Annotated in this window: 58 protein-coding genes, 4 tRNA genes, 2 other RNA genes and 3 pseudogenes (2 of these 67 running past the window's edge); 33 read left to right on the top strand and 34 right to left on the bottom strand. The window is 66.7% G+C overall.

Annotated features, from left to right (window positions below):
- The 5 genes from ppk1 to AC3WJB_RS08245 form a co-directional block, all read left to right on the top strand.
- Nucleotides 1–365, top strand: the 3' end of a protein-coding gene (gene ppk1 / locus AC3WJB_RS08265) for a polyphosphate kinase 1 (protein ID WP_492680486.1). Its footprint begins 1729 nt before the window's first position; 365 of the gene's 2094 nt are visible here — the last part of the coding sequence; its start codon lies off the left edge, out of view; the stop codon is at nt 363–365.
- A 72-nt stretch (nt 366–437) separates the two neighbouring features.
- Nucleotides 438–1979, top strand: a complete 1542-nt coding sequence (locus tag AC3WJB_RS08260; protein WP_492680484.1) for a Ppx/GppA phosphatase family protein — start codon at nt 438–440, stop codon at nt 1977–1979.
- Between the two features lie 127 nt (nt 1980–2106).
- Entirely contained in the window at nt 2107–2856 is a 750-nt protein-coding gene (locus tag AC3WJB_RS08255; protein ID WP_492680482.1) for a peptidylprolyl isomerase, read from the top strand.
- 11 nt (nt 2857–2867) lie between these two features.
- On the top strand, nt 2868–3587 hold the full coding sequence (gene lpxH, locus AC3WJB_RS08250; protein ID WP_492680480.1) for a UDP-2,3-diacylglucosamine diphosphatase: 720 nt from the start codon (nt 2868–2870) through the stop codon (nt 3585–3587).
- Nucleotides 3588–3873: 286 nt separating this feature from the next.
- Complete coding sequence (locus AC3WJB_RS08245) at nt 3874–5022, top strand: mechanosensitive ion channel family protein (RefSeq protein ID WP_492680478.1); 1149 nt, start codon at nt 3874–3876, stop codon at nt 5020–5022.
- 16 nt (nt 5023–5038) lie between these two features.
- On the opposite strand, the gene ffs is transcribed toward AC3WJB_RS08245, so the two are convergent.
- From ffs to AC3WJB_RS08220, 5 genes are all read right to left on the bottom strand, one after another.
- Nucleotides 5039–5135: signal recognition particle sRNA small type (gene ffs / locus AC3WJB_RS08240), an RNA gene on the bottom strand.
- Between the two features lie 77 nt (nt 5136–5212).
- Nucleotides 5213–5305 (bottom strand) — tRNA-Ser (locus AC3WJB_RS08235).
- A 162-nt stretch (nt 5306–5467) separates the two neighbouring features.
- Nucleotides 5468–5581: transfer RNA gene (locus tag AC3WJB_RS08230), tRNA-Ser, on the bottom strand.
- A gap of 151 nt (nt 5582–5732) precedes the next feature.
- Nucleotides 5733–6494 (bottom strand): MBL fold metallo-hydrolase, encoded by a 762-nt coding sequence (locus AC3WJB_RS08225; protein ID WP_492680476.1) that lies wholly within the window; start codon nt 6492–6494, stop codon nt 5733–5735.
- Nucleotides 6491–7216: a 3-deoxy-D-manno-octulosonic acid kinase gene (locus tag AC3WJB_RS08220; protein ID WP_492680474.1), complete on the bottom strand. Its 726-nt coding sequence runs from the start codon at nt 7214–7216 to the stop codon at nt 6491–6493. The genes AC3WJB_RS08225 and AC3WJB_RS08220 overlap by 4 nt, the downstream gene beginning before the upstream one ends.
- Before the next feature lie 62 nt (nt 7217–7278).
- On the opposite strand from AC3WJB_RS08220, the gene AC3WJB_RS08215 reads away from it, so the two are divergent.
- Complete coding sequence (locus AC3WJB_RS08215) at nt 7279–8322, top strand: glycosyltransferase family 9 protein (RefSeq protein WP_492680472.1); 1044 nt, start codon at nt 7279–7281, stop codon at nt 8320–8322.
- Nucleotides 8323–9221: 899 nt separating this feature from the next.
- Here the strand turns inward: AC3WJB_RS08215 and AC3WJB_RS08210 are convergent.
- Together AC3WJB_RS08210 and hisS are read right to left on the bottom strand one after the other, a co-directional pair.
- Nucleotides 9222–9620 carry a DUF6165 family protein gene (locus tag AC3WJB_RS08210; RefSeq protein WP_492680470.1) on the bottom strand — a complete coding sequence of 133 codons (399 nt, stop codon included), beginning with the start codon at nt 9618–9620 and terminating at the stop codon, nt 9222–9224.
- A gap of 22 nt (nt 9621–9642) precedes the next feature.
- A complete protein-coding gene (gene hisS, locus AC3WJB_RS08205; RefSeq protein WP_492683134.1) occupies nt 9643–11016 on the bottom strand; it encodes a histidine--tRNA ligase in 1374 nt (457 codons plus the stop codon).
- 162 nt (nt 11017–11178) lie between these two features.
- Between hisS and AC3WJB_RS08200 the strand changes: the two genes are divergently transcribed.
- Nucleotides 11179–11255: transfer RNA gene (locus AC3WJB_RS08200), tRNA-Pro, on the top strand.
- Nucleotides 11256–11830: 575 nt separating this feature from the next.
- Here the strand turns inward: AC3WJB_RS08200 and AC3WJB_RS08195 are convergent.
- The 8 genes and pseudogenes from AC3WJB_RS08195 to folC form a co-directional block, all read right to left on the bottom strand.
- Complete coding sequence (locus tag AC3WJB_RS08195; RefSeq protein ID WP_492680468.1) at nt 11831–12154, bottom strand: type II toxin-antitoxin system HicB family antitoxin; 324 nt, start codon at nt 12152–12154, stop codon at nt 11831–11833.
- A complete protein-coding gene (locus AC3WJB_RS08190) occupies nt 12151–12402 on the bottom strand; it encodes a hypothetical protein (RefSeq protein WP_492680466.1) in 252 nt (83 codons plus the stop codon). Before AC3WJB_RS08190 ends, AC3WJB_RS08195 begins: the two co-directional genes overlap by 4 nt.
- 48 nt (nt 12403–12450) lie before the next feature.
- A pseudogene (locus tag AC3WJB_RS08185) lies at nt 12451–12855 on the bottom strand (tyrosine-type recombinase/integrase); the annotation flags it as partial.
- Between the two features lie 190 nt (nt 12856–13045).
- Nucleotides 13046–13855: a ferritin-like domain-containing protein gene (locus AC3WJB_RS08180; protein ID WP_492680464.1), complete on the bottom strand. Its 810-nt coding sequence runs from the start codon at nt 13853–13855 to the stop codon at nt 13046–13048.
- A 36-nt stretch (nt 13856–13891) separates the two neighbouring features.
- The gene (gene purF / locus AC3WJB_RS08175; protein ID WP_492680462.1) at nt 13892–15367 is read right to left on the bottom strand and encodes an amidophosphoribosyltransferase; all 1476 of its coding nucleotides are present in this window, start codon (nt 15365–15367) and stop codon (nt 13892–13894) included.
- 54 nt (nt 15368–15421) lie between these two features.
- Nucleotides 15422–16060, bottom strand: coding sequence for a CvpA family protein (locus AC3WJB_RS08170; protein WP_492680460.1), 639 nt, complete (start codon nt 16058–16060; stop codon nt 15422–15424).
- Between the two features lie 29 nt (nt 16061–16089).
- On the bottom strand, nt 16090–17103 hold the full coding sequence (locus AC3WJB_RS08165) for an SPOR domain-containing protein (RefSeq protein WP_492680458.1): 1014 nt from the start codon (nt 17101–17103) through the stop codon (nt 16090–16092).
- A gap of 40 nt (nt 17104–17143) precedes the next feature.
- Nucleotides 17144–18463 (bottom strand): bifunctional tetrahydrofolate synthase/dihydrofolate synthase, encoded by a 1320-nt coding sequence (folC, locus tag AC3WJB_RS08160; protein ID WP_492680456.1) that lies wholly within the window; start codon nt 18461–18463, stop codon nt 17144–17146.
- Nucleotides 18464–18964: 501 nt separating this feature from the next.
- On the opposite strand from folC, the gene AC3WJB_RS08155 reads away from it, so the two are divergent.
- From AC3WJB_RS08155 to AC3WJB_RS08100, 12 genes and pseudogenes are all read left to right on the top strand, one after another.
- Entirely contained in the window at nt 18965–19456 is a 492-nt protein-coding gene (locus tag AC3WJB_RS08155; protein WP_492680454.1) for a hypothetical protein, read from the top strand.
- Nucleotides 19457–19481: 25 nt separating this feature from the next.
- The gene (locus tag AC3WJB_RS08150; RefSeq protein WP_492680452.1) at nt 19482–20408 is read left to right on the top strand and encodes a VirB8 family type IV secretion system protein; all 927 of its coding nucleotides are present in this window, start codon (nt 19482–19484) and stop codon (nt 20406–20408) included.
- The gene (locus AC3WJB_RS08145) at nt 20405–21178 is read left to right on the top strand and encodes a TrbG/VirB9 family P-type conjugative transfer protein (RefSeq protein WP_492680450.1); all 774 of its coding nucleotides are present in this window, start codon (nt 20405–20407) and stop codon (nt 21176–21178) included. Before AC3WJB_RS08150 ends, AC3WJB_RS08145 begins: the two co-directional genes overlap by 4 nt.
- A complete protein-coding gene (locus AC3WJB_RS08140) occupies nt 21175–22374 on the top strand; it encodes a TrbI/VirB10 family protein (protein WP_492680448.1) in 1200 nt (399 codons plus the stop codon). Before AC3WJB_RS08145 ends, AC3WJB_RS08140 begins: the two co-directional genes overlap by 4 nt.
- Nucleotides 22375–22396: 22 nt before the next feature.
- Nucleotides 22397–23413, top strand: a pseudogene (virB11, locus tag AC3WJB_RS08135) (P-type DNA transfer ATPase VirB11); the annotation flags it as partial.
- A 53-nt stretch (nt 23414–23466) separates the two neighbouring features.
- Nucleotides 23467–24306, top strand: coding sequence for a lytic transglycosylase domain-containing protein (locus AC3WJB_RS08130; protein ID WP_492680446.1), 840 nt, complete (start codon nt 23467–23469; stop codon nt 24304–24306).
- Between the two features lie 130 nt (nt 24307–24436).
- Nucleotides 24437–24844, top strand: a complete 408-nt coding sequence (locus tag AC3WJB_RS08125; RefSeq protein WP_492680444.1) for a TrbC/VirB2 family protein — start codon at nt 24437–24439, stop codon at nt 24842–24844.
- Nucleotides 24837–25145, top strand: a complete 309-nt coding sequence (locus AC3WJB_RS08120) for a VirB3 family type IV secretion system protein (protein ID WP_492680442.1) — start codon at nt 24837–24839, stop codon at nt 25143–25145. Before AC3WJB_RS08125 ends, AC3WJB_RS08120 begins: the two co-directional genes overlap by 8 nt.
- A 47-nt stretch (nt 25146–25192) precedes the next feature.
- Complete coding sequence (locus AC3WJB_RS08115; RefSeq protein ID WP_492680440.1) at nt 25193–27688, top strand: VirB4 family type IV secretion/conjugal transfer ATPase; 2496 nt, start codon at nt 25193–25195, stop codon at nt 27686–27688.
- 14 nt (nt 27689–27702) lie between these two features.
- On the top strand, nt 27703–28479 hold the full coding sequence (locus AC3WJB_RS08110; RefSeq protein ID WP_492680438.1) for a hypothetical protein: 777 nt from the start codon (nt 27703–27705) through the stop codon (nt 28477–28479).
- Between the two features lie 58 nt (nt 28480–28537).
- A complete protein-coding gene (locus tag AC3WJB_RS08105; protein ID WP_492680436.1) occupies nt 28538–29617 on the top strand; it encodes a TrbL/VirB6 family protein in 1080 nt (359 codons plus the stop codon).
- A gap of 12 nt (nt 29618–29629) precedes the next feature.
- Entirely contained in the window at nt 29630–29998 is a 369-nt protein-coding gene (locus tag AC3WJB_RS08100) for a hypothetical protein (protein ID WP_492680434.1), read from the top strand.
- A gap of 22 nt (nt 29999–30020) precedes the next feature.
- Here AC3WJB_RS08100 and AC3WJB_RS08095 read toward each other — a convergent pair whose 3' ends face one another.
- The 7 genes from AC3WJB_RS08095 to AC3WJB_RS08065 form a co-directional block, all read right to left on the bottom strand.
- Complete coding sequence (locus AC3WJB_RS08095) at nt 30021–30338, bottom strand: STAS domain-containing protein (protein ID WP_492680432.1); 318 nt, start codon at nt 30336–30338, stop codon at nt 30021–30023.
- Complete coding sequence (locus AC3WJB_RS08090; RefSeq protein WP_492680430.1) at nt 30335–31015, bottom strand: MlaC/ttg2D family ABC transporter substrate-binding protein; 681 nt, start codon at nt 31013–31015, stop codon at nt 30335–30337. Before AC3WJB_RS08090 ends, AC3WJB_RS08095 begins: the two co-directional genes overlap by 4 nt.
- Nucleotides 31016–31054: 39 nt before the next feature.
- Nucleotides 31055–31921: an outer membrane lipid asymmetry maintenance protein MlaD gene (gene mlaD, locus AC3WJB_RS08085; RefSeq protein WP_492680428.1), complete on the bottom strand. Its 867-nt coding sequence runs from the start codon at nt 31919–31921 to the stop codon at nt 31055–31057.
- Between the two features lie 71 nt (nt 31922–31992).
- Nucleotides 31993–32769: a lipid asymmetry maintenance ABC transporter permease subunit MlaE gene (gene mlaE / locus AC3WJB_RS08080; RefSeq protein WP_492680426.1), complete on the bottom strand. Its 777-nt coding sequence runs from the start codon at nt 32767–32769 to the stop codon at nt 31993–31995.
- Nucleotides 32766–33602, bottom strand: a complete 837-nt coding sequence (locus AC3WJB_RS08075; protein WP_492680424.1) for an ABC transporter ATP-binding protein — start codon at nt 33600–33602, stop codon at nt 32766–32768. Before AC3WJB_RS08075 ends, mlaE begins: the two co-directional genes overlap by 4 nt.
- 84 nt (nt 33603–33686) lie before the next feature.
- On the bottom strand, nt 33687–34316 hold the full coding sequence (gene gmk, locus AC3WJB_RS08070; protein ID WP_492680422.1) for a guanylate kinase: 630 nt from the start codon (nt 34314–34316) through the stop codon (nt 33687–33689).
- Nucleotides 34317–34415: 99 nt separating this feature from the next.
- Nucleotides 34416–35273: a YicC/YloC family endoribonuclease gene (locus AC3WJB_RS08065; RefSeq protein WP_492680420.1), complete on the bottom strand. Its 858-nt coding sequence runs from the start codon at nt 35271–35273 to the stop codon at nt 34416–34418.
- 73 nt (nt 35274–35346) lie between these two features.
- Between AC3WJB_RS08065 and rph the strand changes: the two genes are divergently transcribed.
- The 5 genes from rph to AC3WJB_RS08040 all read left to right on the top strand — a co-directional run bounded on the left by rph (nt 35347) and on the right by AC3WJB_RS08040 (nt 40578).
- Nucleotides 35347–36081, top strand: a complete 735-nt coding sequence (gene rph, locus AC3WJB_RS08060; protein ID WP_492680418.1) for a ribonuclease PH — start codon at nt 35347–35349, stop codon at nt 36079–36081.
- A gap of 7 nt (nt 36082–36088) precedes the next feature.
- Nucleotides 36089–36679, top strand: coding sequence for an RdgB/HAM1 family non-canonical purine NTP pyrophosphatase (rdgB, locus tag AC3WJB_RS08055; RefSeq protein WP_492680416.1), 591 nt, complete (start codon nt 36089–36091; stop codon nt 36677–36679).
- Between the two features lie 11 nt (nt 36680–36690).
- Nucleotides 36691–37857, top strand: a complete 1167-nt coding sequence (gene hemW / locus AC3WJB_RS08050; protein ID WP_492680414.1) for a radical SAM family heme chaperone HemW — start codon at nt 36691–36693, stop codon at nt 37855–37857.
- A gap of 76 nt (nt 37858–37933) precedes the next feature.
- The gene (locus AC3WJB_RS08045) at nt 37934–40219 is read left to right on the top strand and encodes a DUF1631 family protein (protein ID WP_492680412.1); all 2286 of its coding nucleotides are present in this window, start codon (nt 37934–37936) and stop codon (nt 40217–40219) included.
- Nucleotides 40216–40578, top strand: coding sequence for a PilZ domain-containing protein (locus tag AC3WJB_RS08040; RefSeq protein WP_492680410.1), 363 nt, complete (start codon nt 40216–40218; stop codon nt 40576–40578). Before AC3WJB_RS08045 ends, AC3WJB_RS08040 begins: the two co-directional genes overlap by 4 nt.
- Nucleotides 40579–40623: 45 nt before the next feature.
- Here the strand turns inward: AC3WJB_RS08040 and cydB are convergent, their stop codons facing one another.
- The 4 genes from cydB to AC3WJB_RS08020 all read right to left on the bottom strand — a co-directional run bounded on the left by cydB (nt 40624) and on the right by AC3WJB_RS08020 (nt 45022).
- Complete coding sequence (gene cydB / locus AC3WJB_RS08035; RefSeq protein WP_492680408.1) at nt 40624–41634, bottom strand: cytochrome d ubiquinol oxidase subunit II; 1011 nt, start codon at nt 41632–41634, stop codon at nt 40624–40626.
- Nucleotides 41631–43013 (bottom strand): cytochrome ubiquinol oxidase subunit I, encoded by a 1383-nt coding sequence (locus AC3WJB_RS08030; protein WP_492680406.1) that lies wholly within the window; start codon nt 43011–43013, stop codon nt 41631–41633. Before AC3WJB_RS08030 ends, cydB begins: the two co-directional genes overlap by 4 nt.
- A gap of 108 nt (nt 43014–43121) precedes the next feature.
- On the bottom strand, nt 43122–44471 hold the full coding sequence (locus AC3WJB_RS08025) for an aminopeptidase P N-terminal domain-containing protein (RefSeq protein ID WP_492680404.1): 1350 nt from the start codon (nt 44469–44471) through the stop codon (nt 43122–43124).
- Complete coding sequence (locus tag AC3WJB_RS08020; RefSeq protein WP_492680402.1) at nt 44429–45022, bottom strand: UPF0149 family protein; 594 nt, start codon at nt 45020–45022, stop codon at nt 44429–44431. The genes AC3WJB_RS08025 and AC3WJB_RS08020 overlap by 43 nt, the downstream gene beginning before the upstream one ends.
- Before the next feature lie 128 nt (nt 45023–45150).
- Here AC3WJB_RS08020 and AC3WJB_RS08015 point away from each other — a divergent pair, with 128 nt between their 5' ends.
- The 7 genes and pseudogenes from AC3WJB_RS08015 (at nt 45151) to AC3WJB_RS07985 (ending at nt 48644) form a co-directional block, all read left to right on the top strand.
- The gene (locus AC3WJB_RS08015) at nt 45151–45384 is read left to right on the top strand and encodes a TIGR02449 family protein (protein ID WP_492680400.1); all 234 of its coding nucleotides are present in this window, start codon (nt 45151–45153) and stop codon (nt 45382–45384) included.
- 102 nt (nt 45385–45486) lie between these two features.
- On the top strand, nt 45487–45801 hold the full coding sequence (locus tag AC3WJB_RS08010; RefSeq protein ID WP_492680398.1) for a cell division protein ZapA: 315 nt from the start codon (nt 45487–45489) through the stop codon (nt 45799–45801).
- A 122-nt stretch (nt 45802–45923) separates the two neighbouring features.
- A non-coding RNA gene (gene ssrS / locus AC3WJB_RS08005) (6S RNA) lies at nt 45924–46109 on the top strand.
- Between the two features lie 56 nt (nt 46110–46165).
- Nucleotides 46166–46786, top strand: coding sequence for a 5-formyltetrahydrofolate cyclo-ligase (locus tag AC3WJB_RS08000; protein WP_492680397.1), 621 nt, complete (start codon nt 46166–46168; stop codon nt 46784–46786).
- Nucleotides 46783–47247: pseudogene (locus AC3WJB_RS07995) on the top strand (EVE domain-containing protein); the annotation flags it as partial. The gene AC3WJB_RS08000 and the pseudogene AC3WJB_RS07995, both read left to right, overlap by 4 nt.
- A 46-nt stretch (nt 47248–47293) precedes the next feature.
- Complete coding sequence (gene rpiA, locus AC3WJB_RS07990) at nt 47294–47935, top strand: ribose-5-phosphate isomerase RpiA (protein ID WP_492680396.1); 642 nt, start codon at nt 47294–47296, stop codon at nt 47933–47935.
- Between the two features lie 220 nt (nt 47936–48155).
- Nucleotides 48156–48644: a hypothetical protein gene (locus AC3WJB_RS07985; RefSeq protein ID WP_492680395.1), complete on the top strand. Its 489-nt coding sequence runs from the start codon at nt 48156–48158 to the stop codon at nt 48642–48644.
- Here AC3WJB_RS07985 and AC3WJB_RS07980 read toward each other — a convergent pair.
- The 3 genes from AC3WJB_RS07980 to rplM form a co-directional block, all read right to left on the bottom strand.
- Nucleotides 48617–48690 (bottom strand) — tRNA-Gln (locus AC3WJB_RS07980). The genes AC3WJB_RS07985 and AC3WJB_RS07980 overlap by 28 nt on opposite strands.
- A 72-nt stretch (nt 48691–48762) precedes the next feature.
- Nucleotides 48763–49155 (bottom strand): 30S ribosomal protein S9, encoded by a 393-nt coding sequence (gene rpsI, locus AC3WJB_RS07975; RefSeq protein WP_492680394.1) that lies wholly within the window; start codon nt 49153–49155, stop codon nt 48763–48765.
- Nucleotides 49156–49234: 79 nt separating this feature from the next.
- The gene (rplM, locus tag AC3WJB_RS07970) at nt 49235–49663 is read right to left on the bottom strand and encodes a 50S ribosomal protein L13 (protein ID WP_492680393.1); all 429 of its coding nucleotides are present in this window, start codon (nt 49661–49663) and stop codon (nt 49235–49237) included.
- A 207-nt stretch (nt 49664–49870) separates the two neighbouring features.
- On the opposite strand from rplM, the gene coq7 reads away from it, so the two are divergent.
- Complete coding sequence (gene coq7 / locus AC3WJB_RS07965) at nt 49871–50512, top strand: 2-polyprenyl-3-methyl-6-methoxy-1,4-benzoquinone monooxygenase (RefSeq protein WP_492680391.1); 642 nt, start codon at nt 49871–49873, stop codon at nt 50510–50512.
- A gap of 28 nt (nt 50513–50540) precedes the next feature.
- Here the strand turns inward: coq7 and speD are convergent, their stop codons facing one another.
- On the bottom strand, nt 50541–51326 hold the full coding sequence (speD, locus tag AC3WJB_RS07960; protein ID WP_492680389.1) for an adenosylmethionine decarboxylase: 786 nt from the start codon (nt 51324–51326) through the stop codon (nt 50541–50543).
- 275 nt (nt 51327–51601) lie between these two features.
- On the opposite strand from speD, the gene crp reads away from it, so the two are divergent.
- Nucleotides 51602–52297, top strand: coding sequence for a cAMP-activated global transcriptional regulator CRP (gene crp, locus AC3WJB_RS07955; protein WP_492680387.1), 696 nt, complete (start codon nt 51602–51604; stop codon nt 52295–52297).
- Between the two features lie 38 nt (nt 52298–52335).
- On the opposite strand, the gene AC3WJB_RS07950 is transcribed toward crp, so the two are convergent.
- The 4 genes from AC3WJB_RS07950 to AC3WJB_RS07935 form a co-directional block, all read right to left on the bottom strand.
- Nucleotides 52336–52971 carry a haloacid dehalogenase-like hydrolase gene (locus AC3WJB_RS07950; protein WP_492683132.1) on the bottom strand — a complete coding sequence of 212 codons (636 nt, stop codon included), beginning with the start codon at nt 52969–52971 and terminating at the stop codon, nt 52336–52338.
- A gap of 74 nt (nt 52972–53045) precedes the next feature.
- Nucleotides 53046–53840, bottom strand: coding sequence for an indole-3-glycerol phosphate synthase TrpC (trpC, locus tag AC3WJB_RS07945; protein WP_492680385.1), 795 nt, complete (start codon nt 53838–53840; stop codon nt 53046–53048).
- 127 nt (nt 53841–53967) lie between these two features.
- Complete coding sequence (trpD, locus tag AC3WJB_RS07940; RefSeq protein WP_492680383.1) at nt 53968–55020, bottom strand: anthranilate phosphoribosyltransferase; 1053 nt, start codon at nt 55018–55020, stop codon at nt 53968–53970.
- Nucleotides 55017–55228, bottom strand: the final stretch of a protein-coding gene (locus AC3WJB_RS07935; RefSeq protein ID WP_492680381.1) for an anthranilate synthase component II. It continues 385 nt past the right edge of the window; the window shows 212 of its 597 coding nt (coding positions 386–597); its start codon lies off the right edge, out of view; the stop codon is at nt 55017–55019. The genes trpD and AC3WJB_RS07935 overlap by 4 nt, the downstream gene beginning before the upstream one ends.

Genomic DNA, 55228 nt, shown 5'->3' with positions numbered 1-55228 from the left:
GCGGAGCCTGCACGCTCAGGCCCGGCTTGCGCGGCATCAGCGAGCATATCCGGGTGCGCTCGATCGTTGGCCGCTTCCTCGAGCACAGTCGCGTGTACTGGTTCGCCAACGACGGCGATCCAGAGTTGTTTTGTGCGAGCGCCGACTGGATGGAACGCAACCTGCTGCGCCGCATCGAGATTGCCTTCCCGATCTCCGATCCGGCGCTGGCTGCACGCACCTTCGAAGAAACCCTGGCCAACGCGCTGGCCGACAACACCCAGGCCTGGCTGCTCGACAGCCAAGGCCGCTACACCCGCGCGCAGCCAGGCCAGGCCACGCCCTATAGCGCCCAACAAGGCTTGCTGCAGCGCTTCGGCGGCTGAACCGTGCGGGCGAACGGCGTCGGACGCGGCAGGCGTGGCAGAATCAGGGTATTGCCCACCCCGGAAATCACCGTGCGTTCACTCGAGCAGAACCCTATCCGCAACGGCGAATTGATTGCCGCGGTGGATCTGGGCTCGAACAGCTTCCAGATGCTGGTGGCCAGGGTGGAGCACGGGCAGCCGCGGATCATCGACCGCCTGCGCGACAGCGTGCGCCTGGCTGCCGGCCTGCGCGCCGACGGCAGCCTGGCCGCCCCTGAGCGCAACCGTGCCATGGCCTGCCTGGCCCAGTTTGGCCAGCGCCTGGCCGGGCTGCCGACGCAACACGTGCGCGCAGTGGCCACCAATACGGTACGCAAGCTGGCGCATCCGGAGTCGTTCCTGATGGGCGCCGAGGCGGCGCTGGGCGCGCCAATCGAGATCGTCTCCGGGCGTGAGGAGGGGCGCCTGATTTTCCTTGGCGCCGCGCACGACCTGCCGGCCTCGCGCGAGGCCCGCCTGGTGGTTGACATTGGTGGCGGCAGCACCGAGTTCATCATCGGCCGCGGCCTGGCACCGCTGCACACCGAAAGCGTGCAGGCCGGCTGCATTGCCACCACGCTGCGTTTCTTCCCGCACGGCAAACTCAGTCGTCCCTTGTGGGAGCGGGCAACTACCGAAATTGGCGTGCTGCTGCAACAATTTGCCGGCGACTATCACGCCTCCGGCTGGCAGGAAGCCTACGGCTCATCCGGCTCGGCCAAGTCCATTGGCGCCATCGTGCACAAGCTCGGGCTGAGCGACGAGGGCATCACCGGCGACGCCATTGCGGCCCTGCGCGAGGAGCTGCTGCGCCAAGGCGACATTGGCAAGCTCAAGCTGCCCGGCCTGGTCAAGGAGCGCACGCCAATCCTCGCCGGCGGCGTAGTCATCCTCGAGGCGGCGTTTGCCGCGCTCGGCATCGGGCGCATGGAGGTGTGTGCGAGCTCCATGCGCGAAGGCCTGCTCTGGGACCTGCTCGGCCGCGCCGGCGGCAACGACCCGCGCACGGCAAGCGTCGATGCGCTGGCCAGCCGCTACGGCGTGGACCTGGCCCAGGCCAGGCGGGTGGAAGCCACCGCGCTGGCGCTGTTCGACCAGGTCGCGCCCGCTTGGCTGCTTGGCGCCGATGCCCGCGAATGGTTGTCTTGGGCCTCCCGGGTGCACGAGATCGGCCTCGCCATCGCGCACAGCCAACACCAGCACCACGGTGCGTACATCCTGCGCAACGCGGATCTCGCTGGCTTCTCGCGCCAGGAACAGCAACTGCTTGCCGCCGTGGTCGAGGCACACCGGCGCAAGCCGGACAAGGCCCTGATGCGGGCGCTGCCGCAACGCCACCGCCAGCTGGCGCGCTACGTGACCGCGTTGTTGCGGCTGGCCGTGCTGTTCCGCCGTGCGCGCCGCGCCGAATCCCTGCCGCCCATGCAACTGCACGCCACCCGCCACCGCCTGCAGCTCGAGCTGCCCCGCGACTGGCTGGAACAGCATCCGCTGACCCGCGCCGACCTGCTGCAGGAGCGCCTGCCGCTGGCCGAACTGGGCCTCAAGCTGGAACTCCCCAGCCACGCGGGTGCAGCGCCCCCCGGACACTAGGAGACCTCTGCACGATTGCCGGCATCCCTGGCTGATTGCGCGATTGCCGCCGTCTCGCCAGCCAGCGCCAGGCAATCAGTCAGGTGATCGCCGCTATCATGAGCCGGATCCCACAGGCCCGGTACCCATGTCCAAGATCCTGCTCGCCCTCTTCCTGCTCGGCCTGCCGTACCAGCTTGCGGCGCAGGCGGCCAAGCCGGCCCAGGCGACCAAGCCGGACCACGCCGCAGCGGTGGCCGTGCCGCAGGTGGTGCTCGAGACCTCACAAGGCGCCATCACCATCGAGCTGTACCCCGAAAAGTCGCCGAAAAGCGTGGCGAACTTCCTGCAATACGTGCGCGACGGCTTCTACGCCGGGACGGTGCTCCACCGGGTGATACCGGGCTACCTGGTGCAAGGCGGGCTGTATACCCGCGAGCTGCGCCCCAAGCGCACGCGGCCGGCGATCCCCGACGAGGCCGACAACGGCTTGAGCAATCTGCGCGGCACCATCTCAGTGGCACGTGGCACCGACCCCAACAGCGGTACGGCGCAGTTCTTCTTCAACCTGGTGGACAACCTGCGCCTGGACTTCGTCGGCAACCAGAGCAGCCTCACCTGGGGCTTCGCGGTATTCGGCAAGATCACCAAGGGGCTGGACGTGCTGGACAGGATTGCCGCCCTGCCAACCCGCGCACTCGGACCATTCTCCGGCGACGTGCCCAACCCGTTGGTGGTGATCGAGAGCGCCCACGTCGTCGGTGAAGAAGGCGATGCGGAGAATGCCGGCGGCAGGCCAGCCAAGGCGGCCACTGCCGCAGCCCAGCCCGCACCGGCCAAGCCCGCCGCCAAGCGCGGCAGGCCAGCCAAGCCCACCAGTGGCCGCCAAGGCCAGTGACGGATCCGGCCATGGTCAGCTTGTTCGTCGCCGATCTGCACCTGGATCTGACGCGGCCACACCTGGTCGCATTGTTCGAGCGCTATCTCGCCGGTGAGGAGGTGCGCGGTGCAGAGGCCCTGTACATCCTTGGCGACCTGGTGGAAGCCTGGGTCGGCGACGACGACGACGCCGAACTGCCGCAGCGCATCGCCGCCGCCACCCGCGCCGTGCGCGATGCCGGCGTGCCGGTGTATTTCATGGTGGGCAACCGTGACTTCCTGCTCGGCAAGGTATTTGCCGAGCGCGCCGGCTTTACCTTGCTGGATGACGCCGTGGTGCATGACATCCATGGCACCCCGACCCTGCTCATGCACGGCGACTCGTTGTGTACCGACGACCTCGACTATCAGGCCGTGCGCGCCGAAGTGCGCACGCCGCAATGGCAGGCGCAATTCCTCTCGATGCCACTCGCCGCCCGGCGCGCGTTCGCGGCCAAGGCTCGCGATGCCAGCCGCAGCCATACCGGCAGCGCCAATGAAAGCATCATGGACGTCAACGCCGAGGCCGTGGCCGCCGTCATGCGTGAGTACGGCGTCACCCGCCTGATCCACGGCCACACCCATCGCCCGGCCGTGCACGCGCTCGACCTCGATGGGCATCCCGCCGAACGCATCGTTCTGGGCGACTGGTACCAGCATGGCTCCGCCCTGCGCGTGGACCGCAACGGGATCGAGCTGCGCGGGCTGTAACGGCTACTCCGCGCCATGCGGTCATGCCGCCATCGGCGACGCCGCTGCCTGGCACACATTCACGCGACAATCCCATGCACCCGGGCAACATCGACCGGGGCTGCACTGACTGCACTGCTCGTGCCCGAAATTCCTGGCGGCGGGCAAGCGCGAAGTGGCGACAACCCTGATGGCGCCCAGCACGCCCGGGCTGCCGCTTCGATCGGCCTTCGTGTCATGGCCCTGATCCGATCGTGCCCGACGGTACGTGACCTGGCATCGACGCCGGCAACAAGGTTCCCCGGATATGCAAGCACTCCACTTCCCGGACTGGCCAAATGACGAATGGCTCCGCCTCGGCATCCTCGCATTGGGAGCGCTGCTGCTTGCGCTGATCGTGCGCTGCATCATGCACCTGGTGGCGCGCGGCCTGGTCAAGGCTCATCCGCTGGTTGCGGACATCCACGACCGGGCCAGCCGCCCGCTCGACTGGCTCGTGCCCTTGCTGTTCGTCATGCTCGCCCTGCGCTGGGCACCAACGACGCATGCGCGCCTGCTCGACCTGCTGCACCACGTGCTGCTGATTGCCTTCCTGGCGGCGTTCACGTGGCTCGTCGTGCGCTGCATCAGTGTCTTCGAGCTGGCGGCGATCCGCCGCTTCCCCATGGATACGCAGGACAACCTGCAGGCGCGGCGCGTGGTGACCCAGGTGCGCGTGCTTGCCCGCGCCGCCGATATTGTCGTCATCACCCTGGGCACGGCGGTGGTCTTGCTGAGCATCCCCGGGGCCCGTGAACTCGGCGCCAGCCTGCTCGCCTCGGCGGGTGTCGCCGGGCTGGCCATCGGCTTTGCCGCCAAACCGGTCCTCGGCAACCTCATCGCCGGGCTGCAGATCGCGATCACCCAACCCATCCGCCTGGACGACGTGGTCATCATCGAGGGCGAATGGGGCCGCATCGAGGAAATCACCGGCAGCTACGTCTCGGTGCGGATCTGGGACCAGCGCCGGCTGGTGGTGCCGCTCAGCTGGTTCATCGAGAATCCCTTCCAGAACTGGACGCGCACGACGTCGCAGATCATGGGTACGGTCTTTCTGCTGCTGGATTACCGAGTGCCTCTGCAGCCGCTGCGCGACGAATTGCAGCGCCTGGCCAATGAATCGCCGGATTTCGACGGCCGCGTCTGCATCCTGCAGGTCACCGATGCGACCGATCGCGCCATCCAGCTGCGTTGCCTCGTGAGCTCGATCGATTCGGGGCACAACTTCGACTTGCGCTGCCACGTGCGCGAGGGGCTCATCGCCTACGTGCAGGGCCACTACCCGGGCGCCCTGCCGCGCTTGCGCGCCGAAGTGGAACGAAGACCACAACCCAGGGACGCCGACCGAGCCGGGGATTCCGCGCCAGCGACCCAGCACAGTCCATCGGCGGAGGATGGGAGGCGCGTGGAACGCTGACCCGGAAGGGAGGCGGCCCCGCCAGCCACACCCCGGCACCCGAATCATTCGCTGCCGTTGCTTCCTTCCGGACCTGGCGGAGTTCACGAACTATCGTCGCGGGGGGACCGACGGGGCCACCGTAAACGTTGGGCTTTTTGGAATGCCCTAAGCACGCCAACCGGAGGGTTGCCGCGCATTATTCATCAACTGGCGGAGAGGGCGGGATTCGAACCCGCGATACGGGGATAAGCCGTATACACACTTTCCAGGCGTGCTCCTTCAACCACTCGGACACCTCTCCACGCACACAAACCTTTATCGCATCATGCTGCACCGGGCGGGATTGTTCGGCCCCTCCTGGGCCTCACCCCTCGCTTTCGCTCAGGGCCGGCCTGCGGCCGTCCAAATTCGTTCCCGACGAATTTGTGTTCGGCCCCTCCTGGGCCTCACCCCTCGCTTTCGCTCAGGGCCGGCCTGCGGCCGTCCAAATTCGTTCCCGACGAATTTGTCGAACCCGCGATACGGGGATAAGCCGTATACACACTTTCCAGGCGTGCTCCTTCAACCACTCGGACACCTCTCCACACACAAAAACGTCGATCGCGCCATACTCATTGGCCGGGCCCTGCATGACGCTTCGCTACCAGGCCCGGACGACCGGAAACGTCCGACGCGAACCGGGAAGGATAGCGGCAGGCTGGAGTGCGGGCAAGCGAAAGCGGGCGGCTTCAGCCGGCATCTGCGCGGGGCGGGGCGGGAGTCGGCAAGGCGATCTGCTGTCCGGGGAGCACCACCCGATAGCTCCGACCAGCGATCGCAGCCCCGGCCGCGGCGCTCGCGTAGTGGTACAGCAGAAGGCGCGAGCGCAGCTCCACCGAGTACTCGCGAACCAGGTCGTCGGCGCCGGTATGCGAGGGGTTTGCCAGCAAGCCGCAATCGTGCGCCACCAGCTCGCCATGCGCCGCGCGCAGCGCAAGCACCTCCGGAATCGGCCGCGTGTCGCCGGTATAGACCAGGCTTCCTTGCAGTGCGAGGCCATACGAAGTCCCCGGCACGTGGTGGCGCGTCGCAAACAGGTCGAACCACCAGCCGTCAAGCCAGAAGCCGCGGGTGCACGGCACGAGCTGGAACGCTTCCCAGAAGTTCACCCCACCCTCGGCGACGGCCCCGGGATAGTCCCCGACCCGCGCATGCAGCCAGGGCAACACCCCGGCATGCACGAACACCTTGAGGCCTGCACGCGGCTTGTCGGCAAACCATAGGCGGGCAAACAGGTGCTCCATGTCGCCGACATGGTCGAGGTGGGTGTGGGTGATGAACAGCGCCTTCGGCAAGGCGCCATAGGTGGCCAGATAGCGCGCCACGGTGCCTGGCCCACAATCGATCAACAGCATCGGCTGCGCATCGCGCTCCAGCACCGCAGCAGAGGTACCGAGTTCGGCGCCGGCGTGGGCATCACCCACGCCAAGAAAACGCAGTTGCCAGCTCATGCCGCCCACTCCTGCCGGTAGCCGGCCAGCAAGGGTTGCCAGATTGCCGCCTCGAACGCCGGCACGCCATCGCTGGCCGCACCCAGCTTCAGCAGCGAGCGCCGCAACCGCCGCAGGTTGGCCTGGCGCCAGGCGCCGTGCGCTATGCGCAGGCGGCCACGGTCAAAGTCGATCAGGTGCACCCCGTTGGCATTCAACAGGATGTTGTGCGCATTCAAGTCAGCGTGGCAGACGCCCGCACGGTGGAAGCGCGCCACCACGCCACCGATCCGCGCCGCGACGTCCGCGTCCAGCGCGCCTCCTGCCAATACCTCGGACAGCGTGTGCGCTTCGGGGACACGCAGGGTGATCAGGTCGGCCGTGTACCACGCGCCGCGACGCGCATGGCGCGCGGCAATCGGCACCGGCCCTGGCAAGCCGAGCCTCGTGATCTGCTGCAACAGGCGGAACTCGGCAAAGCTCCGCGTCCGCGCAGCGCCCTGCCACAGGTAGCGGTCCGCCAGGAAGCGCGCCACCATGCCGCCACGGTGGTAGTGCCGCAAAATGCATTCGCCGGCGGGGGTGGCAATCACGGCCACGCCACCGCGGCCGCCGCGCAGGTAATGCAATGCCTGGCGCGCTTCCCAGTAGGCCGGGACGAACCAGTCGGGCGTAATGTGTTCAAACCGCGCCGCGTCAAAGACAATAGCCGTGGCGGCCGCGTTGCAGGTTCGTTCTTGCATCAGGCCTTCCACCAACGCGAGTCCGCCCACGCTCCTGGCACCCGTCGATTCTAACCTACGCCGTGAACCCACCCGCCTCGATCTGCCTGCTGCGCACCTCCGCCATCGGCGATGTCACCCACGTCGTGCCGCTGGTGCATACGCTGCAATCGGCCTGGCCGCAGGCGGCCCTGGTGTGGATCATCGGCAAGCTCGAGCGCCGCCTGGTGGGCGACCTGCCCGGCGTGGAGTTCGTCACCTTTGACAAGACCGCAAGCGTGGCCGGCATGCGCGGGGTGCGGCGGGCCCTGGACGGGCGCCGCTTCGACGCCTTGCTGCACATGCAGGTTGCCCTGCGCTCGAACCTGCTGAGCCTGGCCATCCATGCCAGGCGGCGCATCGGCTACGACCGTGCGCGGGCCAAGGATCTGCACGGCTGGTTCATCAACGAGCGCATCCCGGCGCGCAGCGGCGAGCACGTGCTGGATGCCATCGGCAGCTTTTGCGAGCCGCTTGGGCTGCACCAGGGCCAGGTGCGCTGGGACATCCCGGTATCAGCCGGGGATCATGCCTGGGCAGCTACGCACATCCCCGGCGACGCGCCGACGCTGGTGGTCAGCCCGAGCGCCAGCCATGCGCTGCGCAACTGGCGCCCGGAGCGCTATGCAGCCGTGATGGACCACGCGGCCTCCCGCGGCTGGCGCACGGTACTGGTGGGCGGACCCAGCGCGAGCGAGCGCGCCATGGCCGACGCCATCCTTGCCGCCACCCAGGCCGCGCCACTCGACCTGACCGGCCAGGACACGCTGAAGAAGCTGCTCGCCCTGCTTGCCCGTGCGCAGCTCGTGCTGACCCCGGACTCGGGCCCGATGCACATGGCCAATGCCGTGGGTACGCGCGTCCTCGGCCTGCATGCGGCGAGCAACCCGAACCGCTCCGGGCCGTATTCGGATCGGCGCTGGTGTGTCGACAAGTACGATGCGGCCGCCCGCCGCTACCTGGGCAAGCCGGCCAGCGCCCTGCCCTGGGGTACGAAGATCGAGCGCCCCGGCGTCATGGACCTGATTGGCGTCGACGACGTCATCGAGCGCTTCGAAGCCGCCGCGCACGATCTGGCGCTGCCATAGAGGGCCGCGCGCCCGCAACCTCGACTCAAGGGTCTCCTCGCACCCGTCCAAACTCGCGGCTCCAGCCGTCAACCCGTGCGCCCATCCACCTCTTGGCCTCCGCAATCATCCGAACACACCCCCGCGTCCCGCTTTCGCGCACTGCTGTCCGGAACGTTTTGGGGCCGCCTTGGGCTCATCCGCAGCATCGCGCCAGCACGCGAAAAACTGCCTCGTCGTCATTCCCGCGCAAGCGGGAGGCGCTTTTCAACAGACGAATGTCTGGTCATCCAGTTGTTTGGCCTTCACGAGCCGCCGGGAAGCACTGGATCCCCGCTTGCGCGCACTACTGTCCGGAACGTTTTCGGAACCGCCTTTGCTTCATCTACGGTATCGTGCCAGGACGCCGAAACCCTACCTGGCGTCATTCCCGCGAAAGCGGGAATCCAGTGCTTTGGCCTTCGCAGACACCTAAAAGCACTGGATCCCCGCTTGCGCGGGGATGACGATGGAGGTTCGAGGGTCTGGGTAAGACAACGGGGTGACCACCTTTTTTTGAGTCCAGGTTGCGCGTGACAGCCGTCCAGCCTTGCGTCGCCATGTCTTCGGTGTCGCGGCACGAATTTATTCCGGACAGCAGTGCGCTTGCGCGGGGATGACGATGGTGGGTTGAGGTCCAAGGGTGAGACAACAAGGTAAGCGGCCATTTTTTGAGTCCGAGTCGCGCGCGACAGTCATCGAGCCTTGTTTCGCAACGTCTTCGGTGCCAAGGCACGAATTTATTCCGGACAGCAGTGCGCGCAAGCGGGGATGACGCCGAGGCAGGATGACGCCAGGAGGGATGACGACTGGGGCGCCGCGTGGAACGACGACGTGGTTGATCCGTGGGCATGACGATTCGCGGCCTGAACGGAGTTTCCCTAGCTCGCCCGGTAGGGCTGGTAGGACTTTTCCTCGACCAGCTCGGAGCCGAGCTTGAGGTTGATGGCGCGCTTCCACGCGGCGCGCTCGTCGTTGCGGACATACACCGAGCGCGCCAGCCCGATGAACTCCGGGTCAAACGCCTGGGCCAGCTCCTTGCGACGGATCGCGTCCTCGATGTCCCAGAGCTGCTCGTTGACCGCCAGCAACTGCGCGCGCTCGGCGGCAATGTCGACCTTGGCCGCCTCGTCCGCCGCCCAGGTCGCCTCCAACAGTTCCAGCTCGCGGTGCACGTTCGCCAACTTGGCCGGATCGGCGATACGCCGCGCCTTGATCTCGAGGATGGTGAGCTTGTCGATCAGCTCGCCGTGGGAAACGGGGACATGGATCAGGCTCATGGGCTTGCTCCTGGCAAGGGCATCAGGGGGTGGCGAGCCCGGCACGCAGGGTGTCGACCAGCGCAGCGCGTGCGACTTCGGATTGTTCGCCGTGCTGCAGATCCTTGACCGTGACCACGCCCTTGGCCAGCTCGCTCTCGCCCAGCACGAGCACGTAGCGGATCCCGGCGCGGTCGGCGTACTTGAACTGCCTGGCGAGCTTGCCGCCCTCCAGCACCACCTCGGTGGCAATGCCGGCGGCACGCAGCTCGCCGGCCAAGGCCAGGTAGGCCGGCAACTGGGCATCGTCCATGTACGTGACCAAGGCGTCCACGGTACTGCCTGCAGCGTGCAGCAAGCCCGCATCGCGCAATTGCCAGAACAGGCGGGTGAGCCCGATCGAGATGCCGACGCCCGGCAGGTGCGATTTGGTGTACTGGCCGGCGAGGTTCTCGTAGCGGCCGCCGGAACACACCGAACCGATCTCCGGATGGGCGTCCAGGGTGGTCTCGTACACCGTACCGGTGTAGTAGTCGAGGCCGCGCGCAATGGACAGGTTCAGCGCGTAGTGCGTTTCCGGCACACCCAACGCATGGATCAGGTTCAGCACCTGCTTGAGCTCGGCGCGGCCTTCCTCCAATGCCGGCGGTCCGCTGCCCAGCCGGTCGAGCTGGTCCAGCGCGTCGGCCAGCGAGGTGGAGCGCACCTGCACCAGGGCCAGGATGCGCTCGACCGTCTCCGCGGGCAGGCCGAACGGGTTGCCGATCAAGGTGGCGCGCACCGCCTCGGCGCCGCGCTTGTCCAGCTTGTCCACCTCGCGCAGCACCTGCATCTGCTGCCCGGCGTCGACGATGCCCAGGCTCTCGAAATAGCCGCGCATCAGCTTGCGGTTGTTCAATGAAATGGTGAATGCGCCGATATCCAGCTCGCTGAACACGCTGTAGATCACCGCCGGGATCTCGGCGTCATGACGCACGGACAAGCTGTCCTTGCCGATCACGTCGATGTCGCACTGGTAGAACTCGCGGAAGCGCCCGCGCTGCGCCCGCTCCCCGCGATAGACCCGCTGCATCTGGTAGCGGCGGAACGGGAAGTTCAGCTCGCGCTCGTGCTCGGCCACGTAGCGGGCCAGCGGCACGGTGAGGTCGAAGCGCAGCGCCAGCTCGGGGACGCCGCCATGCTCGTGCACGTGCTCCAGCGCCCCCGTGGACTGCACGAAATACACCTGGCGCTCGGTCTCGCCGCCACTCTTGGTCAGCAGCACGTCGGCATATTCGATTGCCGGGGTCTCGATCGGCAGGAAGCCGAAGCGCTCGTAGTTGCGCCGGATCACCTCGAGCATGCGCTGCAGCACGATCTGCTCGCGCGGCAACAGCTCGAGCACGCCGGGCATGGTGCGGGGCGGGGTAAGCGCCATGGGTTCCTCGTCGATACGGAATGTGCGCTGCGCCGCCACTCCGGCACGCCAGCGACCGACAAGGTTAGCAGATGCCTTGGATCGCGGACTGCGGCGCGGGTAGCCGATGCGGTGCGGATTGTTGCCAAGCAGCCGGGCGGCAACTACCATACGCTGCTCCCGCGGGGTGTAGCTCAGCCTGGTAGAGCGCTACGTTCGGGACGTAGAAGTCGCAGGTTCAAATCCTGTCTCCCCGACCAATGAAATCAAGCGCCTAGCTGACACCCGCTCATCCATCCATTGCCCCGTAAGTGCGTGGTAAGTGCGATTTCGGGCCGTCGGCCGCCTACCGGGAGGCCGCGATGCTGCCAGCCGAACCGCTGCTGCCCAGCCTTGGCCACCTTACCTCCCCTTGCGATGCTCCCTGCAACGCGATCCTCCGCCGCGTCAAGAATCAACCTGATGAACCTGTCGCCATTTGGCGCGGTAGTTTGCTCCATGCGTGCGTTGGCGGGCTGGCCGTTGTTCTCGACTGTGAGATAGACGTCTCCCCCGGCAGTCGCTTGTACGCCCAGCTTCCCGTTGCTGCCACGCGTAAGCGGCATGATGGCCTCGGGGGCCATCCTCGCCCATGACGCGTTGCCGCCCTTGGCAAAGAACGTGGGCTTGTCCACGATGGTGGCAACGTTGCCGCTCGATCAAAGTGCAACGCTGCACCTTGATGCCGCAAGTGCTCACGTGAGCACTCGATCGCGGACGCGTGCGCGACGTGCTGCACTCGGTAAAGGGTCAACGTTGACCCTTTACGGCGGTGCCAAGTGGGAACCGCCAGAAGTCAGGCACAGAGCCGATCGCTCACCAGCCGGTTCAAGCTGATTCCAGACTCGGCGGCCGTGACAGCCAGCGCGCGGTGACGGTCAGGCGGGATGCGAACCTGGAACTTGCCGCTGTAGCGTTTGGTGCTAAGGGGATCGGGGATCCGTTCGCCACCTTGCTGCATGTCGGCAAGCACTTCATGAACCATCTCGATGATGCCCGACAACGCCTCCTGCTGCGTAGGCGCAAGCCACGACAATGACGCGAATTCCGCGCACAACCCGACAAACTCGCCGTCCTCTTCGGACCAGGTCACGCGATAGGTGTAGCGATCTGCGTTCATGGCTTTTCCTCCAACTTTGCGATAGCGGCAAGAACCTGCTTGACCTGATAAGGCTTGGCTTTGCCACCCTCGCCCTTCTGTATGTTCACGCGCGGATCGCCAGCCCACGGTGTCTTGTAGATGCGGTGGCTGGTGCCTTGCTGCCGCGCCGCTCCAAAGTAGTGTTCGCACACCGCACAAAGGTCCAAGAACCGCACCGATGACGGCGCTGCATGCATCCCTGCGACGATCTTCCCTACCTTGTCCACGGCCTTATTTTAGTCTCAATAGTGATACTACTTCAACCCCCGTACCACCTACCCCACCAGCACCTCGACCGCCGCCGCCTTGTGTTCCGGCGCCAGGTGGGCATAGCGAAGCGTCATCTTGATGTCGCCATGCCCCAGCAGCTCGCGCACAGTGTTCAGGTCAACGCCGGCCATGACCAGCTTGCTGGCGAAGTCGTGGCGGCAGTCGTGGAAGCGGAAGCCTTCAATCTTGGCCTTGGTCCTCAGCCGGCCCCACGCCTTGGCCGTGCACGTCAGCTTGAACAGCCGGCCCTCGGGTTCCTGCTTCTTCCACTGTTTCAGCACGGTCAGGGCTTCCGAGTTCAGCGGGATATGCCGCGCCTTGCCTGACTTTGCATAGCCGGCGCGCACGGTGACCTGCTTCGTCTTCAGATCCACGTCCGCCCAGGAAGTAATCTCGCCGCGACGCATGCCGGTATTGAGCGCGCAACGTCATTGGCATGAAATGGTCGACATAGCCCTCAATGGGCTGTAGCGGCTCCCTGCCACGCACCTTGCGCCACTCGATGCCCAACAAGGGCGTCTGGATTCCCTGTCGGGGGAATGACGATCAAGGGCGTGTTGTTGACCCCAATGACGCCGGAGTGGCCGGCGGCCGCTGGGTTCAAGGCGCGGAAGCGAGTGCCAGCAGGCGGTCCAGTTCGGCCGCGGTGAAGCCAGCCGCGCGGCGGGCCGGCAGGTTGAACGGGCCGCGCAGCTCGACGCCCATGTAGGCGCGGATCAAGTCGAAGAAGCTGGCGACCGGGTCGAGTCCGTCGCGCGCACAGCAGTGGCGGTACCAGCGCGTGCCGGCGGCGACGTGGGCGACTTCCTCGCGCAGGATCAGCTCCAGGATCGCCACCGTGGCTCCGTCGCCGGCCTGGCGCAGGCGCTCGATCATGCCGGGGGTGACGTCCAGCCCGCGCGCTTCCAGCACGCGCGGCACGAGGGCCATGCGCGCCATGTCGTTGCCAGCCGTCTTCACGGCCATCTCCCACAAGCCGTTGTGCGCGTCGAAGTCGCCGTAGGCGTAGCCGAGCTCCGCCAGGCGGGCGGCCAGCATGGCGTAGTGGCGCGCCTCGTCGTTTGCGCAGCTGGCCCAGTCGCGGTAATAGGCCTCCGGCATGCCGCGGAAGCGGTAGACGGCATCCCAGGCCAGATCGATGGCGTTGAACTCGATGTGGGCAATGGCGTGGACCAGGGCCGCGCGGCCCGTCGCGCTTCCCAGGCCGCGCCGTGGCAGCGCGCGCGCATCGACCAGGAGCGGCTTGGCCGGACGCCCCGGTGCATCCATCGGTCCGGCGGGCGGCGACGAGGGATCGGCACGCAGCTCGCCAGCCGCAACGGCGGCCCAGGTTTCACGGCTCAGGCGCAGCTTGTCGGCCGGCATGGTCGCATCCAGGCAGCGCTTGGCGGCCAGGTGCAGGTCAGCCACGCGCACGGCTCCGTCCAGCACGGACCCCAGCGGGGTTCACGCGCTGCGCCGCGCCGCGCGTGCGTCGTCCGAACGCAGGATCTGGATTTGTTCCAGGTAGTCCGGCTCGAGCCCGGTGATGTATTCGCCCGAGAAACACGAGGCGTCGAAGCCCGTCAGCTTGGGATTGCCCTCCTTGACTGCCGAGACCAGGTCGTCCAGGTCCTGGTAGATCAGCCAGTCGGCTCCCAGCAGGCGCTCGACTTCCTTTTCGGTACGCCCGGCTGCCACCAGCTCGGCGGAGGTCGGCATGTCGATGCCGTACACGCTGGGATAGCGCACCGGCGGGGCCGCCGAGGCAAAATAGACCTTCTTCGCCCCGGCCTCGCGCGCCATCTGGATGATCTGGCGCGAGGTGGTGCCGCGCACGATCGAGTCGTCCACGAGGAGCACGTTCTTGTCCTTGAACTCCAGGCCAATTGCATTGAGCTTGTTGCGCACGGATTTCATCCGCTGGCCCTGGCCCGGCATGATGAAGGTGCGGCCGATGTAGCGGTTTTTGACGAAGCCTTCGCGGAACGGCACGCCAAGCACGCCAGCCAAGGTGCTGGCCGCGGTGCGCGCCGTGTCGGGGATCGGGATGACCGCGTCGATGTCGTGGTCGGGGCGCTCACGCAGGATCTTCTCCGCCAGCTTCTCGCCCATGCGCAGCCGCGCCTTGTACACCGACACGTCCTCGATCATCGAGTCCGGACGCGCCAGGTAGACGTATTCGAAGATGCACGGCGTGTGCGCGACCTGCTCGGCACAACGCCGCGTGTACAGCTGCGCATCCTCGGTGATGATCACCGCCTCGCCGGGAGCCACGTCGCGCATGCGCCTGAAGCCCAGGATGTCCAGCGCCACCGATTCGGAGGCCACCGCGTATTCCTGCCGCCCGTCCACCACGCGCTGCCCGAGCACCAGTGGCCGAATGCCGTGCGGGTCGCGGAACGCCACCAGGCCATAGCCCAGCACCAGGGCAATGCAGGCGTAGCCGCCGACCGCGCGCGCGTGCACGCCGGCGACGGCCTTGAAGATGTGGTCCGGAGTGAGCTCCATGCGCTGTTGGATCTGCAGCTCGTGCGCCAGCACGTTCAGCAGCACCTCGGAGTCCGAATCGGTGTTGATGTGCCGGCGGTCGTCCTGGAACATCTGCCGGCGCAGCGCGTCGGTGTTGACCAGGTTGCCGTTGTGCGCCAGCGCAATGCCGTAGGGGGAATTGACGTACAGCGGCTGCGCCTCGTCGGAACCTTCCGAACCCGCCGTGGGATAGCGGCAGTGGCCGATGCCGATGTGTCCGCGCAAGCGGCTGATGGAATCCTGGCGAAACACGTCGCGGACCAGGCCCTTGCCCTTGTGCAGGCGCAAGTGTCCGGCGTCGACCGTGGCGATGCCCGCGGCGTCCTGCCCACGGTGCTGCAATACAGTCAGTCCGTCGTACAGGGCCGAAGCCACGTCCGTCGTGCCGACAATGCCAATGACTCCACACATGATGTTTGCCTGCTTGGGAGAATCGTCAGAATCGGTGCCGAAGGCTGCCGTCGTTCATGGTCGTCGCGTCCGCACCGAGACCGGATCCACGGCCGCCGTGTCCGCAGGCTGGGTGGACGTAGCCGCTTGCGGCGCGGCCGGGCGTGGCGAGGTCAATATGGGGGCCGGCGCCAAGGTCTGCAAGCTCGGCAACCGCTCCAGTTGCAACGGGTGCAGGTACTTGCCGACATCCTTCGGCGTGTGGTGTTCCAACCACACCGCAGCCTGGCGAAAATGCGGCAGCAAGACCGACTCCTGCCACCAGGCATCACGGGTGAACGCGGTAAAACCGACCAGGAATACCGCCAGGGTCACGACCAGGATGCCGCGCGCCAGGCCGAACACGCCGCCCAGCACCCGGTCCGGCCCGGCCAGACCCACGCCATCGATCAGCTTCCTGGCCAGCACCCGCAGCAGCGCGCCAACCACCAGCACGAGGACGAAGCACAGCACATAGGCGCCAATGATGCGCAGCGCGGGCTGCCGCACCCAGCCCTCCAGATGCACGGCCAGCACGGGACCAAACACCCAGGCGACCCAAAACGCCGCCACCCAGATCATCAGGGCCAATACCTCGGACACCAGCCCGCGCCATAGCCCCACCATGACCGACAAGCCCAGCACCGCGATGATGATGTAGTCAGTCTCGTTCACGCTCTTGCCCTGCTCCTAGGAGCTGCGTGTCATGGCACCTGGCGGATGACGCCATCGATGCCGAGCTTGGCCCTGATCTGCGCCTGCACGCGCTCGGCGTCGGCGCGCTGGGTCAACGGGCCGGCACGTACCTGCCACAAGCGCGCGCTGCCGGACTGCACGGGATTGACGTAACCGTCAAAACCGCCGGCGCGCAACTTGTCGCGCAAGGCATTGGCGTCGGCTTCATTGCTGAGTGCCGCAAGCTGCACCGCCCAGCCGCCGGCCTTGGGGGCGGATGCGGTAGCCGGTGCGGGCGCCTGGGCTGCCGAAGCCACGCGATCCAGCGTGGGACGGACGCCTTGCACCTTCTGGCCAATCTTCAGGCGCGCGGCCTCGGCCGCGGTACGCGTCTCGAACGGGCCGGCTGCCACCTGGGTCAGCTGCTTGCCACCCAGCGTGACCGCCTCCGTGCTGCTGCGGTAGCCCAATGCCTGCACCTGGCGGCGCAGGCTGGCCACGTTGCTGGCATTGGCATAGGCGCCCAAGTTGACCACGTAGGCACCATCGGCCACCGCCGCGGTCGGTGCCGCGGGTGCGGGAGCCGGTGCGGCTGGCTTGGACGGTGGTGCAGTGGGCGTGGGCGCCGTGGGAACCGGGGCAGGCGCGGTGCCCTCAGGCTTTGACGCAGCACCCTGCATTGGGATGATCGGTTGCGAGGGCGATGTGCCCGAACCCATGGTCACCGTGGTTGGCTCATGCGGCTTGCCCGCGCGCGGATCGGTTTCCACGTCCAGGGGTCGGTTCGAACCGATGTTCACCGTGGCCAGCCGATCGCCCGGCACGGCTGCCGCGCCCGGACGCACCGAGGATGCGGCGGCCGTGGACGGCACCTGCGGATTCAAGCTCATGGTGCGGGTCTGCAGCTCGCCGTCGGGCGAAGGCGGGATCGCCAGACTGATGCTCTGGTCGCCACCGGCTGGCGGCGTACGGGAAAAGAACATCGGCACGAACAGGACGGCCAGCGCGATCAGGACCGCGGCTCCGAGCAAGCGTGTGTTCAAGGATGTCTCCAAAGCGGCGAGCACGGCGCGTAAGCGACAATTATACCTGCCGACGCAAGCCGTCCACAGCGGCCGCCGAAGCGGTGTTCAGCACGGCACGCGCCACGTAGAAGGAACCAAACGCCAGGATGCAGTCGCCAGCCCGTGCCGCGGCGCGGGCTGCCGCCAGGGCCTGGGGAATGTCGGCATAGGCGTCACAGGCGGCGTCCGGCAGGCTCTCGCGCAACATCCTGACCAGGCCGGCGCTGTCCATGCCGCGCGAGGTTTCCTGCTCCAGGCCGCCCAGGTACCAGTGCGTGACCCGAGGACCCAGCGCCGCCATCACGCCGGCAATGTCCTTGTCCGCCATGGCGCCATACACCGCGTACACCCGCCCGGTCGCCTGCTCGTCCAACCAACGGGCCAGGACGCGGGCCGCCTGCGGATTGTGGCCGACGTCCACGACTACCGGCGGATCGCCAGGCAGGCGCTGCAGCCGGCCGGGCACGCGCACTGCGCGTATGCCGGCTGCCGCAGCCGCCGCAAGGGTCGCCGGCGCCAGTCCGGCACCTTCCCCGCCCAGCGCATGCAGCGCGGCGATCGCGGCTGCCGCGTTGTCCCATTGCACGGCGGCCGCGAGCGCGGGATCCGGCAGCTCCAGCACCGTGCCGTCACGATGTCGCCACGACCAGCCCGCAGCGTGGCGTTGTTCAAAAAAATCGACGCCGGCGCGCTGTACCCGCGCACCCACGCGCTGCAGGGCAGCGAGCAGGCCGGCCGGCGGATCCAGCTCGCCGACGATGGCTGGGCGGCCAGCCCGGGCCACGCCAGCCTTCTCGCGACCAATGCTGTCGCGGTCGGGGCCCAGCCATTCCATATGGTCGAGATCGATCGTGGTAATCACCGCGACATCGGCGTCGACGATGTTGACCGCGTCCAGCCGGCCGCCGAGGCCGACTTCCAGCACGGCGAAGTCGAGCGGCGGGTTGCTGGCACGCGCAAAGATGTCCAGCGCCGCCAGGGTGCCGAACTCGAAATAAGTCAGTGGAATGTCGCCGCGCGCCGTCTCGATGCGTTCGAACGAGGCGATCAGCACGGCGTCACTCGCTTCGCGCCCGCCCACACGCACGCGCTCGTTGTAGCGGAGCAGGTGCGGCGAAACGAAGCTGCCGACGCGCTTTCCCGCCGCCGCCAGGATCGCCTCGAGCAAAGCCACAGTGGAGCCCTTGCCATTGGTGCCGGCCACGGTGATGACCTGTCGTGCCGGCGCCGCCGCGCCCATGCGCTGCCACACCGCGCGCACGCGGTCGAGGCCCAGCTCGATACTGTGCACGTTGACGCGCTCTTGATACGCCAACCATTCGGCAAGGGTACGCGACATCGACGGATTTCCTGGAGCGAGGACGAGTGGCGCCTATTGTCGCCCGGTTGTCGCGGCCAGGGGTAACTGTGGGCTGGCCTTGGCGCCGCACTGCCGATCGCCGCAACGGCATCACCAGCGTCTGGGCTTCGTCTCCGGCCAATTCCTACACGTCTGCGGCCAACTTCGCCCGGACGCCGTGCGCGCGGCCTACAGCATGAACTCGCACCCGCGCCTACCATGCAATTGCCGCATGAAACCGATGCGGTGACTTGCCAACGATCCATCGCATATGGACATCCATACGTCTGTATCGTCCGTACCGACCGCAGGGTGCGGACGATCTGACGCGGAGTCCGCTGGAGATGGCCCGCCAGCATCCAGGGGCCACCCGCAACACCACCACGGCGACAAAGCCGTGGCCCTTCGTGTGCCGCCTTGGTCTCGGCGTGGCGCATGGCTTCACCAACCGATACGTGCCACTCCCGGCATTTCCTGTCCCAACCGAGTCATCGAGCAGCCGTGAATCAGGAGCCTTCCACCACGTGCCAGATTGTCTTGCTGCTGCTCGCGGCCGGGCTGCTGGCCGGCTGCAGCACGCGGCCGGCAAGAGACTTTGGCGGCAGTTGGCGGCCGGCCAATGTCTTCCCCGCACGACCAACGGCCATCCCGCTGCGCACTGCCTATACCTTTTACGCCGCGCCCATGGACGGCACTCTCAAGGCCATGTTGAGCCGCTGGGCCCACGATACGCAGCGCGAGCTGGCCTACCACCATGCCGTGGATCTCACGCTGTATGCCGGCGTTGCCGGCATCCACACCACCGATCTCGACACCGCGATCGCCGAACTCAACCGGCTCTACGCCGCGCAAGACGTCCTGATCACCGCGACCAGCCGCACCATTGCCGTCGACGGGGCCGCCGGCGAGTCGGCAATGGTCCAGCAGGTGATGGCAGCACCAACGCCAGCGCCGGCTCAACCAGGGCAGCCGCAACCCGCCTTGCGCCCGTGATCCGCCTACCCGCACCCCCATGCCCATGGCCAGAAAAACGCCAAGCAGCCGAAAGATCGACGCCGCCGTAGCCCGGTCGATCGACTTCGAGGTGTCCATCGCCGAGCTGCGCCGGCGCAGCGAACGCCGCGCCTGGCTGGTCGCCTGCAGCGCAGTCGGCCTCAGCCTGATCCTGGCTGGCGGCTATTTCCTGCTGTTGCCGCTGAAACAGCAGGTGCCCTATCTGATCATGGCCGATGCCTATACCGGTACCAGCACGCTCGCGCGCCTCACCGGCGATCCGTCACACCGCCGCCTCAGCGCGAGCGAAGCCATCAACCGCAGCAACGTGGCGCGCTACGTGATGGCGCGCGAATCCTATGACCTCGCCATGCTCAAGCTCGGCGACTGGGCCACGGTGCAGACCATGTCCGCCCCGGGAGTCAAGGCGGCCTATGCGCAGCAGTACGCCTCGGCCAATCCCGACAACCTGGTCAAGAGACTGGGCAAGGACACGGCGATCCGCGTCAGGCTGCTCAGCACCGTGCTGCTGGGCGGTGGTGCCGGCACCGTGCCGAAGGGCGCCACCGTGCGCTTCCAGCGCAGCCTCTACGACAAGCAGAGCGGACTCACCCGACCACTGGACAACAAGATTGCCACCCTGGAGTTTGCCTACAAGGCCAACCTGCAAATGGACGAGCAAAGCCGCATCGCCAATCCGTTGGGTTTCTGGGTCACCGACTACCGCGTCGACAACGACTACGCCTCGGCGCCGCCGCCCGAGATCACGGCGCCGGTCCGATCACTGCCACACGCGGACACCGCGGTGGCAGGCGACGTCGACAGGTCAGGCGCGGCCCAGCCGGACAGCAACGCCGCACCGGCGCAAACCGGGCCAGGCGAAGCAGCGGCGTTCACGCGTACACCGGCCGCCGCCGGGACACTCCCGGCAACCGGAAGCCGCCGCCCATGACAAGATCCAGCCGCAGCTTGGCACTCTGTGCGCTCAGTGCGCTTGGCGCAGCCATCGGCCCGTGTCCAACGCTGCAGGCGCAAGTCGTGCAGCAATACCAATACCAGCCCGACCAGGTCTATCCGATCCGCACCGCGCTCGGCATCACCACCCAGATCGAGCTGAGCCCGGACGAACAGGTCCTCGACTACAGCACGGGGCTCAGTTCCGGCTGGGACCTGCGCCGGCGCGACAACGTGTTCTACCTGCGGCCGCGGAACGTCGAGGTCGACACCAACATGAGCATACGCACGGCAACCCATGCCTACCTGTTTGAACTGCAGGTCGTCGCCACCGACTGGAAGACACTCGCCGAAGCCCGCCGCAACGGCGTGGAATACAGAGTCACGTTCCGTTACCCAACAGGCAGCCGTTTCGGCAAGGCAAATGCCAGCGACGCACAACCCACCGGCTTGAGCACGACCCTGCTGCCCACCCGGCAATACAACTTCGACTACGACTATGCCACCCGCAAGAAGGCGGCGCCCTGGTTGCTGCCGGTGCACGTCTACGACGATGGTCGCTTCACCTATATCGAGCTGGGCAATCTGCAGAAATTCCCCAGCGGCGATTTCCCGGCGGTGTTCATGCGCGAAACCGAAGGCGGCGAGGACTCGCTGGTCAACACCACGGTCGAGGGCAACACGATCGTGGTTCACGGCACCTACCCCTACCTGGTAATGCGCCACGGCGAGGACGTCGTCGGCCTGCGCAGGAACATTCCCGAATGAGCAACCCTGTACTCCAGCCCGCGGGCGACGGCAGTTTCGTCGACCTGGACTCCACGCCAGTCGCCGGGCAAGCGGATGCGCCGGTCGGCGGTCCGTATGCCGGTCCCTACGGACCGGCGCCGCCGGAGCTCGACGACGCGGTGCCGCGACTCAAGGCGCGCGAGCTGCGGCGCCTGAACCAACGCGCATTGGTACTGCTGGCCGCCGTCTGCCTGCTGCTGCTCCTGGTCGCCTACTGGCTGCTGAGCGGCGCAGGCCATCGCCCCGCACAGGCGCAGCCCCGCGAGGAAAGGGTCACCGTGGCCGAAGCTCCGGGCCAACTGGCGGTGCCACGCATCCCGCCGATCCTGCCGACCCGCGCCGCGCAAGCCATCCCGCTGGTGGCGATGCCAACACCGCTGCCACCGCTGCCAACCCGCCAGGACCAGAGCAGCCTGCCCGGCACCGTGGCCGCGCCGGCGCCCACCGCGGCGCAACGCCGTATCGCGGTGCGCAGCGACACCTCACCGGCGCTGCCGGCCACCGGCACGCCTGCCGCCAACCTCCCGAATCCGCCGCCGCTGCCAGCCGGCTTGCCGTCCCGCGCCACCAGTGCGCTTGACCTGGCACACCCCGAGATGCTGATGCAGCGCGGCACCTACATCCGCTGCGTGCTGGAGACCCGCATCATCTCCGACATACCGGGCTTTGCCTCGTGCCTGGTCACCGAGCGCGTGTACTCGCTCAATGGCCAACGCCTGTTGCTGCCAAAGGGCTCGAAGATCCTCGGCAGCTACGCCAGCAACCCCGTTGGCCAACGCGTGGCCGTGGTCTGGGACCGCATCATCACGCCGACTGGGGTCGACGTGAACATGGCCAGCCCCGGCATCGACAACCTCGGCGGGGCCGGCCTGCCCGGCGAGTACGACGCGCACTGGCGCACCCGCATCGGCTCGGCGCTGCTCATCAGCATGCTCAGCGATGCGTTCAAGTACGAAGCAGCCGAACACGGGCCGCGCAGCACCATGATCAGCAACGGCGTGGTGACCCAGCAGCCGTTCCAGAGCAATACCGCGCAGACCGTCCAGAACCTCGCCAACCAGGCCGTGCGGGAGGCGGCCAACCGCCCGCCCACCGTCACCATCAACCAGGGCACCGTGGTCTACGTCTACGTCGCCCGGGACGTGGATTTCAGCGCTGTCGTGGCCCGCCTTTGACGCTCTTCTATCCGGATGCCCCATGCCGCACCTGCTTGCGCCGCGATCCAACGAGTTTCTCGCCTACCAGTATGAGGTGCTCGGGGTGCGCGACTTCATGGTCTCGCTGGAGGTTTCGGAAATCTGCATCAACCGCCCTGGTGAGCTGTACCTGGAAAGCCGCGGCACTTGGCGCCGGGTCGAGGTGCCCGAGCTCACATTCGAGCGGGCGCGGCAGTTCTGCACCGCCGTGGTCAACGAGAGCAACACCGGACAGCGCATCACTGACGGCGAGCCGCTGGTATCCCTGACCTTCCCAACCGGGGAACGCGCCCAGTTCGTGATTCCGCCCGCCTGCGAGGCGCAGCACGTGTCCATCACGATCCGCCTGCCGTCCAGGCAGACCAAGTCGTTCGACCAATACCAGGAAGAGGGCTTCTTCGATGAAGTGCCGGGCATGGAGACGAAGCTGAGCGACGGAGACCAGTTCCTGTTGGCGCTGCGTGCCGAAGGCCGCTATGCGGAGTTCTTTCGTCAGGCAGTGCGGGACAGGAAGAACATCGTCGTTTCCGGCGCGACCGGCAGCGGCAAGACCACGTTCATGAAATCGCTGGTCCAGCACATTCCGCCCAGCGAACGGCTGGTGACGATCGAGGACGCCCGCGAGCTCTTCATCGCCCAGCCCAACGTCGTCCACCTGCTGTATTCCAAGGGCGGACAAAGCACGGCGCGGATCACCGCCAAGGCCTGCATGGAAGCGTGCCTGCGCATGCGCCCAGACCGCATCATCCTGGCCGAGCTGCGCGGCGACGAGGCGTTCTATTTCATCCGCAATTGCGCCTCAGGCCATCCCGGGTCGATCACCAGTTGCCACGCCGGCAGCACCGAGCAGACCTGGGACCAGTTGGCACTGATGGTGAAGGCGTCGGCTGAAGGTGCCGGGCTCGAATTCCCGACCATCAAGCGCCTGCTGATGATGACCATCGATATCGTCGTGCACATTCGCGCGCACGAGGGCCGGCGGCGCATCACCGGCATCGAGTTCGAACCTGGCCGCAGCCCGGGAGTGCAGCAACGGTGCGCATCGCGGCAGCGGGAAAGGAGGGGCGGCGCATGTTCACCGGACTGGAATTGATGGCCTGCCAGGGCCTGGCGGTTTCCGCCGAGGTGATGCAGCACATCGTGCAGGTGGAATCGCATGGCAACCCGTACGCGATCGGTGTGGTCGGTGCGCGCCTGCTGCACCAGCCACGCAACGTCGAGGAAGCCCTGGCCACCGTGCACATGCTCGATGCCGGCAGCCATGACTACTCCCTGGGCCTGGCGCAGGTGCATCGGGCCAACCTGCAAGCCTACGGGCTGGATTCCTACCGGCAGGCGTTCATGCCCTGCGCGAACGTGGCAGCTGGCGCGCGCATCCTCGCCGACTGCTATGCGCGCTTCGGGCGGCACTGGGGCAAGGCATTCAGCTGCTACTACTCAGGCAATCCAGTCACTGGCTACCGGGACGGCTACGTGCGGAAGATCTACGCCGCCATGCCGCCTGGTACCGGCGCCACCGACACCACGCCAGCGCCAGCGGGATACAAGCTGGTCCTCTCGTCATCCACCCCAAGCTCCCGCCGGCGGACGCCGAACGATCGCGCCTGGCGCCTGGCCATCCGCAGCACGCCCGTCGACCACGCCACCGGCTCGTCCGCCGCCGCCGAGGACCGGTCGCCAGGTCCGCGTAGCGAGATCCGCGGCACCACACACGCCAGCGGACAGGTCGGCCCAGTCGGGCCAAGCAGCAGCCACGCCGCAACGGAGGCATTCGTGCCGCAAGTCCGCGGCCCAGGTGATCCCGTACCGGTATCCGCCCACCGTGGTTTGCCTTCCCCCGCGCCCGCCGCGGCAGTCACCGGTCACCCCGCTTCGTCTCCGGAGCATCGCGATGCCGCCTTCGTCTTCTGAGGCACCTGGTGTCGGTCGCACGCGGCAGGCCCCGCCGCAGCGACGCCCACGCGCCCGCCCGCCGCCCCTGGGTTCGGTCCCGCACCCCCATCTGGCCGCGCCAGACCGCCCGCCTCCAAGGAAGCCCACGATGACTCCCCACCTGCCATTTATCGACATCCTCATCCGCAGCCCACGCGCGCGCTGGGCCGCATTCCTCTACCTGGCCGTGCTCATCACGCTGTTGCTGCCGGAGTTGGCACGGGGCCAGGACGCCACCGACACCATCAACACCGCCTGCACCTTTGCCAGCAACATCAACAAGATCCTCAACGCCATCTCCATCGTCGTAGTCACCATCGCGGTGATCTTTGCCGGCTACCAGATTGCCTATGCCCACAAGCGCATTGGCGACGTCGCGCCTGTGCTGATTGGCGCCGTCCTGATCGGAGCCGCGGGCCAGATTGCCAAGATGTTCCTGGCCAGCAGCACCTCGGCGGCCGGCACCGCCGCCTGCACGGCCAGCGTGCTCAACCAGTTGCTCGATTTTTATGCATAGCAGCGCACTCTTCCGTGGCTGCACGCGGCCGGCGATGTTCATGGGCGTGCCCTACGTGCCGTTTTTCCTGGCCACCGGTGGCTGCCTGCTGCTGGCGATGTACTTCAACCTGTTCTTCCTGCTGCTGATCCCGCCGGCCATGCTGCTGATGCGGCACATGGCACGCCGGGACGAGTTGATCTTTCGCCTGCTTGGCCTGCGCTGGCGCTTCCGGCTGCGCACCCGCAACGTACGTGGCAACGACGGCTTGTGGGTATACAGCCCCAGCGCCTACCGCGATCGGCCCGGAGCCGGCCCCTGACCCAACTGCGGCGCCGCGCCAGCCAGGCCGCGCCCCGGAACCCGCCCATGCCACGCACCAACTACCGTCCCGACACGCCGATCAGCGCGTTCATCCCGCTATCCACGCACGTGTCGCCCACCGTACTCAAGACCACGGGCGGCGATTTCATGTTGACCTGGCGGCTGGGCGGATTGCCGTTCGTGGGTCGCGAGGAATGGGACCTCGAACACCGCCACCGCACGTTCAACCGCATGCTGCAGACCCTGCGCGCCCCGGATTTCGTCAACGTCGCGTTCTGGGTGCATGACGTACGGCGGCGGCGCCGGCTCGTGGACCACAGTCGGTTCACCCAGGGCTTCAACCAGGAGCTCTCCGACGCCTATCACCGACAGTTGGGCGCGCAAAAGCTGATGCAGAACGAGCTGTACCTCACCCTCCTCTACCGCCCGGTGGCCGGCGGCAAACGCTTCATTGAAAAGCCGCACGACCTTGCCCGGCTGGAAGCCGAGCAACGCGATGCGGTGGCCACCGTATTGGAACTTGCCGGCAATGTTGAAGCCGTGCTCAAGGATTACGCGCCCAGCCGGCTCGGCATGTACCAGGCCGCGAACGGCGTGGTGTTCTCCGAGACGCTGGAGCTCTTCGGCTACCTGCTCAATCGCGTCGAGGAGCCCGTGCCGGTACTCGCCGCGCCGGTGTACGCCTACCTGCCGGTGAGCCGGCAGCGGTTTTCCGCCAGCACCGGCGATTACGTCATCACGTCTCCCGATGGCCGCAACCAGTTTGGCGCCATCCTCAACATCAAGGAATACGCCGACGGCACCTGGCCGGGCGTCCTCAACGGGCTCAAGTACCTGGATTTCGAATACGTCATCACGCACTCGTTCAGTCCCATGGGGCGGCACGACGCGCTCAAGGCATTGGAGCGCACCAAGGGCATGATGATCTCCTCCGGTGACAAGGCGTTCAGCCAGATCGCCGAACTCGACCAGGCCATGGATCACCTCGCCTCGGGCGAATTCGTCCTTGGCGAGTACCATTTCTCCATGGCCGTGCATGCGGCCAACCAGGACGCGCTCTCGCGGCACATCGCCAGTGCCCGGGCCGAGCTGTCCAACGCCGGCTTTGTCTCGGTCAAGGAGGATTTTGCCGTTACCGCGGCGTTCTATGCCCAGTTTCCCGGCAACTGGACCTGCCGCACGCGGCTGGCAAACCTGAGTTCGCTGAACTTCCTCGGCCTCTCGCCGCTGCACAATTTCGCCACCGGCAAGCAGCAGGGCAACCCCTGGGGTCAGTGCGTGACCACGCTGCAGACCACCAACGGCCAGGCTTATCACTTCAATTTCCACGCCACCCATGCGGCGGAAAACTCGCTGGGCGAGAAGGCGCTCGCCAATACCATGGTCATTGGCAAATCCGGTACCGGCAAGACGGCGCTGATCAATTTCCTGCTCAGCCAGGCGCAGAAGTTCGATCCGGTGCCCACCATCTTCATCTTCGACAAGGATCGGGGCGCCGAGATTTTCGTGCGCGCCTGCGGCGGCAATTACCTCGCCCTGGAGAATGGGCAGCCCACCGGCTTCAACCCGTTCCAATGCCGCGGCGACGAAGCCGACGCGCAATACCTCACCGAGCTGGTCAAGCTGCTCGCGGGCAAGGACCGCTACAGCGCGCGCGAGGAAGAGGACATCTTCCGTGCCGTGGGCAGCATCCTCGATACGCCCTCGCCGCTGCGCTCGATGACGAATTTCCAGAAGAGCCTGCCGAACATGGGTGACGATGGCCTGTTCATCCGCATGCGCAAGTGGACTGCGGGCAATGCCCTGGGCTGGGTGTTCGACAATCCGGTCGACAGCATCGACCTGGAAAAGGCGCCAATCATCGGTTTCGACTACACCGAGCTGATCGACAATCCCGAAGTACGGGTGCCGGTCATCCACTACCTGCTGCATCGGCTGGAGGCCTTGATCGACGGGCGCCGGTTGATCTACGTGATGGACGAGTTCTGGAAGATCCTCGACGGCGGTGGCGGGCTCAAGGAGTTTGCCAAGAACAAGCAGAAGACGATCCGCAAGCAGAACGGCCTGGGCATCTTCGCCACCCAGAGCCCTGAGGATGCGCTGGCCAGCGATATCGCCGCGGCACTCATCGAGCAGACCGCCACCATGATCCTGCTGCCAAACCCCAACGCCAGCCGGGCTCACTACGTCGATGGGTTGAAGCTGACGGATGCCGAATACCAAGTCGTCGCTGGCCTGGACGAGCGCTCGCGCTGCTTCCTGGTCAAGCAGGGCCACGCCAGCGCGCTGTGCCAGTTGAACCTGCGCGGCCTGGACGATGCCCTGGCCGTGATTGCCGCATCCACCGACGACGTCGCAATCCTGCACCAGGTGCTGGCTGCATGCGCCGACGCCAACGGCGTGGCGAGCGACGAGCTGCAGCCCGGGCAATGGCTGCCGCGCTTCTACGCCAGCCGCAAAGGCAGCGGCAAGGCGCCGCCCGCAACACCCGACCCAGCCAAAGCGCCGACGCTGCGCACAACGCACGTGTCCCGCCAATGATCCGGAGGAAGCCCATGCACCACGCCACGCCGTCAGCAACCGCCGACTTGCGGCCCATGCTGCGCTACCTGCTCGCGCTCGGGCTGGCCGCCGGCATGGCGGCCGTCGACACCGCCTACGCCCAGGTGATTGTCGCCGCCCCGACCACCGTCGCCGTCAACGAACAAGGCTTCGCCACCCAACTGGCCAAGACCGTCGAGCAGTACGCCAAACAAGTCCAGCAATACGCCACCCAGCTGCAGCAGTACCAGCAATTGCTCTCGAGCGTCGGCAACCTCGGCAATGGGCTGTCGCTCACGCCCAACCAGTTGCAGCCGGTGACGAACACCGCCGCGCTGATCCAGGGCAAGTGTTCGCACGCGGACAATCCGACTGTCCTGGTCAGCAGCCTCATGAACAACATGTCCTCGCTGCTCAGTCAGCCCATCAGCCAAACCCAACAGGCGCTGTGTGCGCAGATCGTCAGCGTGCAGATCGACAAGTACAACCGGACCGTCGAACTGCTCAACCGGCTGCGCGGCTACGCCAGCCAGTTCCAGCAGGTGGAAAGCACCGCCAGCGCCATCAGCACCCTGGCCGATACCGGGCGCGTGTCGACCCAGGTGCAGAAATACGCCAGCGCGCTCAACACCGACATCGGCGACTGGCAAGCGCAGATGCAGGCCGACGACGCGATCGTCGCCACGCTGCAAAACCAGCAGGCCATCCTCGGCCACATGGCGCTCCGGGGCAGCAACACGGTCCTCGGCAACATCGTCCAGGCCGTGACGTTCGCCACCGCGTTCAACTGACGGACGAGCAGCCCCCGACAGGCCGATCCGTCGCCATCGCAACCAGGAGCACACCGCCATGGGCTTCGTCTACTTCGTGCTGATCTACAACTGGCTGAGCGCCCGCATCGACACGTTCGGCATGAACCTGATGGCGACGTTCATGACCTGGGCCAGCGCCGTGGCGCTGGTGTTCGTGACGCTGTGGATCCTGATCCAGGGCTACCGCATGATCACCGGCCAATCGCGCGAATCGATGATGGCCCTGGTGCTGGGCATGACGCGGGTGGCCATCATCGTCAGCGTGGCCACCAGCATGAGCATCTTCGGTACCAGCCTTCTCAACTTGTTCAGCACTGAACTCAGTACCGGCATCAACCAGATATTCACCGGCGACAACAGCACCGCCGCGCAGACGATTGACGACAATCTCGCATGGTCGCAGCTTGCGCTGGCGGCGATCGACACCGTGCAGACGGCACCTGGCGACGCCGAAACCATCACCCAGAAAAGCCACGCGCTGCTGATGGCCGGGCTCGGCACGGCCAGTCCACCGATGGCGGCCGCGGCGATGCTGCTCATGTACAAGTTCGCCCTCGCCCTGTTCATCGGACTCGGGCCGCTGTTCATCCTGTGCCTGATCTTCGAGCAGACCAGGTCGCTGTTCCAGCGCTGGCTGCTGTATGGCGTCGGCATCGTTTTTTCCATGGCCGTGCTGGCCTTCGTCAGCTCACTGGTGTTGCAACTGTCGCTGCGTGTGGCTGCCGCACTCTGGGGTGCCAGCATCATCAACGCGATTACCGGCCTGGGCGCCGAAGGCTACTCCGCCCAGGCCATGCAGCAAGGCGGCGTCGGCTTGCTGCTGACCGTGTTGATCATCGCCGTGCCGCCCATGGCTGCCATGTTTTTCCAGGGCACACTCGGGCAGTTCATGTATTTCTCGGCCTTCGGCGGCAGTGTGGCAAACCGCCCGGGCCCGCAAGGGCAGCCGCCGGGCAGCTATGCCGACTACAGCCACGCCCAGCCCGCCGTCAGCGCGGCGCCCGGCGGCTACGGCACACGCGCCGGCCACGCAACGTCCGGCGAACTGGATCACGGCATGCGCGGCGCCATGGCTCCCGGCACCGTCCAGCCCGATGCCATCAAGTACCGCGCCTGAGAAGGTCCTGCCATGCATACCTGCCGCAAGCCATACGCCGTCCACAAACACGCCACGTGCATCCGCGTCGCGGGCCTCGCCATGGGCACCGGGATCTCCGCGCTCCTGGCCATTGCTCCGCTGCGCGCGCAAAGCACGGACCCCTGCACGGTGTACACGTGCATGGCCGGCCTCTCCGGCGTGGGTGCCGCCGGTGGCCCGGCCTGCGCGCCGGCCCTGGCCTTCTGGCACGGGGCGCTGGCCGTGTACAGCCCAATGTTCAATCCGCCAGCCAGTGCCGCGCGGCGCGCGAGCTATCTCAGAAGCTGCCCCGGGGCCAGCTACGCCAGCAACGCCGCGATCCTCCAGACGATCGTGGCCACCTGGGGTTGGGCGCCGTAGCCGATGCCGGTACTGGCCGGGTCTAGACGGCCAACAGGCGATCCACGCCGCAGACCTGGGCCAGCGTGCGCATGTCGTCCGGCGCATGCATCAGGTGCAGCTCGCGGCCGGCGATGGAAGCCTCGCCCAGCACCACCAGCAGGCAGGCAAGGCCCGCGCTGTCCACGTGGGCGAGGCCGGACAAATCCAGCGTGGTCGGCTGCGAGCCGGCTGACAAGGCCGCCTGCAGGGCCGGCAAGGCCTGCACGGCGGTAGCAAAACCCAGGACGCCACGCAACGCCAGCATGCCGGACGCTTGCGGTTCGGCGAAGAACCCCGGCATCGGCTGCGGCGTGCTCACTGGCCCTTGACGCCTTCGGCGTCCATCGCCTTCAACGCGTTCTCGCCCTGGGTCTGCAGGTTCGTGATCAGCTGCGCGATGCCCACCTTGCGAATCTCGGCGTCGACCTGGTTGCGATAGTTGGTGATGTAGGAAATGCCCTCGATGATGACGTCGTAGGCTTTCCAGTCGCCACTGCGGCTCTTGCGGAACGCATAGTCCACCGACAGGGTCTTGCCGTCGTCCAGCACGACCTGGGTGCGCACGACGGTGCGCTTGTTGTTCAGGCTGCCGCTGAACGGCAGCACCTTGACGCTGCCCTTGGTGTAATTGAGCAGGCCCTCGGCGTAACGATGGGTGATCGAGTCGTAGAACGCCTTGGCGAACTGGTTGCGCTGCTCCGGCGACGCTTCCCGTGCGTGCATGCCGAGCACCAGGATCGAGGCGTAGTCGATGTCGAAATGCGGCAGGAAGATGTGATCGATCACCCCGATCAGCTTCTCCTTGTCGGCCTTCAGTTCCGCACGATGTCCGTCGATCGCCGTAGCCAGCTGGTCGGCAATCGATTGCACGATCTGCACTGGCGTCTGCGCCAGAGCCGCGGCGGCTGGCGCCGCCTCCTGCGCCTGGGCGATGGCTGGCATGCCTGCGCAGCCCGTGGCAGCCAGGGCCACAATCAACAACCATTTACCTGACATTGGACACTCCTTGCAAAACAGACCAAACCCGCCGGCCAGTCACTGTTGGGGAGTGCCGGACTTCCCATCTCCGCCAGCGGACTTTCCGCCAGGTGCGCCATTGACCAGGAACTTGCCGATCAGGTCTTCCAATTGCATCGCCGACTGGGTGAGGATCATCTCGTCACCCTGGACCAGCATGTCGGGCGAACCGCCCGGCTGGATCGCAACATACTGGGTGCCGATCAAACCGCTGGTGAACACCGCGGCGGACGAATCATCAGGAATGTGGTCATAGCGCTTGTCGATGGCCAACACGACCTGCGCGTCCAGTTTGAGCGGGTCTACCCGCACCGACTGCACCACGCCAATCGGCACCCCAGCCATCTTCACCGGCGCGCCAGGCGAGAGCGTCCCGACGTTGCTGAAGCTGGCGTGGACCGCATAGGTGCCACCCAGGTTGTCGGCCACGCCGCCGGCGCCAAAGAACTTGCCCAGCATCTCCTCCAACTGCTGCGCCGGCCTGGTGAAGGCAATGGTGCCGCCAGGCTCCAGCGCCTGCTTGGCGGTGCCGTATTCGATGCCGACGTACTGGTCGCCAAGCAAGCCACTGGTGAAGACGGCAGCCACCGAATCGCGCGGAATGTTCCGGTACTTGCGGTCGATCGCCAGCTTCACGTCGGCCACGTCGCTGCCGGAGACCAGTGAGATCGCCCGCACCTGGCCGATGCGCACCCCCGCGACCTTTACCGGCGCGCGCTCCTTGAGTTGCCCGATGTTGGCGAAACGCGCCTCCAGGGCATACGTGTCGCCTTGCTGCACGTTCGCGATCGAGCTGGTCTGCGTGGCGAGATACGCCAAGGCAGCGAAACCGAGCACGATGAACAAGCCGGTGCCCAAGGCGTAGGAACTGCGGGGTTGACTCACGGCACGATCCTCGGAAATCCAGGTGAACAATCGAGGCGACCGCCGTTGGCGTGTCGCCGCACGGCGCCCCACTACATGAGGAACGCGGTGAGTACAAAATCCAGTGCCAGGATGGCGATGGACGACGCCACCACCGTACGCGTGGTTGCACGCGCCACGCCTTCGCTGGTGGCCGCGGTGGCAAAGCCCTGGTAGACGGCAATCAACGTGACCACCGCACCAAACGCCAGGCTCTTCAGCAGCACGCCATTGATGATGTCGGTACGCAGGTCCACCTGCGCAGTCATATTGGACCAGAACGTGCCGTTGTCGATGCCGAGCCAGGTGACGCCCACCAGGTGGCCGCCGAAAATGGCCAGGCCGCAGAACACACAGCACAGCAGCGGCATGGCGATCACCCCGGCCAGGAAGCGCGGCGTGGCGACGTAGGCAATGGGGTCAACGGCCATCATCTCCATCGCCGCGATCTGGTCGGTGGCGCGCATCAGGCCAATCTCGGCAGTGATCGAGGTGCCGGCACGCCCGGCAAACAGCAGCGCCGTCACCACCGGGCCAAGTTCGCGGTATACCGACAGCGCCACTACCATGCCGGCCGCCGAGGTGCCGCCAAAGATCGACAGCACGTGGTAGAGCTGCAGCATCAGCACCATGCCGACGAAGAGTCCGCAAACCATGATGATGGTCAGGCTCATTGCGCCCACGAACCAGAGCTGGCGGACGGTCTCGCGCAGATAGCGTCCACTCCGCGGAATGCCGGCGAGCAAGGTCAGCAGGAACAGGCCGCAGGCACCAATCTCGGTCAGTGTACCCGCCACCAGGCCGCCGGAACCGGAGCGCTGCCGGGTCATGGCGCTGCTCCGGCAAAACCGAGTTCGGCCGCGAAATCCCGCGCCGGATACTGGAACGGCACTGGACCGTCGACCTCACCGCCGAAAAACTGCCGCGTCCAGGGCGAGCCATCAGCTGCGATCGCCTGCGGGCTGCCTTGCGCCACCACCTTGCCGGTGGCCAGCAAGGCGACGTTGTCGGCAATGCGCTCCACCGCCGCCCACTCGTGAGCGACCAGCACGCTGGTGATGCCGAGCGTACGGTTGAGCGTCGAGATCAGGCGCAAGATCTGGTTCAAGGCGACCGGGTCCAGGCCGACGAATGGTTCGTCATACAGGATCAGCCCGGGATCGAAGACGATCGCCCGGGCCATTGCGACGCGCCGCGCCATGCCGCCGGAGAGTTCGCTCGGCATCAGCCGCGCGGCGCCGCGCAGGCCCACCGCTTGCAGCTTCATCAGCACGACGTTGCGGATCAGCACTTCCGGCAGGCGGGTGTGCTGGCGCAAGGGGAAGGCGACGTTCTCGAACACGTCGTAGTCGGTGAGCAGGGCCGAGTTCTGGAACAGGTAACCGATGCCTTCGCGCAGCTTGTACAACTCCTCGCGGGACAAGGCGCCGACTTCCTGGCCGTCCAGCAAAATCTTGCCCGCGTCGGCGTGCATGTGGCCAGTGATGTGCTTGAGCAGGGTGGTCTTGCCGGTGCCGCTGGCCCCCATGATTGCGGTGATGCGGCCGCGTGGGATGTCCAGGTCCAGCGCATCGAACACCGCCCGGCCACCGAGCACCGTGGTCAAACCGCGGATTCGCACCAGGGCGTCGTCGGACGCGGCAGGGACGAGGCTAGCGATCATGGTGACGCAACACTCGATGCATCCGCACACAGTAGCCCAAGCGGCCAACCTTGGCCACGCGCGCCCCGACGCCACGGGTCGGCTTCATCCACGATCCTCGAGCAACTCGGCAATCAAGGCGGCGTGGCGCTGCAATTGCGCGGTGCTGCGCAGGCGCACGGCGCGCACGATCGCCTGCAGGTCCGCCAGCGCGTCGGCAAACACGTCGTTGACCATGAGGTAGTCGAACTCGTGGGCATGGGCAATCTCGTCGCGCGAATTGCGCAACCGCCGCTCGATCGCCTCCGCGCTGTCCGAGGCCCGTCCGCGCAGGCGGCGCTCCAGTTCGGCGTGTGAGGGCGGCAGGATGAAGATGCCCACGCAATTGGCGATGCTGCGCCGAACCTGCGCCGCTCCCTGCCAGTCGATCTCCAGCAATACATCACGCCCGCCCGCCAGCAGCGTCTCCACCCGTTCGCGCGCGGTGCCATACCCATTGCCGTGCACCTCGGCATGCTCGAGGAAAATCCCGGCAGCAACGCCGCGCTCGAATTCGGCACGCTCGACAAAGAAATAGTGCTGGCCATCCACTTCGTGCGGCCGCGGCAGGCGCGTGGTATGGGAGATCGACAGGCTGATCCGGTCGTCGACTGCGAGCAGCGCGGACACCAGGCTCGACTTGCCCGCGCCCGAGGGCGCGGCCACCACGAACAGGGTGCCGGCTTCAGTACTCATGAAGCGTGCAGCACGTTTGCTCCCTCTCCCGCCGGCGACCGGAGGAAGTCCCCGCGGAGGAGAGGGTCGGGGCGAGGGTGCGGGACTTGCGGGACGTCCCTATTCAATGTTCTGCACCTGTTCGCGCATTTGTTCGATCAGCACCTTGAGTTCGATTGCAGCCTGGGTGCTGCGCGTGTCGACCGACTTCGACCCCAGGGTATTGGCTTCGCGATTGAACTCCTGCATCAGGAAATCCAGACGCCGCCCGACCGGTTCGCCCAGCGCCAGCACGCGTCGCGTTTCGCCGACGTGCGCATCCAGGCGATCGAGCTCTTCCTGCACGTCGGCGCGGGTCACCTGCAGCAGCAGTTCCTGCTCCAGCCGCGCCGGGTCCGCTTCCTGCCTGAGATCGGCGAGCCGAGCCTCCAGCCTGGTGCGCAGAGCGGCGCAAATCTGCGGTACGCAGGCCCGCACGTCGGCCACCAAGCGCTCGATGCCGTCGAGCTTTTCCACCAGCACGCCGGCCAGCTTGGCGCCTTCGCGCGCGCGGGCGGCATGCAACTCGGCGAGTGCTCGATCCAGCAGCTCCAACACCACCGCAGCCTGACCTTGGGCGTCGGCTGGGGCCGCCTGCAGCACGCCGGGGAAGCGCAACAGTTCGGCCAGGTCCACCCCGAGTCCGGGAAAGCGCCCGCTGAGGCGCGCCGCGAGTCCGGCCAGCGTGTCCAGCATGGACTCGTCAACGCGCAATTGCTCATCCCGCGCCCCAATCTGGCGCACGCTCACTTCCACCTTGCCGCGCGCCAGCACGCCGGCAACGGCCTTGCGGAGGTCGGGCTCGATGGCGCGCAGCTCATCGGGCAGGCGCACCCCGACTTCCAGATAGCGGTGGTTGACCGAGCGCAGCTCGCACACCAGCGTGCCTGTCGGCGTGTTGGCCTCGGCACTGGCGTAGGCGGTCATGCTGCAGATCACGATGGCTCGTTCCTGAAGGCGGAAAACCACGCAATGGTAAACTGTCCTATCCACCCTGCCCACTCGGCCCTGCATGAACGACTTTGCCCGCCCCAGCGGCCGCGCCAACGACGAGTTGCGCGCGATTCGCCTTGAACGCCACTACACGCGCCACGCCGAAGGCTCGGTGCTGGCCAGCTTCGGCGACACGCGGGTGCTGTGCACGGCAAGCATCGAAGACCGCTGTCCGGCTTGGCTGCGCGGCAAGGGCGAGGGCTGGGTTACGGCCGAGTACGGCATGCTGCCGCGCGCCACCAACACGCGCATGCCACGCGAAGCTGCACGCGGCGGACAAGGCGGCCGCACCATGGAAATCCAGCGCTTGATCGGGCGCAGCCTGCGCGCCTGCGTCAACCGCGAAGCTCTGGGCGAGCGCGTGATCACCCTGGATTGTGACGTGCTCCAGGCCGATGGCGGCACCCGCACGGCCGCGATCACCGGCGCCTACGTGGCCCTGGTCGACGCGGTCGCCACGCTGATGGCGCGCGAACACTTGAAGCGCAATCCGATCGTGGGCGCAATTGCCGCCGTGTCGGTCGGCATTTATCGCGGCCAGCCTGTCCTGGATCTGGACTATGCCGAGGATTCCAGCTGCGACACGGACATGAACGTGGTCATGAATGACGGCGGCGGTTTCGTGGAGATCCAGGGCACGGCGGAAGGCCATGCCTTGCGCCGCAGCGAGCTCGATGCCTTGCTGGCGCTGGCGCAAGAAGGCATTGTCGAGCTGGTCGCCGCCCAACGGGCCGCCCTGGCCCAAGGCCACTGAGGCGTCCATGCAGCGCATCGTGCTGGCCAGCAGCAACCCCGGCAAGCTGGCCGAGTTCCGGGCGATGTTGGCGTCTTCCGAGCTGGACATCGTGGCCCAATCCGAGCTCGGCATCGGCGACGCCGAGGAAACCGCCTGCACCTTCGTCGAGAATGCCCTGCTCAAGGCCCGCCATGCCGCCTGCCAAAGCGGGCTCGGCGCCTTGGCCGACGACTCCGGCCTGTGCGTTCCGGCGCTGCACGGCGCGCCCGGCGTGCACTCGGCACGCTACGCCGGCCGGCACGGCGACGATGCCGCCAACAACGCCAAGCTGCTACGCGAGTTGTCTGCGCGGGCCGATGCCGAACGCCGCGCCTACTTCATCTGCGTCCTGGTGCTGTTGCGAGCCGCGCACGATCCCACGCCGCTTATCGTCGAAAGTCGCTGGCACGGGCGCATCCTGCATCAGACCCGGGGCAGCCACGGCTTTGGCTATGACCCCTTGTTCCTGCCGGACGGCCAGCAGCAGAGTTCGGCCGAGCTCGACCCGGCGCTGAAGAACCGCCTCAGCCACCGCGGCCAGGCGCTTGCGCAGCTGCGCTTGCGGCTCGGCGCCTGAGAGCCCAGCCGATGGCCTTGACCGCCCCACCGCTGGCGCTCTACGTGCACATGCCATGGTGCGTAAAGAAATGTCCGTATTGCGATTTCAATTCGCATGGCCTGGGCCAGAGCCCGCCGCCGTACGCCGAATACATCGACGATCTGCTCGCCGACCTGGATGGCGACTGCGCGGACTTCGCCTCCGCCCTGGCCGGCCGCCCGATCTGCAGCATATTCTTCGGCGGCGGCACGCCCAGCCTGTTCGCGCCCGACTTGATTGACCGCCTGCTGGACGGCGTACGCTCTCGGCTGCCGGTCGCCGCCGAGGCGGAAATTACCCTGGAAACCAATCCTGGTACGGTCGAGCACGGACGTTTCGACGGCTATCTGGCCGCCGGCGTCAACCGCATTTCGTTTGGCGCGCAAAGCTTCGACGACGACAAGCTGCGCCGCCTGGGTCGCATCCACAGCGCCGCCGAAACCATCCGCGCAGTCAAGTCCGCCCAGGACGAGGGCTACACCAATATCAACCTGGACCTGATGTACGCGCTGCCCAAGCAGACCCTGGAGGGCGCGCTCGACGACGTGCGGCAGGCCATCGTCCTGGCGCCCCAGCACATCTCGCACTACCAGTTGACCCTGGAACCCAACACCGTGTTTGCGCGCCATCCGCCGCCGCTGCCGGATGACGATCAGGCCTGGGCCATGCAGGAGGCCTGCCAGGCCAGCCTGGCTGCCGCCGGCTACGGCCAATACGAGATTTCGGCGTATGCCCGGCCGGGATACCGCTGCGTGCATAACCAGAACTACTGGCGCTTTGGCGACTACCTCGGCATCGGCGCCGGTGCGCACGGCAAACTCAGTGACGCGGACAGCGGCGTGATCAGGCGGCGCCGGAAGGATCGCAACCCGCGCAGCTACATGGCTGCGGCCAACCATGCCGCGCGAGTCGCGGGCGACCAGGCCATTGCCACGGGCGAGTTGCCGTTCGAATACATGCTCAATGCCCTGCGCCTGGTCGATGGGGTGGCTGCCGGCGAGTTTGCCGAACGCACCGGGCTCGACCCGGCGTGCATCGCCCCCGCGCTGGCTGAGGCGCGACAACGCGGCTGGCTGGACGGCGACATCCGGCGACTGCACACGACCGCCCTGGGCCAGCGCTTCCTCAACGACGTGATCGTCAGCTTCATGGCTTGAGTCCCCGGCCGGGTCAGCCGAAATCGACACTTTGGCGCGTAAACCAGCCTACACTTGGCTCCCTGGAGGAGCGGACATGCCCATGCAGCCCGGACAGGATCATCCTGGCTCGACCCCCCACGTCGGCCACCATCTCGCCCCGGCCCAGCCTTGGCCCGTGCGCAGCCGGCAATTGCTGGAGGGCAGCTTCCGGCTGTGTGCGGAACGCTTGCGCAATCCGCTGCGAGCCAGCGTGAACCAGTTTGCGCAGCAACTCTTCGACCGGGCCGACCGCGCGCACAGCCCGTTCGAGCAGCAGCGCCTGATGAATTGCCGTGAGCAACTGGTGCAACAGTTGGGCCCGCTGGAAACGCGCTGCTTGGGGGAAATCAGGCAGCACTTCGAGCGGCTCGGCCTGCCGCCGGCGCCGCCCCCTGAAGCAGCCAGCGATACTTGGCATGAACTGGCCCTGGTCGACCCAGCCGAGCAAGAGCTGGCGACCACCCTGGACCAGATTGGCTCGCGTGGCGAGAGCGCGTACCTGGAAGCGCTCCACGATCTTGGCTATCGCCTGGCGGTGCTGGTCGCCGCGCCGCCGCTGGAGGGCGACAGCTTGCCGGTCAGCCCGCAGGTGCTGATCCGGGCCTTCCATGCCGCCACGCTGCCGCTGCAGTTGCCGCTGGAGGACCAGGTGCAATTGTTACGCAGCGCAGACCGTAACCTGGTGCATGCGCTGGCGCCAATCTATGCGGCCGCGAACACGGCGCTGGCCAGTGCCGGCATCCTGACGCAATTGCGCAGCGCGCCGTTCCTGCGCCCCGCCGCCGCCCGTCCACAGGCATCTGCCGCGACCGCGGACACGCAGGCGGCACCCGGCATCCACGAGCCGACGTCGCCGACGCCACCACCCGCCCCCGCGAGCGAACCCATCGACGTCCTGGAGTCGCTGCGCAACCTCCTGGCCCAGCGCCGCACCAACGGGCAGCGCGGCCCTGGCGGTGCCGGCTACGTGGCCACACGTGCCGCATCCACGGAGGAACTGCAGGGGGCGCTGGGCGCGCTACAGCAGCACCTGGCGCAGGTCACTGACCGGGCCAGCCGCGAGTTGCGCAGCGCGGCCCGCCTGCACGAGGAGCTTGTCGCCCAGCTCAATATCGGCAAAAGCGCTGACGCACCGCGCACCCAGCTGAGCAGCGAACAGGACGATACGGTCGAGCTCGTCGCCACGTTGTTCGAGCAGTTGGCCAACCAGTTGCACCGCGGCGGCAGCGCCAAATCCGTGCTGGGCGGCCTGCAATTGCCCGTGTTGCGCATGGCGGTTGCCGACCACGGCTTTTTCGAGCAACCCAGCCACCCGGCCCGGCAGTTGCTGGACACCGTGGCCACGGCGGCCGACGAGTGGCTGGACGGCACCGACGACGACGCCAACCGCCTGCTCGCCAGCAAGTTGGAACATCTGGTCGCCCGTGCCAGCAACGAGCCACCGAGCAGCAGCCTGTATGCCGTCCTGCTGGCCGATATCGAACAGCAGGTTGCCCTGCTCAAGCGCAAGGCAATGGCTGCCGAACGACGCCACGTCGAGGCGGCCGAGGGACGCGAGCGCCTGGACCAGGCGCGCCGGCGCGCCCAGGAACTGATGGCGACGCGTTTCGCCGACGCCCCCCCGCGTGGGCTGCTGCGCGCGCTGCTGGACCGGGCCTGGTCCGACGTGCTGGCCATCACCTTGCTGCGCCACGGCGAGGACAGCGACGCCTTTGCCGTGCAGATCTCCATCACCGACCAGCTGCTGGGCCGCGTGCCAATCACCAACCGGAAGCAGCTGCAGCGCGACGTCGAGGCCGGCTTGCAACAAATCGGCATGCACACCGAAGAGGCGCTGCAAGTGGCGCAGCGCCTGCTCGGGGCGCCGGAGGGCAAGGTAGCCACTGCGCGGCAACCCAGCACGCCAGATCTGGCACAACGGCTGCGGCAACGGCAACGCCTGGGCGAATCGGCCGGCGTCGACGCTGCCGTGGTGCCGCTGTTCGCGACCGCGGCCAACGAGGCGGCGATGCCGCATGAAGCCACGGTCGGCGAGCGCCTGCGCGGGCTGCCGTTCGGCACCTGGCTCGAGTTCGATGGCAAAGCAGGCGAAGCCCCGACCCAGCGCAAGCTGGCCTGGTATTCACCCATGTCCGGACGCTGCCTGCTTCTGAACCGACGCGGCCAGCGCGCAGGGGAAACGAGCTTGAACGAGCTCGCGCACGAAATCGCCTGTGGGCGGGTGCGCGAGGTGCCGGCCGAACGCGAAAGCCTGCTCGACCGCGCCTGGCGCGGCCTGGCCACGCTGCTACGCCAGGAACCGGGAGCCGCGCAAGGCACCGGACGGGCGGTGCGTCCATGAGCGGGACGGTCGGCAACAGCCCCGGCAATCGGCGCCATGCCGCGCGCAAGCCGGCCAGCCCCCCCACCACCGTGACCGATCTCATCAGCGGCCAGGCCATGGGCCAAGTTGGCAACCTCTCCAGTACCGGCATGCTGCTGATTGGCCACCAGCCCCCACGCAGCGAGGCGCTGTACCAGGTCTCGGTGACCCTGCCCGGCGCCGAACCGCGGCGTGGCCCAGTCGTCGCCATCACACTCGGCATCCAGGAGCAATGGCACGAGCCGGCAGCAAGCGGCCAGACCTGGTCCGGCTATCGCATCGTGGCCATCAGCGACGAAGACGTCGCGCAGTTGCGCCGCTGGCTCGCAGCAGGCTGATTGCGCGCGATAGGGTGGTAACGCGCGGGTGCGCAGCACGCAGACTCAGTGGTAACCCTCACCCGCGCGGACCTTGCCGCGGAACACCCGATACGAATACGCCGTGTAGAGCACCACCACGGGCAGCATGATCGCAGCACCGACCAACACGAAGCCCTGGCTCGATGGCGGCGAGGCTGCGTCCCAGATACTCAGCGAGGGTGGCACCAGGTTGGGCCACATGCCGACCACCAGGCCAAGAAAGCCCAGCGCGAAGAACGCCAGCGCAAGCACGAACGGCCGCGCATCGCGGTTTTTCATCACCGAGCGCCAGAGCAACACCGCCACCACCAAGGTGGCGATCGGCAGCGGGGCCAGATACGCCATGTTCGGCCAACTGAACCAGCGCGCCATCAGGCGCGAATCCAGGAATGGCAGCGAGGCGCTGACCAGGCCCATGAAGGCAATCACCACCAGCATCAGCGGCCGCGCAAGTTCCCGCGCCACCAGCTGCGCCCGTCCCTCGGTTTTCAGCACCAGCCAGGTGGCGCCCAGCAACCCGTAGCCGAAAATCAACGCCACCCCGGTCAGCATCGGGAAGGGCGCGTACCAGTCGAACGTGCCATGCACTGCCTGCCCCGCCTGGAGGGGTATGCCCTCGACGATCGCACCGAGGATTACGCCCTGCGCGAACGCGGCCACCACCGACCCCAGGCAGAAGGCAAGGCCCCAGATGCGCCGGCTGCGTTCGGCGCGGAAGCGGAACTCAAACGCCACGCCGCGAAAGATCAGGGCAATCAGCAGGGCCAGCACTGGCACGTACAACGCGGGCAGGATCAGCGCATACGCCTTGGGAAATGCTCCCATCAGGCCGGCACCGCCCATCACCAGCCAGGTCTCGTTGCCGTCCCAGATCGGCGCGGCCGTGTTCATCATCAATTCCTGCTGCGGTTCATCGTCGGCAAACGGCGAGAGGATGCCGATGCCGAGCACGAAGCCGTCCAGGAGCACGTACATCATGATGGCGAAGCCGATGATGAAGAACCACACCACCGGCAACACGGTGGCCAGCGTCATGGCGCGTCCTCCGCTTCGCTGCTGAGCCCGGCCAGTGGCCGCTGCGGAGTCATGTCACGCGGGAAGCGCTGCGGCGCAGAACCCGGACCGTCGCGCAGCACCTTCAGCAGATACCAGCTGCCGAAGCCGAACAGGATGCCGTAGGCCACGAAATAAGTGACCAGCGACCCGGCCACGGCGCCCGCGGTGACGGCGCTGGACGCATCGACCGTGCGCATGACGCCGTACACCACCCAGGGCTGGCGGCCGATCTCGGCGGTGTACCAGCCGGTCAGCAGCGCGACGAACCCGGCCGGCATCATCGCGATCCAGCAGCGCAGGTACCAGCGGCTGTCGTACACGCGGCCCCGCCACCACAGCCACAGCCCGGCGACGGCCAGCGCCAGCATCAGCAAGCCCAGGCCGACCATGATGCGGAAGCCGAAGAACGGGGCCGCCACCGGCGGCCGGTCGGCGCGCGGAAAGTCCTTGAGGCCCTGCACCTCACCGCTCCAGCTGTGGGTGAGGATCAGGCTGCCCAGGTGCGGCACGTCGATGGCGGCGTCGTTGCGCTCGGCTTTTTCGTCGGGCCACGCAAACAGGGTCAGCGGCACATTGTGCGCCGTCGTCCAGCGCGCCTCGATCGCGGCCAGCTTGGCCGGCTGGTACTTGCGCACGACCAGCCCGGACAGGTCGCCGGCGATGATCTGCAGCGGGATCACGATGGCGACGAAGACCAGCGCGCAGCGCAACATCAGCCGCGCCTTGTCCTGCCAGCGGCCAGAGAGCAGGTAGGCCGCGGACACGCCGCCAACTACCAGCGCCGTGCTGAGGAAACAGGCCAGCACCATGTGCACCAGGCGCGTCGGGAACGACGGGTTGAAGATCGCGGCCCACCAGTCGGAGGCCTCGATGATGCCGTCCACGACCATGTAGCCCTGCGGGGTCTGCATCCAGCTGTTGGCCGCAAGTATCCAGAACGCGGACACCAGCGTGCCCAGCGCCACCATGCAGGTGGCCACGAAGTGCATGCGGTGGCTGACCCGGTTCCAGCCAAACAACATCACGCCGAGGAACGAGGCTTCCAGGAAGAACGCCGTCATCACCTCGTAGTTGAGCAGCGGACCCAGCACGTTGCCGGCCACGGTCGACAAGCCAGCCCAGTTGGTACCGAACTGGAAACTCATGACGATGCCGGAAACCACGCCCAGGCCGAACGAACCGGCAAACACCTTCATCCAGAAAAAATACAGGTCGCGCAACAGGTCGCTGCGCTGGCGCAGCCACAAGCCCTCGAGGAACACCAGCCAGCTGGCCAGGCCGATGGTGAAGGCGGGGAACAGGATGTGGAACGACATCACGAAGCCAAACTGGATTCGCGACAGGAACTCGGCCGTCATCGGTATCGACTCCATGCGTTGGCCAGGGCCAGCATGGGCATCTTCACGTCACACCCACGTGATTTGCGGCACCGGGCCAAGCCAGGCCACCGGTCCAGCGGGTGCACCTCACCGCGTGGCCAGCAAGGCCTCGATATCCGCGATCTCCTTGGGCATGGCGGCCGACAGCACGTCATTGCCTTCCTTCGTCACCACCACGTCGTCCTCGATGCGCACGCCGATGCCGCGCCAATGCTCGTCCACGGTTGTGTCGTCGAGCGCCACGTACAGCCCCGGTTCCACGGTCAACACCATGCCCGGCTCCAGTAACCTCGACTCGCCATCGACGCGGTAATCGCCGACGTCATGCACGTCGAGACCCAGCCAGTGTCCAGTCTTGGCCGGAAAGAAACGGCGGTAGCCACCTGCGGCCACGATCTCGCCCGGGTCGCCGCGCAGCAAGCCCAGCCCACACAATCCCTCCACCAGTACCCGCACCGCCGTGTCATGCGCGGCCGCGAAGGCATGTCCGGGCCGTACCTCGTCAATGGCCGCCCGTTGCGCCGCCAGCACCAGCTCGTACAGCGCGCGCTGCGCCCCGCTGAAACGGCCACCCACCGGGATCGTGCGGCAAATGTCCGAGGCATAGCATTCCCACTCGGCCCCAGCGTCGACCAGCAGCAGGTCACCCTGACGCAGCGCGCTACGTCCGCCCTGGTAATGCATGGTGCAGGCATTGGCCCCGGCCGCGACGGTAGGCACGAACGACGGCACTGCGCCGTGCGCCCGCATCACCTTGAGCAACTCGGCCTCGACCTCATACTCGCGTGCGCCAGGGACCGCCACCTGCCACGCCGCGCGGTGGGCGTGCATGGCGATGACGGCGGCTTCCCGCAGCAGGCTGAGCTCGGCGCGCGACTTGTACAGCCGCAGGTCGTGCAGCAAGTGTCCGAGCGCGACGAACTCCTTCGGCACCACGCCGCCGCCGCGCAATTGTCGCAGCCGGCGCATCCAGCCCAGGAGGCGCGCATCGAATTCCGGCTCGCGCCCGAAGTCGCAATACACCCGTGCCCGACCCTCGATCATGCCCGGCAGAATGTCGTCGATGTCGTCAATCGGGAATGCATCATCCAGGCCATAGGTGGCGATCGCCCGCTCAGTCCCCAGCCGCGCCCCGTGCCAGCGCTCCTGGGCCGCGTCCCGTTCGCGGCAAAACAAGACCGTTTCGCCGTGCGCGCGACCCGGCAACAAGGCCAATACGGCGTCCGGTTCGGGAAAACCGCTGAGGTAATGCAAGTCCGAATCCTGCCGATACGGCCAAGCCGAATCCGCATTGCGCAGGCGCTGCGGCGCGGCCGCCACCAGCAACACGGAGCTTGCACCGGCCATGCGCATCAACTGCCGGCGGCGGCGTGCGAACTCGTCCAGGCCGACGCTCAATGCACGGTCCCGCTGCTCCCGGGCGCGGGAGCGGCACATTCGGCATGCAGCAGCAAGGCACCCATGCGCATGAATTCGTGCACCTCGATCAAGGCGTCCTCGTCTTCGGCCGCGTCACCGTAGTTGAAGCTGGACCCGGCAATCGCACCCAGGTCGTGCAGCATCTCCTGGGCCTCGGTGGACAACTTGGCATGGCTGGCCGCGCCGGTCAGGCCAAAGCCGCCGAGGAAGCCGCGGCACCACTCCACGGTGGCCTCTGCGCGTTCGGCCAAGGGGCGATCATCGGCAGGCAACAGGGGCTCGAAGCCCAATTCCGGGTCGGCCAGCGCCGTCGCACAGGACCGCAGCACGCGCGCCAGCATCGCGCGCGCGGCGGCGTCGACCGTGCCACCCGCGGTGTCCGCCTGCAATTGCAATTGCTCAAGCAGGTTCCCACCAGTGGCATTGCCGTCACCGGCAAGGAAGCCGCACACCGAGCCATGCAGTTCGCTCGCGCTGACCGCCAGTCCCAACTGTGCGGCAAGCTCATCGAGTTCCTCGTAGTCGACCTCTTGGTCGTCGCCAAGGCGGGTTTGTTCCGGTGGTTCCATCTCGACTCCGCGTGGTTTTGTCGCCTGACAGGCTGCCGCCAGATCATGGCAAGTCTGGGTTCGGCGCGCCAGCCACTCCGGCCCGGCGAGGCGTCGACGGAGCCAGCCGTGCTGGTATAGTTTCCGGCATGAACAGCACCAGTCCAATACAGCAGGAAGTCGCCGCGCTCACCGCGCAGATGGACCGGCTGGTGGAGACGGTGCGCCGCCTCCACGCGGAGAACCTCAGCCTGCGCCAGCGGCAGGAGCAACTGAGCGGGGAACGCGCCGGACTGCTGGCGCGCAACGAACAGGCCCGTAGCCGTGTCGAGGCCATGATCCAACGCCTGAAATCGCTGGAAGCCAACAGCCGCAGCCTATGAGCATGTTACCGTCCCGGGCCGTCCAGGCGCGGCCCAGCGTCCCCCCCGGCCATAGGGCCATCCATTTCCGCCCGGGTGTCCGGACGGGAGCAGCCTCCCACCATGCCTGACCAAGCAGTTGACCCCGTCACGGTACGTCTGATCGACCGCGAGTTCCTGATCGCCTGCGCGCCGGAGGAACGCGACGACCTGCTCGACGCGTCGGTCTACCTGGAACGCAAGATGCGCGAGCTGCGCAGCAAAGCCAAGACGTTCGGCTTCGAGCGCCTCGCCGTGCTGGCGGCGATCAGCGTCACCCATGAATTGATCGCCCTGCGCAAACGGCACGCGGGCGAAGAGCAGCAGCTGGGCGACGATCTGGCTGCCCTGCGCCGCAAGGTGCAGGCTGCCCTGGGCGAGGATCCGCCTGCTTCCTGAACCAGTCCGCCGAGCCCGGCAGACCGCCGGTTCGCTGACGTCGCGGCAAACCCGGACGGCAGCAAAACGCTCACGCTCCCGACGGCTTGGTTTCTGTCGATCCGGCACCTAGAATGAAGACGGCGTTTCTGCGGTGTGCGCCAGCACACTGTGACATTTGCCTTGTTCCTAAACACGACCCCGGGTCGGTTCATCATGGTTGTTGTGCATGTCCGCCATGAGCGGAAAGCCTGGTCAGCCATGTAGCCCTCCCACCTGATCCCTCTGGATCAAGGTCGTTCGGTGGGCAGCGGCACCGCGGTGACGCCACTATTCCTGCTGCACATACCGCGACGTGCAGTGCCCCTTGCCGGAGATCATGGTCGTGGACGCAGTCGCCCAACGCCGTGAGTTCCGCCAGCAGCTCGCCGCCCGACGCCGCACCTTGCCAGCCGCCGCCCGCCTTGCCGCCGCCCAGGGCCTCAGGCGCGTGCTGGAACAATTACCCGAATATTTCACCGACGGCCATGTCGCCGGGTATTGGGCCGTGGACGGCGAATTGCCGCTGAACCTGGCCATCCCGCCGTTGGCGACGCGAGGCCAGCAGTTCCTGCTGCCCATGCTCCAACCAGGTCGACAACTGGCGTTTGCGCCGTGGCAAACCGGCGAGCCAGTGGAGCCCAACCGCTACGGCATCCCCGAGCCGGCGGCCCCGACCGCCCCGCTCGGGCCGGCGGAAATCGACCTGGTCCTGGTGCCGCTGCTCGGCTTCGATCGCAGTGGCAACCGCCTTGGCTACGGCGGTGGCTATTACGATCGCAGCTTCGCCTTCCTGCACTCGCGCCACCGGCCGACCGAACCGCTGCTCGTCGGGGTTGCCTATGCGTTTCAGGAGCTGCCGCACATCGAGCCCGAGGCCTGGGACGTCCCACTGGATTTCGTGGCCACCGAACAAGAACTCATCGACTGCCATACCACCGCGGCCGGCAACGGAAAAAGCGCATGACCCACGCAGCAGCGTACTGGCTGATGAAGACCGAGCCCGGCGCCTTCTCCATCGACGACCTCGAACGCAGAGGCCAGGAGCCATGGGACGGCGTGCGCAACTACCAGGCACGCAATTTCATGCGCGACGGCATGCACGTCGGCGACCGCGTTTTCTTCTACCACTCCAATTGCGCGGTGCCCGGCATCGTCGGCATCGCGGAGGTGGCCAGCGACGCCTACCCCGATCCGACCCAGTTCGACCCGCGCAGCCACCACTTCGATCCGGCAAGCACGCGCGGCGAGCCGCGCTGGGTGCTGGTCGACCTCCGCTTTGTGCGCAAGCTCGAGCGCACCATCAGCCTGGACGAACTCAGGCAGCACGCCGCCCTGGCCGACATGACCCTGCTGCGCAAGGGCAACCGGCTGTCGGTGATGCCGGTCGCGCCCGCGCACTGGAAGTACATCCTGGACCTCGAGTCCGGTACCGCGCCATCTCAACCGCTTCCACCTTCAGGGAAAGCCACACATGGATCACGCCAGCGAAAAACGCCAGGCAGGTGAAACCGCCATCCGCTATGTCGAGGACGACACCATCGTCGGCGTCGGTACGGGCTCGACAGTCGCGTATTTCATCGATGCCCTGGCGGATCTCAAGAGTCGCATCCAGGGCGCGGTGTCCAGCTCGGAGCAATCCTCGGCGCTGCTGCGCGAGCGCGGCATCCCGGTGCTCGACCTCAATGCCGTCGGGCCGCTGGCGCTGTATGTCGACGGCGCCGACGAATGCAATCCTCACCGCCACCTGATCAAAGGCGGCGGCGCGGCGCTGACGCGCGAGAAGATCGTCGCCGCGGCTGCCGCCAAGTTCGTGTGCATCATCGACTCCAGCAAGCGCGTCGACGTGCTGGGCAAGTTCCCGCTGCCGATTGAGGTCATCCCGATGGCCCGCAGCCTGGTCGGCCGCGAGATCGCCAGGCGCGGTGGCCAGCCTGTCTGGCGCGACGGCGTCGTCACCGACAACGGCAACTGGATCCTCGACGTGCATGGGCTGCACATCACCGATCCGGTGGCGCTGGAAACCGAGCTCAACCAGCTGGCCGGCGTGGTCACCGTGGGGTTGTTCGCGAGGAGGGCGGCGGACGTGGTACTTGTTGGTTCGCAGGTGATCTGACGCCGACTTGAACGGCATTGGTTGAGCGCGAAACACTTTTCGCGTCATCCCGATGCAGGCTTGGTACTATCCGGAACGTTTTCGGAACCGCCTTTACCTCATCCACGGTATCGTGCTGGAACGCCGCAACACCGCCCCGTCGTCATTCCCGCGAAAGCGGGAATCCAGTGGCTGGCGAACAGGGTTCGCTCTGAGCCGCAGCAGGATTGTTCGTCCATCCATGGACTCACCCCTCGCTGCGCTCGGGGCCAGCCTGCGGCTGTCCAAAATCGTTCCTGACGATTTTGTGTTCGGCCCATCCATCGACTCACCCCTCGCTGCGCTCGGGGCCAGCCTGCGGCTGTCCAAAATCGTTCCTGACGATTTTGTGTTCGGCCCATCCATCGACTCACCCCTCGCTGCGCTCGGGGCCAGCCTGCGGCTGTCCAAAATCGTTCCTGACGATTTTGTGTTCGGCCCATCCATCGACTCACCCCTCGCTGCGCTCGGGGCCAGCCTGCGGCTGTCCAAAATCGTTCCTGACGATTTTGTGTTCGGCCCATCCATCGACTCACCCCTCGCTGCGCTCGGGGCCAGCCTGCGGCTGTCCAATTTTGTTCCTGACAAAATTGTCGAACGGGGTTCGACCTGGCCGCTCAGCCAAAACAAAAAGGCCCACCGCGAGGGTGGGCCTTTTTGTTTTGGCTGGGAGACTAGGATTCGAACCTAGATAAACAGAGTCAGAGTCTGTTGTCCTACCATTAGACGATCTCCCAATGGCGCGCGGAACAGTACGCTCTGACCTGGTGGTACTGCGCCGTAAAGCAAGTGTAGCAACGCAGAAAAACTCAGCGCTTGGAGAACTGGGTGGCGCGGCGTGCCTTGTGGAGGCCGACCTTCTTGCGCTCGACCTCGCGCGCGTCGCGGGTGACGAACCCGGCCTTGCGCAGCGGCGACTTCAGGCCCTCGTCGTACTCGATCAAGGCGCGGGCGATGCCCAGCCGGATGGCGCCGGCCTGGCCGGTCATGCCGCCACCGGAAACGGTGACGTTGATGTCGAACTTTTCCGTGTTCTCGGTCAACTCGAGCGGCTGGCGCACGATCATGCGCGAGGTCTCGCGGCCGAAGAACGTCTCCAGCGGCTTGCCGTTGATCGTGATATCGCCCTTGCCCTGCCGCAGGAACACGCGCGCAGCGGAAGTCTTGCGCCGTCCCGTGCCGTAATTTTGCTGAGTCGCCATGCCGTTGTCGCCTGATGTCCTGTCGATGGGATCGGGCCCGAAGCCCGGTGCTGCGGATGCGTGCCAGGCACGCGTCAAATCAAATCTCAAGTGCCTGCGGCTGCTGGGCGGCATGCGGATGCGCGGCACCGGCATACACCTTCAGCTTGCGGTACATGTCGCGTCCGAGCGGGTTCTTCGGCAACATGCCCTTGACCGCGATCTCGATGACACGCTCCGGATGCGTAGCCAGCATCTCGTTCAGGCTGAACGTCTTGAGGTTGCCGACGTAGCCGGTGAAACGATGGTACTTCTTGTCTTCCAGCTTGGCGCCAGTGACATGCACCTTCTCTGCATTGATCACCACGATGTAGTCGCCGGTGTCGCAGTGCGGGGTGTATTCCGGCTTGTGCTTGCCGCGCAGGCGGCGGGCGATTTCGCTCGACAAGCGGCCGAGGGTCTTGTCCGTGGCGTCGACCACGAACCAGTCGCGCTTGACGGTGCCAGCATTGGCGCTGAAGGTCTTCATTGCGGTATACCTGATGTGCCGCCATGGGCGGCCGGCGCTTTTAGGTGAATCAAAGCGCGAAATGATAACGGAGCCGTTGCAGCAGGCGCAAGAGGAGCATCCCTCCAGGCCGGCTGCGAATGATAGCATGCGGCGGGTCCGCTGCGCAGCGCCTCACCGTGTCGCGCGTGATCGACCCCAACCCCTTCGCAACCGGTACGCGAACCCATGTCCGTGCGCAGCTTGTCCTTCCTCGACCGCCTGTTGGCTGGCTTCGGACAGGCACTGGAGACGGTCGCCGGAGCGCCGGCGGCAACCCGGCCGTTCCCGGGCGAGGGCGTGTCCGAGCCCCCGCTGGACGCCGCCGAACGCCGACAGGTCGCCGGCTTGATGCGGGTGAACCACACCGGCGAGGTCTGCGCCCAGGCCTTGTATCTGGGCCAGGCAGCCCTGGCGCGGCGTGCCGACAACCGTACGCACCTGCTGCATGCCGCCGGCGAGGAAACCGACCACCTGGCCTGGTGCGCGCAGCGCCTGCGCGAACTCGACAGTCGGCCCAGCGTGTTCAACCCATTGTGGTATGTCGGCAGCTACGCCATTGGGGCCGTCGCCGCGCTTGCCGGCGACCGGCTCAGCCTCGGCTTCGTGGTCGAGACCGAGCGCCAGGTCGAGGCCCACCTGGCCCAGCACATCGAGCGCCTGCCGGCCCAGGACGACCGCTCGCGCGCCGTGCTCACCCAGATGCAGGCCGACGAGGTGCACCATGCCGAGGCGGCACAGGCGCGCGGCGGCGTCGACCTGCCGCCGCCGCTGCCCAAGCTCATGCATCTGGGTTCCCTGGTGATGAAGACGGTCGCCTACCGCATTTAGGTCCCCCGCCTCGCCGGAAGGGTCTTCGTCACATCAGGTTGCGGCCGTGGAACAGTTCCTCGATCTCACGGCTGACCAGCGATTCGATGCGCTTGCGTTCCTTGAACGACAGGTCCTCGGCATTCGACTCGAACAGGTAGGTGTCGAGGTCGAATTCCTTGATGTGCATCTTCGTGTGGAACATGTTCTCCTGGTACACGTTGACGTCGAACATCTCGTACTTTTGGCGGATGTGCTTGGCCAGGTAGTCCTGCACCGAGTTGATCTTGTGGTCGATGAAGTGCTTCTTGCCCTTGACGTCGCGGGTGAAGCCGCGCACGCGGTAATCGCACACGACGATATCCGACTCGAAACTGTCGATCAGGTAGTTCAGCGCCTTCAGCGGGGAAATGACGCCGCAGGTGGCAACGTCGATGTCGGCACGGAACGTGGCAATGCCGTTGTGCGGATGCGTCTCCGGATAGGTATGGACCGTGATGTGGCTCTTGTCCATGTGCGCGACGACGGCCCCTGAGATCGTGTCGCGACCCAGCTTCGCCAACACTGGCTCCTCGGAGATGAGCATGGTCACCGAGGCGCCCTGGGGATCGTAGTCCTGGCGCGCGATGTTCAGGATGTTCGCGCCGATGATCTCGGCCACATCGGTGAGGATCTGGGTCAGGCGGTCCGCGTCGTACTGCTCGTCGATATATTCGATGTAGCGCCGGCGCTGGTCCTCGGACACCGCATAGCAGATGTCGTAGATGTTGAAGCTCAACGCCTTGGTCAGGTTGTTGAAGCCCTGCAGACGCAGGCGCGGCAACGATTTCATCATGATCGAATCTCCACGGCCGAGGCGGCAGCATGCATACAGCCTGCCAGCTTTCGGGTGATGTCGGTGGCAACGGATCCCACGGCGCCGGCATGCTCACTCCGCCGGCCACCCGGCCGGTCGGGCCAGGGCGCCGCCAACAAAGGCGCAAAGTATGCGATAAGCAGGGGCGAAACTGAAACTACACTTCGCTCGCGCGTTTGTCATAATGAGACACAGGTGGCAGCGGCGGTCGACGCTCTCGCGCATCGATCGCGTGTATCACCATGGGGGGAAACGTGGCTCAACTCAAGTATCAGCTGCAGCAGGCGTTCGAGCGCTCACAGGCTCCGCTGAGCCTGGCCCCGGATCCGGCATCCATGGAACGCTTCCTCGCGCTGTGCCACCGTCGCCGTTATCCAAGCAAGACCGCGATCATCCGCCCGGGCGATCCGGCCAACACCTTGTACTACGTCATCGACGGTTCGCTCGCGGTGTGCACTGAAGACGAGCGGGGCCGTGAGCTGATCCTCGCCTACATCGGCCGCGGCCAGTTCATTGGCGAGATGGGTCTGTTCGTGGAGCAGGCCCAGCGTGAATCCCTGGTGCGCACGCGCTCGGTGTGCGAGATGGCAGAGATCAGCTACGAGCGCCTGTTCACCCTGATGGACGGGCCATTGAAGAATGAAGGCCCGAAAATCCTGTTCGCCATCGGCGCACAACTGACCAACCGCCTGTTGCGCACTTCACGCCAAGCCAGCCGCATGGCGTTCATGGACGTGACCAACCGCATCTCCCGCACCCTGCTCGACCTGTGCCAGGAGCCCGATGCGATGACCCATCCCGAGGGCACCCAAATCCGCATCTCGCGCCAGGAAGTCAGCCGCATCGTCGGCTGCTCACGCGAGATGGTGGGGCGCGTGCTCAAGCAGCTCGAGGAAAAGCGCCTCATCGACGTGGCCGGCAAGACCATCGTCGTGCGCGGCTCGCGCTGATTCCAGCCAGCGGCGGCCACGCCGCGGGCAGGCGGCCTTCAGTGCCAATCGACCCGGGTCACGGCGTGACCCAGCGCCTGCTCGAGTTTCCGGCAACGCGCCGGCGTGCCGTTCACCAGCACGGCCTGTGCGGCCAGACGCCACATCGGCACATCGAGCAGCGAGGCGCTGTAGGCAGCCGCGCAGGCTTGCAGGCCATGCTGCGCCAGCAGCTTCACCTTCTCGCCGCCGTGGTTGGCCTGCGCCTGACGCATGCCGGACCAGCCGTCGCGCCAGCTCGCGGCCAGCACCTCGATCTCGGCCAGGCCCAATTCACGGAAGATGGCCTGGACCAAGCGCTCCTCGCAAGCCGTGACCACCAGCACCCGCTGACCCCCGGCCATGGCATGACGAACGGCGCGCAGGCCGTCCCGGCTGCAGCTGCGCGAGCGGCGCACCAGGCCGGCGGCATAGTCGTCGACCAATTGCTGGTAACGCGCCTCGTGCACGCCCAGCAAGGCCAGCCGCCCCAGTGTGGCGCGCAGCCCGGCGCGGGACATGAGCGCGCGCACCAGCAGCCACGGCAGGCACGCGAGCAGCACGGGCAAGCGCCACGCCGCGCCGCGCAAGCGCTGGCGCAGGAAAGCCTGCATTGGCTCGCCATACACCAGCACGTCGTCCAGCCCAAACAGCATCACGGGAGACGCCGGCGCAGCCTCTCCGCTGGCCGCGGCAGGCGCCACCGATCCGCCTATGGCCGGCGTACTCCTCACGGGTTGGCGAACAGCCTGCGCAATTCGCGGCCCGGATCGTCGGTGCGCATGAATGCCTCGCCGACCAGGAACGCGTTGATGCCCCCAGCGCGCAGGCGTGCGACGTCGTCAGGCGTACGGATGCCCGACTCGGCCACCAGGATGCGGTCATATTCCACAGACTGCTGCAAATCGAGCGACGTCTCCAGCGAGGTCTCGAAGCTGCGCAGGTTGCGGTTGTTCACGCCAATCAAGCGCACCGGCAAGGCCTGCGCGCGCTCCAGCTCGTCGGCGTCATGCACCTCGCACAACACGTCCAGGCCCAGTTCCCTGGCCAGCGCGACCAGCTCCCGCAACAATTCATCGTCGAGCGCGGCCACGATCAACAGGATGCAATCGGCGCCGATCGCCCGTGCCTCGTGCACCTGGTAAGCGTCGACGATGAAATCCTTGCGCAGTATCGGCAACGTGCAGGCCGCATGGGCCTGCTGCAGGCAGGCTTCGCTGCCCTGGAAGAAGTCCCGGTCGGTCAGCACGGACAGGCAGGTCGCACCGGCCGCGGCATAGCTGCGGGCAATGGCGGCGGGGTCGAAATCCGCCCGTATCACGCCCTTGCTCGGACTGGCCTTCTTCACCTCGGCAATGACTGCCGCCTTGCCGGCGTCGATCTTGCCCTCGATCGCGTGCACGAAGCCGCGCGTTGCCGGCAGCCCGGCGCTGCGCGCCTGCAACTCGGTCAGCGGCACGCGCAGGCGGCGCTCGGCCACCTCTTCCACCTTGCGTTCCAGGATGCGCTCAAGGATGTCGGTCATGATCGAGCTCGTCATGGGTTTCAAGTCCCGGCAATACATGATGCCAGAGAGGCGAAGCGATGCCGCGCCCGCGTGCGCGGGCCTGCATGGCCGACGGCAGGGCAAGCACGGGATCTCCGCCGGCCCGTCACGCCGCGAGCCTGCGCGTCGCGGCGACGAACTCGTGCAGCTTGGCCAGGGCCGCACCGCTCGCCATGGTGGCCCGGGCCAGGTCGATGCCGGCAGCAATCGAGTCGACCACGTCGGCTGCGTACAGCGCCGCGCCCGCGTTCAGCGCCACGCTGTCGCCGGGGACGCCGGGCTCGGCGCCAAGCGCCTGCAGCAGCATGGCCTTGGACTCCTGTGGGTTCTTCACGCGCAGGTTGCGCGATGACGCCATGGCCAGGCCAAAATCCTCCGGCTCCACCACGTATTCCTGCACCTCGCCGTCGCGCAGCTCCCCGACCAGCGTGGCGGCGCCGAGTGAAATCTCGTCCATGCCGTCGCGCCCCCACACCACGAGCGCATGCCGCGCGCCCAGCGCCTGCAGGGCACGGATCTGGATGCCGACCAGGTCGGGGTGGAATACGCCCATCATGATGTTCGGCGCGCCAGCCGGATTGGTCAGCGGGCCAAGGATGTTGAACAGCGTGCGTACGCCCATCTCGCGGCGCACTGGCGCCACGACCTTCATGGCCGGATGGTGGTTTGGCGCGAACATGAAACCAAGGTGCGTCTCGGCCATGCACTGCGCGACCTGTGCCGGTTTCAAGTCGATCGACGCACCCAAGGCCTCCAGGACGTCGGCGCTGCCGGATTTGGACGACACGCTGCGCCCGCCGTGCTTGGCCACGCAGCCGCCCGCGGCGGCGACCACAAAGCTCGAAGCAGTGGAAATGTTGAACGTGGAGGCGCCATCGCCGCCAGTGCCGACGATATCGACCAGGTGGGGATGAGGCGGCGCCACCACCTTCGCGGAGAGCTCGCGCATGACCCGCGCCGCACCGGTGATCTCGCCCACGGTTTCCTTTTTCACCCGCAGGCCGGTAATGATCGCCGCCGTCATCAGCGGACTGACTTCGCCGCGCATGATCTGACGCATCAGCGCCACCATTTCGTCCTGGAAAATCTCGCGATGCTCGATCGTGCGCTGCAAGGCTTCCTGTGGCGTGATCGCCAGCCGTTCGCCACCGCCACTCATGCCGCGAGCCGCAACGGCAGGCCGAGGAAATTCCGCAGCAGGTTGTAGCCGTGCGCAGTCAGTACCGATTCGGGGTGGAACTGCACGCCCTCGACCCGCAAGGTACGGTGCCGCAAGCCCATGATCTCGTCGAGGGAGCCGTCCGGATATTCAGTCCACGCAGTGACTTCGAGGCAGTCCGGCAGCGAATCCTGTTCGACCACCAGCG

It is taken from the genome of Rhodanobacter sp. FW510-R10, from assembly GCF_058781105.1.
Note: the sequence above shows the minus strand (reverse complement) of the source record. Positions and strands in the feature narration are given on the sequence as shown.

Coding starts and splice junctions, on each gene's coding strand:
- AC3WJB_RS08255 (WP_492680482.1), top strand. CDS start 2,107: ATGTCCAAGATCCTGCTCGCCCTCTTCCTGCTCGGCCTGCCGTACCAG.
- lpxH (WP_492680480.1), top strand. CDS start 2,868: ATGGTCAGCTTGTTCGTCGCCGATCTGCACCTGGATCTGACGCGGCCA.
- AC3WJB_RS08245 (WP_492680478.1), top strand. CDS start 3,874: ATGCAAGCACTCCACTTCCCGGACTGGCCAAATGACGAATGGCTCCGC.
- AC3WJB_RS08225 (WP_492680476.1), bottom strand. CDS start 6,494: ATGAGCTGGCAACTGCGTTTTCTTGGCGTGGGTGATGCCCACGCCGGC.
- AC3WJB_RS08220 (WP_492680474.1), bottom strand. CDS start 7,216: ATGCAAGAACGAACCTGCAACGCGGCCGCCACGGCTATTGTCTTTGAC.
- AC3WJB_RS08210 (WP_492680470.1), bottom strand. CDS start 9,620: ATGAGCCTGATCCATGTCCCCGTTTCCCACGGCGAGCTGATCGACAAG.
- hisS (WP_492683134.1), bottom strand. CDS start 11,016: ATGGCGCTTACCCCGCCCCGCACCATGCCCGGCGTGCTCGAGCTGTTG.
- AC3WJB_RS08195 (WP_492680468.1), bottom strand. CDS start 12,154: ATGAACGCAGATCGCTACACCTATCGCGTGACCTGGTCCGAAGAGGAC.
- purF (WP_492680462.1), bottom strand. CDS start 15,367: ATGTGTGGAGTCATTGGCATTGTCGGCACGACGGACGTGGCTTCGGCC.
- folC (WP_492680456.1), bottom strand. CDS start 18,463: ATGTCGCGTACCCTTGCCGAATGGTTGGCGTATCAAGAGCGCGTCAAC.
- AC3WJB_RS08150 (WP_492680452.1), top strand. CDS start 19,482: ATGGCCAGAAAAACGCCAAGCAGCCGAAAGATCGACGCCGCCGTAGCC.
- AC3WJB_RS08145 (WP_492680450.1), top strand. CDS start 20,405: ATGACAAGATCCAGCCGCAGCTTGGCACTCTGTGCGCTCAGTGCGCTT.
- AC3WJB_RS08140 (WP_492680448.1), top strand. CDS start 21,175: ATGAGCAACCCTGTACTCCAGCCCGCGGGCGACGGCAGTTTCGTCGAC.
- AC3WJB_RS08130 (WP_492680446.1), top strand. CDS start 23,467: ATGTTCACCGGACTGGAATTGATGGCCTGCCAGGGCCTGGCGGTTTCC.
- AC3WJB_RS08125 (WP_492680444.1), top strand. CDS start 24,437: ATGACTCCCCACCTGCCATTTATCGACATCCTCATCCGCAGCCCACGC.
- AC3WJB_RS08120 (WP_492680442.1), top strand. CDS start 24,837: ATGCATAGCAGCGCACTCTTCCGTGGCTGCACGCGGCCGGCGATGTTC.
- AC3WJB_RS08115 (WP_492680440.1), top strand. CDS start 25,193: ATGCCACGCACCAACTACCGTCCCGACACGCCGATCAGCGCGTTCATC.
- AC3WJB_RS08110 (WP_492680438.1), top strand. CDS start 27,703: ATGCACCACGCCACGCCGTCAGCAACCGCCGACTTGCGGCCCATGCTG.
- AC3WJB_RS08105 (WP_492680436.1), top strand. CDS start 28,538: ATGGGCTTCGTCTACTTCGTGCTGATCTACAACTGGCTGAGCGCCCGC.
- AC3WJB_RS08100 (WP_492680434.1), top strand. CDS start 29,630: ATGCATACCTGCCGCAAGCCATACGCCGTCCACAAACACGCCACGTGC.
- AC3WJB_RS08090 (WP_492680430.1), bottom strand. CDS start 31,015: ATGTCAGGTAAATGGTTGTTGATTGTGGCCCTGGCTGCCACGGGCTGC.
- mlaE (WP_492680426.1), bottom strand. CDS start 32,769: ATGACCCGGCAGCGCTCCGGTTCCGGCGGCCTGGTGGCGGGTACACTG.
- AC3WJB_RS08075 (WP_492680424.1), bottom strand. CDS start 33,602: ATGATCGCTAGCCTCGTCCCTGCCGCGTCCGACGACGCCCTGGTGCGA.
- gmk (WP_492680422.1), bottom strand. CDS start 34,316: ATGAGTACTGAAGCCGGCACCCTGTTCGTGGTGGCCGCGCCCTCGGGC.
- rph (WP_492680418.1), top strand. CDS start 35,347: ATGAACGACTTTGCCCGCCCCAGCGGCCGCGCCAACGACGAGTTGCGC.
- rdgB (WP_492680416.1), top strand. CDS start 36,089: ATGCAGCGCATCGTGCTGGCCAGCAGCAACCCCGGCAAGCTGGCCGAG.
- hemW (WP_492680414.1), top strand. CDS start 36,691: ATGGCCTTGACCGCCCCACCGCTGGCGCTCTACGTGCACATGCCATGG.
- AC3WJB_RS08045 (WP_492680412.1), top strand. CDS start 37,934: ATGCCCATGCAGCCCGGACAGGATCATCCTGGCTCGACCCCCCACGTC.
- AC3WJB_RS08040 (WP_492680410.1), top strand. CDS start 40,216: ATGAGCGGGACGGTCGGCAACAGCCCCGGCAATCGGCGCCATGCCGCG.
- cydB (WP_492680408.1), bottom strand. CDS start 41,634: ATGACGCTGGCCACCGTGTTGCCGGTGGTGTGGTTCTTCATCATCGGC.
- AC3WJB_RS08030 (WP_492680406.1), bottom strand. CDS start 43,013: ATGACGGCCGAGTTCCTGTCGCGAATCCAGTTTGGCTTCGTGATGTCG.
- AC3WJB_RS08025 (WP_492680404.1), bottom strand. CDS start 44,471: ATGTGCCGCTCCCGCGCCCGGGAGCAGCGGGACCGTGCATTGAGCGTC.
- AC3WJB_RS08020 (WP_492680402.1), bottom strand. CDS start 45,022: ATGGAACCACCGGAACAAACCCGCCTTGGCGACGACCAAGAGGTCGAC.
- AC3WJB_RS08015 (WP_492680400.1), top strand. CDS start 45,151: ATGAACAGCACCAGTCCAATACAGCAGGAAGTCGCCGCGCTCACCGCG.
- AC3WJB_RS08010 (WP_492680398.1), top strand. CDS start 45,487: ATGCCTGACCAAGCAGTTGACCCCGTCACGGTACGTCTGATCGACCGC.
- rpiA (WP_492680396.1), top strand. CDS start 47,294: ATGGATCACGCCAGCGAAAAACGCCAGGCAGGTGAAACCGCCATCCGC.
- AC3WJB_RS07985 (WP_492680395.1), top strand. CDS start 48,156: ATGGACTCACCCCTCGCTGCGCTCGGGGCCAGCCTGCGGCTGTCCAAA.
- rpsI (WP_492680394.1), bottom strand. CDS start 49,155: ATGGCGACTCAGCAAAATTACGGCACGGGACGGCGCAAGACTTCCGCT.
- rplM (WP_492680393.1), bottom strand. CDS start 49,663: ATGAAGACCTTCAGCGCCAATGCTGGCACCGTCAAGCGCGACTGGTTC.
- coq7 (WP_492680391.1), top strand. CDS start 49,871: ATGTCCGTGCGCAGCTTGTCCTTCCTCGACCGCCTGTTGGCTGGCTTC.
- speD (WP_492680389.1), bottom strand. CDS start 51,326: ATGATGAAATCGTTGCCGCGCCTGCGTCTGCAGGGCTTCAACAACCTG.
- AC3WJB_RS07950 (WP_492683132.1), bottom strand. CDS start 52,971: ATGCTGTTTGGGCTGGACGACGTGCTGGTGTATGGCGAGCCAATGCAG.
- trpC (WP_492680385.1), bottom strand. CDS start 53,840: ATGACCGACATCCTTGAGCGCATCCTGGAACGCAAGGTGGAAGAGGTG.
- trpD (WP_492680383.1), bottom strand. CDS start 55,020: ATGAGTGGCGGTGGCGAACGGCTGGCGATCACGCCACAGGAAGCCTTG.